The 47,404-nt window shown below is 31.3% G+C and carries 37 protein-coding genes and 1 pseudogene; 22 read left to right on the forward strand and 16 right to left on the reverse strand.

Annotated elements, in window-relative coordinates; all coding sequences use genetic code 11:
- Nucleotides 1-380 precede the first annotated feature (380 nt).
- The 8 genes from ACIQ2J_RS04195 (at nucleotide 381) to ACIQ2J_RS04230 (ending at nucleotide 9,246) form a co-directional block, all read left to right on the forward strand.
- Nucleotides 381-1,202 carry a transcriptional regulator gene (locus tag ACIQ2J_RS04195; RefSeq protein ID WP_396167076.1) on the forward strand — a complete coding sequence of 274 codons (822 nt, stop codon included), beginning with the start codon at nucleotides 381-383 and terminating at the stop codon, nucleotides 1,200-1,202.
- Nucleotides 1,199-2,032, forward strand: coding sequence for a nucleotidyl transferase AbiEii/AbiGii toxin family protein (locus ACIQ2J_RS04200; protein ID WP_396167078.1), 834 nt, complete (start codon nucleotides 1,199-1,201; stop codon nucleotides 2,030-2,032). Before ACIQ2J_RS04195 ends, ACIQ2J_RS04200 begins: the two co-directional genes overlap by 4 nt.
- A gap of 59 nt (nucleotides 2,033-2,091) precedes the next feature.
- The gene (locus ACIQ2J_RS04205) at nucleotides 2,092-4,824 is read left to right on the forward strand and encodes a class I SAM-dependent DNA methyltransferase (RefSeq protein ID WP_396167081.1); all 2,733 of its coding nucleotides are present in this window, start codon (nucleotides 2,092-2,094) and stop codon (nucleotides 4,822-4,824) included.
- A 58-nt stretch (nucleotides 4,825-4,882) separates the two neighbouring features.
- Nucleotides 4,883-5,599 carry a hypothetical protein gene (locus ACIQ2J_RS04210; RefSeq protein ID WP_396167083.1) on the forward strand — a complete coding sequence of 239 codons (717 nt, stop codon included), beginning with the start codon at nucleotides 4,883-4,885 and terminating at the stop codon, nucleotides 5,597-5,599.
- Nucleotides 5,600-5,971: 372 nt separating this feature from the next.
- A complete protein-coding gene (locus ACIQ2J_RS04215) occupies nucleotides 5,972-6,469 on the forward strand; it encodes a hypothetical protein (RefSeq protein WP_396167085.1) in 498 nt (165 codons plus the stop codon).
- A 64-nt stretch (nucleotides 6,470-6,533) separates the two neighbouring features.
- Nucleotides 6,534-6,881: a multiprotein-bridging factor 1 family protein gene (locus ACIQ2J_RS04220; protein ID WP_396167088.1), complete on the forward strand. Its 348-nt coding sequence runs from the start codon at nucleotides 6,534-6,536 to the stop codon at nucleotides 6,879-6,881.
- Between the two features lie 2 nt (nucleotides 6,882-6,883).
- Complete coding sequence (locus ACIQ2J_RS04225) at nucleotides 6,884-7,303, forward strand: hypothetical protein (protein WP_396167090.1); 420 nt, start codon at nucleotides 6,884-6,886, stop codon at nucleotides 7,301-7,303.
- Between the two features lie 1,520 nt (nucleotides 7,304-8,823).
- Nucleotides 8,824-9,246 (forward strand): DUF6943 family protein, encoded by a 423-nt coding sequence (locus ACIQ2J_RS04230; protein WP_396167092.1) that lies wholly within the window; start codon nucleotides 8,824-8,826, stop codon nucleotides 9,244-9,246.
- A gap of 89 nt (nucleotides 9,247-9,335) precedes the next feature.
- Here ACIQ2J_RS04230 and ACIQ2J_RS04235 read toward each other — a convergent pair whose 3' ends face one another.
- From ACIQ2J_RS04235 to ACIQ2J_RS04250, 4 genes are read right to left on the reverse strand one after another with little or no spacing between them, the layout of a single operon-like run.
- Nucleotides 9,336-9,512 (reverse strand): hypothetical protein, encoded by a 177-nt coding sequence (locus ACIQ2J_RS04235; RefSeq protein WP_396167094.1) that lies wholly within the window; start codon nucleotides 9,510-9,512, stop codon nucleotides 9,336-9,338.
- Complete coding sequence (locus ACIQ2J_RS04240; protein WP_396167096.1) at nucleotides 9,502-9,753, reverse strand: hypothetical protein; 252 nt, start codon at nucleotides 9,751-9,753, stop codon at nucleotides 9,502-9,504. Before ACIQ2J_RS04240 ends, ACIQ2J_RS04235 begins: the two co-directional genes overlap by 11 nt.
- Before the next feature lie 11 nt (nucleotides 9,754-9,764).
- A complete protein-coding gene (locus ACIQ2J_RS04245; RefSeq protein WP_396167098.1) occupies nucleotides 9,765-10,160 on the reverse strand; it encodes a DUF5675 family protein in 396 nt (131 codons plus the stop codon).
- Nucleotides 10,160-10,918 carry a hypothetical protein gene (locus ACIQ2J_RS04250; RefSeq protein WP_396167100.1) on the reverse strand — a complete coding sequence of 253 codons (759 nt, stop codon included), beginning with the start codon at nucleotides 10,916-10,918 and terminating at the stop codon, nucleotides 10,160-10,162. The genes ACIQ2J_RS04245 and ACIQ2J_RS04250 overlap by 1 nt, the downstream gene beginning before the upstream one ends.
- 975 nt (nucleotides 10,919-11,893) lie before the next feature.
- Between ACIQ2J_RS04250 and ACIQ2J_RS04255 the strand changes: the two genes are divergently transcribed.
- The 4 genes from ACIQ2J_RS04255 (at nucleotide 11,894) to ACIQ2J_RS04270 (ending at nucleotide 15,694) form a co-directional block, all read left to right on the forward strand.
- Nucleotides 11,894-13,132: a tyrosine-type recombinase/integrase gene (locus ACIQ2J_RS04255; protein ID WP_396167102.1), complete on the forward strand. Its 1,239-nt coding sequence runs from the start codon at nucleotides 11,894-11,896 to the stop codon at nucleotides 13,130-13,132.
- A 38-nt stretch (nucleotides 13,133-13,170) separates the two neighbouring features.
- Nucleotides 13,171-13,980, forward strand: coding sequence for a hypothetical protein (locus tag ACIQ2J_RS04260; RefSeq protein WP_396167104.1), 810 nt, complete (start codon nucleotides 13,171-13,173; stop codon nucleotides 13,978-13,980).
- Nucleotides 13,981-14,053: 73 nt separating this feature from the next.
- Complete coding sequence (locus ACIQ2J_RS04265) at nucleotides 14,054-14,317, forward strand: DNA-binding protein (protein ID WP_396167107.1); 264 nt, start codon at nucleotides 14,054-14,056, stop codon at nucleotides 14,315-14,317.
- Between the two features lie 114 nt (nucleotides 14,318-14,431).
- Nucleotides 14,432-15,694 (forward strand): primase C-terminal domain-containing protein, encoded by a 1,263-nt coding sequence (locus ACIQ2J_RS04270; RefSeq protein ID WP_396167109.1) that lies wholly within the window; start codon nucleotides 14,432-14,434, stop codon nucleotides 15,692-15,694.
- Between the two features lie 135 nt (nucleotides 15,695-15,829).
- Here ACIQ2J_RS04270 and ACIQ2J_RS04275 read toward each other — a convergent pair whose 3' ends face one another.
- The gene (locus ACIQ2J_RS04275; RefSeq protein ID WP_396167111.1) at nucleotides 15,830-16,432 is read right to left on the reverse strand and encodes a hypothetical protein; all 603 of its coding nucleotides are present in this window, start codon (nucleotides 16,430-16,432) and stop codon (nucleotides 15,830-15,832) included.
- 110 nt (nucleotides 16,433-16,542) lie between these two features.
- Here ACIQ2J_RS04275 and ACIQ2J_RS04280 point away from each other — a divergent pair, with 110 nt between their 5' ends.
- From ACIQ2J_RS04280 to ACIQ2J_RS04295, 4 genes are read left to right on the forward strand one after another with little or no spacing between them, the layout of a single operon-like run.
- Nucleotides 16,543-17,472, forward strand: coding sequence for a helix-turn-helix transcriptional regulator (locus tag ACIQ2J_RS04280; protein ID WP_396167113.1), 930 nt, complete (start codon nucleotides 16,543-16,545; stop codon nucleotides 17,470-17,472).
- A 60-nt stretch (nucleotides 17,473-17,532) separates the two neighbouring features.
- Entirely contained in the window at nucleotides 17,533-21,033 is a 3,501-nt protein-coding gene (locus ACIQ2J_RS04285; RefSeq protein WP_396167116.1) for a DEAD/DEAH box helicase family protein, read from the forward strand.
- A 12-nt stretch (nucleotides 21,034-21,045) separates the two neighbouring features.
- Complete coding sequence (locus tag ACIQ2J_RS04290; protein WP_396167119.1) at nucleotides 21,046-22,167, forward strand: DUF4268 domain-containing protein; 1,122 nt, start codon at nucleotides 21,046-21,048, stop codon at nucleotides 22,165-22,167.
- A gap of 20 nt (nucleotides 22,168-22,187) precedes the next feature.
- Nucleotides 22,188-23,594 (forward strand): hypothetical protein, encoded by a 1,407-nt coding sequence (locus tag ACIQ2J_RS04295; RefSeq protein WP_396167121.1) that lies wholly within the window; start codon nucleotides 22,188-22,190, stop codon nucleotides 23,592-23,594.
- 229 nt (nucleotides 23,595-23,823) lie between these two features.
- Here ACIQ2J_RS04295 and ACIQ2J_RS04300 read toward each other — a convergent pair whose 3' ends face one another.
- The 3 genes from ACIQ2J_RS04300 to ACIQ2J_RS04310 all read right to left on the reverse strand — a co-directional run bounded on the left by ACIQ2J_RS04300 (nucleotide 23,824) and on the right by ACIQ2J_RS04310 (nucleotide 29,249).
- Nucleotides 23,824-24,510: a hypothetical protein gene (locus ACIQ2J_RS04300; RefSeq protein ID WP_396167123.1), complete on the reverse strand. Its 687-nt coding sequence runs from the start codon at nucleotides 24,508-24,510 to the stop codon at nucleotides 23,824-23,826.
- A 26-nt stretch (nucleotides 24,511-24,536) separates the two neighbouring features.
- A complete protein-coding gene (locus tag ACIQ2J_RS04305) occupies nucleotides 24,537-28,463 on the reverse strand; it encodes a CUB domain-containing protein (protein WP_396167126.1) in 3,927 nt (1,308 codons plus the stop codon).
- A gap of 210 nt (nucleotides 28,464-28,673) precedes the next feature.
- Nucleotides 28,674-29,249 carry a matrixin family metalloprotease gene (locus ACIQ2J_RS04310; RefSeq protein ID WP_396167129.1) on the reverse strand — a complete coding sequence of 192 codons (576 nt, stop codon included), beginning with the start codon at nucleotides 29,247-29,249 and terminating at the stop codon, nucleotides 28,674-28,676.
- A 553-nt stretch (nucleotides 29,250-29,802) separates the two neighbouring features.
- On the opposite strand from ACIQ2J_RS04310, the gene ACIQ2J_RS04315 reads away from it, so the two are divergent.
- The 6 genes from ACIQ2J_RS04315 (at nucleotide 29,803) to ACIQ2J_RS04340 (ending at nucleotide 35,749) form a co-directional block, all read left to right on the forward strand.
- Nucleotides 29,803-30,366 carry a tyrosine-type recombinase/integrase gene (locus ACIQ2J_RS04315; RefSeq protein ID WP_396167132.1) on the forward strand — a complete coding sequence of 188 codons (564 nt, stop codon included), beginning with the start codon at nucleotides 29,803-29,805 and terminating at the stop codon, nucleotides 30,364-30,366.
- A gap of 90 nt (nucleotides 30,367-30,456) precedes the next feature.
- Nucleotides 30,457-31,071, forward strand: a complete 615-nt coding sequence (locus tag ACIQ2J_RS04320) for a hypothetical protein (protein ID WP_396167134.1) — start codon at nucleotides 30,457-30,459, stop codon at nucleotides 31,069-31,071.
- Between the two features lie 217 nt (nucleotides 31,072-31,288).
- Nucleotides 31,289-32,371: a Fic family protein gene (locus tag ACIQ2J_RS04325; protein ID WP_396167138.1), complete on the forward strand. Its 1,083-nt coding sequence runs from the start codon at nucleotides 31,289-31,291 to the stop codon at nucleotides 32,369-32,371.
- 492 nt (nucleotides 32,372-32,863) lie between these two features.
- A complete protein-coding gene (locus ACIQ2J_RS04330) occupies nucleotides 32,864-34,108 on the forward strand; it encodes a site-specific integrase (RefSeq protein WP_396167139.1) in 1,245 nt (414 codons plus the stop codon).
- Nucleotides 34,109-34,183: 75 nt separating this feature from the next.
- A complete protein-coding gene (locus ACIQ2J_RS04335; RefSeq protein WP_396167140.1) occupies nucleotides 34,184-35,032 on the forward strand; it encodes an RteC domain-containing protein in 849 nt (282 codons plus the stop codon).
- Between the two features lie 291 nt (nucleotides 35,033-35,323).
- On the forward strand, nucleotides 35,324-35,749 hold the full coding sequence (locus tag ACIQ2J_RS04340) for a carboxypeptidase-like regulatory domain-containing protein (RefSeq protein WP_396167141.1): 426 nt from the start codon (nucleotides 35,324-35,326) through the stop codon (nucleotides 35,747-35,749).
- 457 nt (nucleotides 35,750-36,206) lie between these two features.
- On the opposite strand, the gene ACIQ2J_RS04345 is transcribed toward ACIQ2J_RS04340, so the two are convergent.
- From ACIQ2J_RS04345 to ACIQ2J_RS04380, 8 genes and pseudogenes are all read right to left on the reverse strand, one after another.
- Entirely contained in the window at nucleotides 36,207-37,664 is a 1,458-nt protein-coding gene (locus tag ACIQ2J_RS04345; protein ID WP_396167142.1) for a magnesium chelatase, read from the reverse strand.
- 50 nt (nucleotides 37,665-37,714) lie between these two features.
- Complete coding sequence (locus ACIQ2J_RS04350) at nucleotides 37,715-38,833, reverse strand: VWA domain-containing protein (protein ID WP_396167143.1); 1,119 nt, start codon at nucleotides 38,831-38,833, stop codon at nucleotides 37,715-37,717.
- 199 nt (nucleotides 38,834-39,032) lie between these two features.
- Nucleotides 39,033-39,731 (reverse strand): DUF1826 domain-containing protein, encoded by a 699-nt coding sequence (locus tag ACIQ2J_RS04355; protein ID WP_396167144.1) that lies wholly within the window; start codon nucleotides 39,729-39,731, stop codon nucleotides 39,033-39,035.
- A 36-nt stretch (nucleotides 39,732-39,767) separates the two neighbouring features.
- Nucleotides 39,768-42,287, reverse strand: a complete 2,520-nt coding sequence (locus ACIQ2J_RS04360; RefSeq protein WP_396167145.1) for a glycosyl hydrolase 2 galactose-binding domain-containing protein — start codon at nucleotides 42,285-42,287, stop codon at nucleotides 39,768-39,770.
- Nucleotides 42,256-42,927 carry a copper homeostasis protein CutC gene (locus ACIQ2J_RS04365; RefSeq protein WP_396167146.1) on the reverse strand — a complete coding sequence of 224 codons (672 nt, stop codon included), beginning with the start codon at nucleotides 42,925-42,927 and terminating at the stop codon, nucleotides 42,256-42,258. Before ACIQ2J_RS04365 ends, ACIQ2J_RS04360 begins: the two co-directional genes overlap by 32 nt.
- A 4-nt stretch (nucleotides 42,928-42,931) precedes the next feature.
- The gene (locus ACIQ2J_RS04370) at nucleotides 42,932-43,918 is read right to left on the reverse strand and encodes an isoaspartyl peptidase/L-asparaginase family protein (RefSeq protein ID WP_396167147.1); all 987 of its coding nucleotides are present in this window, start codon (nucleotides 43,916-43,918) and stop codon (nucleotides 42,932-42,934) included.
- On the reverse strand, nucleotides 43,918-46,188 hold the full coding sequence (locus ACIQ2J_RS04375; protein WP_396167148.1) for a family 20 glycosylhydrolase: 2,271 nt from the start codon (nucleotides 46,186-46,188) through the stop codon (nucleotides 43,918-43,920). The genes ACIQ2J_RS04370 and ACIQ2J_RS04375 overlap by 1 nt, the downstream gene beginning before the upstream one ends.
- A 191-nt stretch (nucleotides 46,189-46,379) precedes the next feature.
- Nucleotides 46,380-47,404 (reverse strand): annotated as a pseudogene (locus ACIQ2J_RS04380) (aminopeptidase); the annotation flags it as partial.

The following is a 47,404-nucleotide window of genomic DNA, read 5'->3' on the forward strand; positions in this document are numbered from 1 at the left end:
GTATTATGGATTACCTTTCACCGCAAGATAAACCCCATTTTTTAGCGTTTATCTTTAAACGATTAGTAATGGCAAAAGTAACTTTATTTCATAAAAAAAAATACACATCATGAATATTGAATTTCTTGATTTACCCTAGCAACCAATAGTCTTTTAAGTTTAATAGAACTTCCCGAGTATATTGATTATTTTTATTAAATTAACTCAAGGCAGAAAACGAGAGTGATATAATTGAGAAAATAAATTAATTATGTTTTATATCCATATAATGAGTTCAAAACTCACATTTCACATATAATACATAAATTATTATTCTAATACATACAATATAATATTATATTTTGTATCATTGCAATGAGTTTAAAACTCACATTGAAACTATGAAGCATAAAAATACTTCAACACAATCAAATGAATTACTTTCTTATTTACACAATAAGAACAAAACTTGTTTTGCATACAAAGAAGCTTTAAAAATATTTCCAACAGCAAAAGAGAATACAGTTAGTAAATTATTGAGTGATATGACCAAAAGAGGTCTTATTATGCGTATAAAAGAAGGGATTTATTACATCATTCCATTTGAAGAAAATGCCGAAATTTTTATGCCCGATTGGCACTTAATTGCAAAATATTTAGTGAAAGATGCAAAACATTATATTGGCTATTATTCCGCATTACAAATTCACAACCTCATCACACAGCCATCGCTAAAAGAACAAATTGTGGTGAACAAACAAATGAGACCTTCTGAAATTAAAATCAAAAATATAACCTTCCAGTTCATATACCACAATGAAAACCATTTCTTCGGAGAAAAGAAAATATGGATTGATGATTTCAATAAAGTAAGCTGCTCTGATATAGAAAAAACAATAATAGATTGCCTTTTCAAACCAGATTACGCAGGAGGAATTGTAGAGGTAGCAAGAGCCATATACAGTACAAAAGAGAAATTAGATTATAAGAAGCTTTTAGAATACACCATAAAATTCGATTCTCAGGCTGTGGTAAAAAGATTAGGATATCTTTTAGAACTCTTTGAAATTGAAACAGTAATAATCGAAGAACTTCAAAAACTAAAAACAGCTTCCTATGTAGTTCTAGATACCGAACTACCAAAGACAGGAAAAAGAAACAGCCGTTGGAGTATTCAACAAAATTTAGATACTGAAACCATTAAATCAGCTATGTTCACATGATCAAGCCAGGCGAAATACAAAAGAAAGCAAACCAAGTCGGAGTTCGCGACCAGCAAATCGAAAAAGACTACATACTATCTTGGATCCTTTGGGGAATTGCAAATCACGAACAACTAGCAAAAATACTCGTTTTCAAAGGCGGAACCGTATTAAAGAAAGTCTATTTTGAAGACTATCGTTTTTCAGAAGATTTAGATTTTACATTGCTTGACAATGAAATTTCTAATGAACAAATTTTTGATTGGTTCAACGAAATATTTAATCTAATCAAAGAGGAAGCAAACATACCACTAAAAAAAATTGATGATGATGAAGCTGATGAAGACAAAGCAAAAGAGGATAAAGAAGATGGTCTAAACTTTTACATTGGCTATGTAGGTCCTTTAGGTGGTTTTGGAAACAACAAAAAAGTAAAGATTGACATATCAAAAAGTGAAAAATTAGAGTTTGAACCAATAGTAAAAAATGCTATTGTGGATTATTCAGATTTAGAGGATTACAAACTACTATGCTATCCATTGGAAGAACTTTTAGTAGAAAAACTTCGATGTACTATGCAACGAATGCAGCCAAGAGATTACTATGATATTTGGTATTTAGTAGAAGTCGAAAAAATGGATGTTGATTTTTATACGAATGAATTCCGGAATAAATGCATTAGCAAAGAACAAAATCCAGAAGACTTTCACAAAAAACTAGAACAAAAACTACCACAATACAAAGCAAGATGGCAAAAATCGATGAATGATCAAATCAAAGATTTACCTGATTTTGACCAAGTAGAAAGAGAAGTGAGTAGAAAGATAAAAAACTTTATGTCAGATAAATAAAATATAACCCAGAAGCTTTTTACTATTGGTATAAGGCTTTACAATTAAACAAACATTAAATGGCATTAAGCTGGAACGAAATAAAAGACAGAGCAGTAAAATTTACAAAAGAATGGAAAGACACTACTAATGAAGAAGCGGATGCTAAACCATTTTTAGATGCTTTTTTTGATGTCTTTGGGATCACTCGTAAAAAGATTGGAACCTTTGAACACCGAGTAAAGAAACTTTCGGATGCCGATGGGTATATCGATTTACTTTGGAAAGGAACTATTTTGGTGGAAATGAAAAGTCGTGGTAAAAACCTAGACAAAGCCTTTCAACAAGCGATTGATTATACTCATGGACTAAAACAAAACGAACTCCCAAAATACGTTTTGGTTTGCGATTTCCATATTTTCAGATTGTACGATACTGAAGAACAAACCACTTTAGAATTTACAATTGATGAATTAATTCAAAACGTGCAAAGTTTTGGTTATTTATTAGGCTACCAAAAAAAGACCTATAAGGAACAAGATCCAGCCAATATCAAAGCTGCTGAATTAATGGGAAAACTCCATGACCGATTAGAAGAAATTGGTTATGAAGGACATCCTTTAGAAGTGTATTTGGTTCGCATTTTATTCTGTTTGTTTGCAGAAGATACGACCATTTTTGAAAAACAACAGTTTCAAGATTACATAGAAAACAGAACCGCTGAAGACGGAAGTGATTTAGCTTCAAAAGTTCAAGAATTGTTCCAGGTATTAAATACGGCAAAAGACAAACGATTCAAGAATTTAGACGAGCAGTTAAATGATTTTCCGTATGTAAATGGAAAATTGTTTGAAGAAATTTTACCCATGGCAAGTTTTGATAGTAAAATGCGACAAGCCTTGTTGGATTGTTGTTACATCGATTGGAGTAAAATTTCACCGGCTATTTTTGGTTCCATGTTTCAAAGTGTCATGAATCCTAAAGAACGTCGAAATCTTGGAGCACATTACACCAGTGAAAGCAATATCTTAAAATTAATAAAGCCTCTATTTTTAGATGAACTGTGGGCTGATTTTGAAAGTATTAAAGGCAATAAAAACAAATTACCTGAATTCCATAAAAAAATTAGTCAACTCAAATTCTTAGACCCTGCTTGTGGTTGTGGGAACTTTTTAGTGATTACCTATCGCGAATTACGTTTGTTAGAATTAGAAGTGTTACGAGCTACCTACAAATCAGGGCAAGGAGTTTTAGATGTTAGCGATATCATTTGGCTCGATGTTGACATGATGTGCGGCATTGAATACGAAGAATTCCCAGCGCGTATTGCCGAAGTAGCCATGTGGTTAATTGACCACCAAATGAACATGCAAATTAGCAATGAATTTGGACAATACTTTGCACGTTTGCCGTTGAAAAAATCGGCTAAAATTGTTCATGGTGATGCTTTAGAAGTCAATTGGGAAGAAGTAGTGACTATAAATGAACTTTCTTTCATAATTGGAAATCCACCATTCATAGGTTCAAAAATTATGAACCAATTCCAAAGAGATCAAATTGTAAAAGAATTTGATAATATTCAAGGAAGTGGAATTTTAGATTATGTAACCGGTTGGTATTTAAAAGCAGCAAAGTACATTCAAAATACCAAAATTAAAGCAGCCTTTGTTTCTACAAATTCTATTGTTCAAGGAGAGCAGACCAGTATTTTGTGGGGACAAATGATAAATAAATATGGCGTTAAAATACATTTTGCGCATCGTACTTTCAAATGGAGCAATGAAGCTAAAGGTAATGCAGCTGTGTATTGTGTTATTGTTGGTTTTGCAAATTATGATTCTAATAATAAGCGTATTTATGAATATGAAGATATTAAAGGGGAAGCACATGAAATAAAAGCCAAAAATATCAATCCATATTTAGTTGACGCTAAAGACATACTAATAGAAAAAAAATCTAATCCAATATGTAATGTTCCAAAAATGAGTTTTGGTAATATGCCTTTAGATGGTGGTAACTTAATTTTATCAGATGAAGAAAAAAAGGAATTTTTATCAATTGAACCACTATCTGAAAAATATATTTTACCCCTAATTTCAGCATTTGAATTTCTGAACGGAAAAAAAAGATGGTGTATTTGGCTTGTTGATATTGAACCTAATGTGTTAAGGCAATTGTCAGAGGTGATTAAAAGAGTTGAATTGGTTAAACAATTTCGATTAAATAGTGTTGCACCATCAACCCAGAAATTTTCACTCACACCAACTTTATTCAGAGATAGAAATAGACCTGAAACATTTATTGTGGTGCCAAGAGTTTCATCAGAAAACAGACCGTATATACCTTTTGGCTTTTTTGATAAAAATTCGATTGTAAGTGATACTTGTATGTCAATCCCATTGGGTAACCAATATCATTTTGGGGTACTTATGTCAAAAATGCACATGGCATGGGTAAAAACAACTTGCGGTAGATTGAAAAGTGATTTCAGATACTCAAAAGATATTGTTTACAATAACTATCCTTGGCCAGAAAATCCTTCTGAAAAGCAAATAATAACCATTGAAGAAAAGGCACAACATGTTTTAGAGGTTAGAGTTTCTTTCCCTACTAGTTCATTAGCAGATTTATACAATCCCTTAACCATGCCACCAGCATTAGTAAAAGCGCACAACGAATTAGACAAAGCCGTGGATGCGGCCTACAGCAAACAAGCCTTCACCAGCGAAGCGAAACGCATGGAATTTTTATTTGAGTTGTATGAAAAATATACAGCCGGGTTGTTTGTTAAGGAGAAGAAAGGGAAGAAATAGTTACGAGCAATATAAATATTAGGCAAAAGATAACTTCAATTCTGTAAAATTAGATAAGTTGAAAAGTAAAAAAGGGAATTGCCATTTATGCGGAGAGTTCAAAGAGCTTACATTTGAGCATATTCCACCGAAAGCAGCTTTCAATGATACTCCAATACTAATACAAAAGCACGAACATTTGTTTGATGAAAAAAGTTATGTTTATGGCAAATCAATAAGAAGTAATAATGGCTCTGGTTCCTATTGTTTTTGTAAAAGTTGTAACAATAATACAGGAACTTGGTATGCTAGAGATTTCTCTGAATTTGTAGGTCAAGCATACAATCATTTTAATAATGTTGAAAAGATAAACAGAGCTAATCTTATCGAATTTGATTTTAAACCTTTGAATGTTTTGAAACAAATTCTAACTATGTTTTTAGCTATTGACCATTCAGATTTTCTCAAAAATGATAAAGAATTAGTAAACTTCATTTTAGAGAAGGACAACAATTCATTACCTGATAAGTATCAAGTATATTTATATAATACCATTTCAAAACATAAAAGATTATACGGAATACAATGGAATAATTTTAATGGTACAATGAATACTCATTCTGAAATAACATTTAATCCTTTTGGATATTTTCTAACAGTTGATTCTCCTCCACCTATTGAAACAATGACCAATATAACCGATTTTAAAAAGTTCCAATTTAATGAGCAAAAGAAATATATAATTCCATTATTCTATTTAAAAACGGACAATATGTTCTTGGGACAGTATGAATAATTATCATCAAATATTTTAAAATAGTACTAAAATAAGAATGTTTTACATTTCAATTGCCACTCCTTTGCCAACGCTCCAAAAAGAAAGTGTATGTAACTTTCATTTAGTCGCAATTATATCCAATATTTGAAACAAAAAACAAGAATAAAATACTGTAAAATATTGATTTTCATTCCATTAGATAAAATGATAAAAATATAGGTTTGCGTTTTTTTTATTTCATATTTTATGGATATTGACAAGAAGATTAAGAAAATTAAAAAGACGCATTTGATATAAATACTATATCAAAAAGTAATAAATTTGTTAATTATTACAAAATTTCACTTATAAGTGAAATATTTATTTACCTTTGTACTCCTTTATAGAGTGATGAATTGCGAAATAGTAAAATTAGAAGAGTTTAGTGGTAATCAAACCTCAGTATATTCTATTTATATTGAGGAAGAGGAAATGACTTTATATGACAGATTTGTTATTGAGAATAAAGAACAATTTTTGGCTGAAATAAATGACATTAACAACCGATTAATAAGCATTGGCAAAATTGGTGCTAGAGAAAATTTCTTTAAACTTAAAGAAGGGAACCCCAGTGATGGTGTTTGTGCATTATATGATAATCCAAATTCTAATTTAAGACTGTATTGCATAAGATATGGTACAAGTATTGTATTAATTGGCGGAGGCGGATATAAACCAAAAACAATAAGCGCTTTACAAGAAGATAAAAAACTAAAAGAAGAAAATTATTTTCTTCGAGAATTATCAAAAGAAATTAAACAAAGAATGTTAGATAAAGAATTAAAATTCACAACTGATTATTTAGATTTTGAAGGAGATATTAACTTTAATTTTAACGATGATGAATAACAAACCAAGAACATACAAAAGCCCAATCCTAAAAGAACTTATTGAAAATATTTCTGAAGAAGAATTGGAGAAAACAGAAAGCAAAATGCGTCTTGCTGTAAAAATTGCTGACGCAATTAAAGTTAAAGGCTATGCAAAAAATGAATTTGCAAAAAAAATTAATAAAAACAATTCAGAAATAAGCAAATGGTTAAGTGGAACTCATAATTTTACTCACGACACACTAATTTTATTACAAAAAGAATTAGATGTTAATTTAGTGAATTCAGAAATAAACGAAAAGATTGAAATTAAAAATATCCAATTTGTTGTTAAAACAGCCAGTTTATCAAAAAACAATTTTAATTTTTATGGGTTATTTAATTTCAAAAAACCTGATTATGTAAGCACATATTCACTTTCTACAAATTAGTTATGGAAAAAGAACAAAACATTAGCTTTAGATTAAAAAACATAGAGTTGTTACAATCAAGTCTAGCATCAATTGACTATGTAATTACTAATGAGACAATATTCAAATTCAATATTAACATAGAGCATTTAGTTAATATCAATGAAAATTATATTGCTGTAAAGCCCAATGTAGAAATATTTACGGAAGAGAATGATTTTGTTTTGGGTAAACTATCCTCCAGCCTAATTTTTGAATTTGAAAATTTGAATAGTTATGTTGTTGTTAACGAAGTTAAATTACCATCAGACATCATTATTGCGATGAACTCAATTTCAATTTCAACAATTCGTGGCATTATGTTTTCTACATTTAAAGGAACTTATTTACACAACGCCTTTTTACCCGTAATAGATCCTAAGTCATTTAATGTTGACAAATAGTTTTTAAATTATTATATCTAAAGATTGTACCAGTAATGCTTCACATAAAAACAGCTTACCGGTCTTTTTTTTTAAAATAAAGTATTAAAAAGTCATTATCTCATTCATCTGCACAAAATCCTCGTTTAGTCCAAGTATTCCTAAACTCAAATCTTTGTTTGCTTCATTTCGCTAATTTCATTTCTAATAGCGTTAATATCTTTTTTCGTTCGGTGGTAAAAAGGATGTTTTACATTTCAGTTGCCACTCTTTTGCCAACGCTCCAAAAAATTACTGGCACAGTTTTTAGAAAAAACACGTACGCTTCGCAACTTGCGCCAATAATTTTTTTCCCAAAGCTTCTTTACATAATGTGGCATTATAGTGCATAAAGAAACACCCTGCTTCTAATGAAAATCAAGGATGCACTATAATAACATTATGTAAAAAAGCCGCCACACCCACCGCACTTGCCAGTGGCTCCAGGACAACTTTTTTCATCGCTTCCTCGCACCAGCCGGCAATAAAAAAAACCGTCCTTCGCCACTGTCTTCAACAACGTTCGCTATTTCATAGGAAACTTTACGGTCATACTTACTTTCAAGAACGTTTACGGTAACTGTTTTTAGCAACTAACTGGTTAAATCGGTAGTGTTTTCATTGCTTTTGTAAGTGCCTTTTTATTTTCATAACAACTTTTTTCTGGGCAATAACTCCTTCCGTATGAACACCAATTAGGCACCAACAAAACCAAAAGAGCCAGCAAGAGTATCATTTTTTATTTGCCACAACGCAATGAAATCATTGCTTTCACAATAGCCGATGCCATAACGTTACAAAACATAATTTTTCTGATATTGAAACACTAAATCCTAAACAATATTCGTGGCATCAGCTATTAATAAAAGCAATCAGAAACATCCCAATTAGCAAATAAAAAAATGATACCCTTGCTCTGAGCTTCTGCCAACGCACTAGGAAAGTTTTTTCATTGTTTTTTGAAGATGCTTTCTTTTTACATAACAACATTCCGACTGAATACTAAAATCCGATTTCAGAAGACTATTTAAGCATCCTCAAAAATCAAATAGTAGAAGGAAGAGTATCAATTTTTCAGATGGATACATCACATTTTCTTTTTCATCAAAATCAATCATCCATCTACAAAAATTGATACACTTCCAAAGACGAACATCTTCCAAATCAACTCCCAATCCTTAAAACAAATTCCGATTATACGATGATGTTTAGTAAATGAAATCAAAATAAAAAATAAAAAAAAAGAGAGCAAAGATAAGTTCCAGGTTTACAAAAAAGCAAGTTCAAGCCCTACGGGTTTTTGAAAAAATCTCCACCCATTCGGGTAGTATTTTTTCAAAAAAACTTGCTTTTTTGAAACCCTCCACTTGAACGAACGGCTTTCTTTTTTTCTTTTTTTTCTTTTGAAAAATTTATAGGTCGAGCTTTGCGAGGCACTATAGCATTTCAGTAGAAAACCTTTAGGAAATTGAAAATCTAACCCCTTTTTAAAGCCAAATGTTATGCTGAATTTTATCATCAAAACCAACCGAGTAGGAACGATTTACACAAAACCCCATTTGTTTGTACTTAACAAGGGAATGAATAGCGGAAAGCCCCAAAAAGAGCCATTTACGAACAGTTTTGTTATCATTTTTCAAAACGAGGATGATTGCGAAAGCTTATTTTTCATTGCGTATAGTTTATGGAAAACAAAATTCTGGCATCAATTTCTTTGTGGTTCCGTAATTCCATTTTTACGTCTTTCAGACTTCAAAAAAGAGTTTTTCCCAAAAGCAAAAATTATGATGGAAGAGCACGAGCAACATGTTAAGCATATTGCAGCACTAAAGCTTCTAGAACAAAAGGAAAAGCAGTTTCACGAGAATATCAATCTCATAAACGATATGCGAAGAGTAATTTTATACCGCTATTGTAATAAATGAAAAAAAGCCTGGTCTACGACTAGGCTTCTTAGTTAATCCAGTAAAGGTTACCACACGAAAACTGGATTTATGTTGTACTTTTTTCAGTACTATTTATTTTTCGATTTTGTCAAGCATTTTAACAAGAGAGAAACTGTAAAACTAACAGAAGCTCCCAATGCAGCTAAGATAATTGTTTTTACAACATCTTCAGAAAGAATATTGGGTAAAATACTCAATACGGTTCCTGATGCAGTGCCAGCTTTTAAAGAAATATTAGTTTCCATCACGTGCTTTGTTGAGGTTTTCAATTTCTTTCTTTGCTTTATCATCAACTGTTATTTGGCTAATTGCCGAAATTACACCACCTGCAACGGCTACATATCCTGCTACAGTAACTACTGCTGCAGGTAATACAACAGGAGCAGCTAATATGGAACCACTAATACCTAATAATGCCAATCCAATACTTCTCAATATCTTAAAAAACTTCGGAGTTGGAGCTTTTGATCTTTCAACTATATTCATAAAACACCTATTTAAGATTTTACAATCAATTCAATACTTTCTTTGTTGTCTAAAGCTTTATAAACCATCGATTTTAAACTTATAAAAGCTTTTCGGGACATCAACCCTAATCCTGGTCCAGAAAGTTTTGTTACTGGAGCAATACAACCGTTCAATTCTAAAAGAGCATTATTGGCTGGATGAAACAGAATCAAACTTCTATTTTTCACATCCAAAACCTCCAAATGCCATTGAAATTTTTGACTGTATCGTTTTTTAATAAAATATTTCCCTTCCGGAATACAAGAAACTCTTGTTTCGTTTTCTCTCCATGGTAACTCAATAGTATTACAAATGGATTTTCCTTTACATTCGAGTTTTCCGTTAGTTCCGTTAGGGAAATAAGTTCTGGTCAATTCAAGAACCATTAAACTCCGCTATCTACTTTTACAACCGATAACGGGTTGAAAGCGCCATTTTTAAGCGGGTACATTTGTCCATTAACTTCTTGGAAAAACTCGATTCCTAAAGCCAAAAACAATGGTTTTGTACTTGCAGCTGTAACCGCATTGGTATGAGTTATCGCCACCGTCGGTGCCGAATTCCATGGTAAAATTGCAGTTTCTGAATGCGTTTCTACAAATGTTTCCGCTTCAAAATCTACTTCAGCACCAGCTGAGGTAATTTTAAAATGCGTTGTTCCACCTGGTGCAGCAATCATATTCGCAGGAACAAATGGAGCCAAATCAACTGTGATTTCTCCAGCAGCTCTGTCAATTGTTCCAACATAAGGTGCAAACAAACTAGTTCCTAATTTACCACGGATGTTAAATTCAAAACCAATAAGCAATTCTGCTTCTCCATCAATTACGTTTCGCAAACCACGTTCGCTCACCATATCCGCTTGGATAACTTTCACCATTTGTTGCGTTAGTCTACTAACCATTTTGCTGTCAGCAGAATTCATCAATAACGCTCTCAAAGCGAGTCTCAAAACCTTTCCGGCTTTTCCAGCTCTTCCAAATTCGGAACCATTCTCACGTGTTCTTTGAAACGCAGGATCATTCTTGATTCTGCTTGCATCAACGCCACCTTTTTCACGAGCCAAGTGTCCATCTTGGGTTTTGTAAAAAGTAATATCTCCGATAGTACCTTTTAGTTTAATTATGCCTTTCTGTCTAGCCATAACATTAAAATTTAGATTATAAAATCAGTTAAAATTCCCCTCAATCATCTTCCTGTTGCAACATTATTCAATTGATTTGGACACAATATTACACTTAAACTAATTATTTAAAACATCGGACTATTCTAAATGTCCTACAGTGGTATAAATGGCAATTATAAACACAAATGTCCTATTAATAAGAGTTAAACCAGTTGTAAATTGCAGCTTAAAAACAAGGTAAAAAAATTACTAATTTTATATCCTGGTATTTAGAGTGTGAGAAGTATTCAAAAGCCACTCAAAGCCTAGTCAAAAGTATGGATAGTGTATGAAAACAGAATTAAAGAGAGTATGTATCTACCCGAAGGACATACAACGCATTACTGGCAAAAGTTATCGTCAAAGCATTAGATTGATGCAAAAGATTAGAATTGACCTCCAGAAGCTCGAAAATGAGCTTGTGAGCATCGAGGAGTTCTGCCAATACACTAGTTTAAAATATGAATTAATTGAACCTCATATTAAAGGATAAAGGCTTAAACTTGTTTGTTATTTGAACTAGTTTTACAATATAGTTTCTTATATTTGTACTTTAAGTTTTGTCAAAAAAAGCGTGATTTTTTTGAGGTTCAAAATCGAGACCCTAGAATATTATTTTGCAAAGTACCTTATAAATAAAGGCATAAAGAGTGTTGTACAAATCCCTCTTTCTCCGCTGAAAGCCCCTTATATAGGGGCTTTTTACATTTCAATACTTTCCTTATTTTACAAAAACCTATATTTTACAGTGCTTGAGAGATAATTTTAATAAAGTTGTTTAAAGATGTTTTATTTCATTTTACACTTTATATCTCATTTAACAGGTACCCTGTTTGGTACCCTACAAAATTGGCAAATAATTAGGGTACCAAAAACATGACAATTGTCAACAATGACAATGGATTGGCAACTTTCAAATGTAGTTTTGCACTTTAATAATTTAAAAAAAAGTAAATGAAAAAATTGAAAGTATCTTTCTTCCAAAAGGGAGACAAAAACAGAGATGGTTTAATCGCAATCTATGGTAGAATTAGTTTAGGCGGAACATTATGTTCATTTTCAACAGGTAGATATTTATCTGCTGAAAGATGGATTAAAACCGACTATTTAAGGAAGCCATCACGAATAGAAAATGAAAATTCACTTAGTACTTATATCTATTCTTTTTCTGAAAGCATAGAAAAAAAATATAGTGAATATTTAAAGGAGAATAAAGAAAATAATTTAACAGCTTTAGATTTAAAAAAGCTATGTTTTGATGTTAAAATTGAATCTAAAATTACATTATTAGATTTACTCAATGAACATAATACTTATTTTAAACAAAGAGTTATAAAAGGAGAACGTTCAGATAAGTCTTTAGAAAAATATGTTCGGATGCTAGGTGTAGTTAAGGAATTTATAAAAGTAAAATATAAAAAAGACAACTATAATTATGAAGATATTGATAGAAAATTCATATACAGTCTTGATGAATATTTAAGATATGAACGGAATCACAATGGAAAAATGGGTCTAGCTAATAATACATCCGTCAAATATATTAGAAATATTAGTAGCATGTTAAATCATTTTGTTGTTATGGGTATAATAAAAGACAACCCATTTAAGATGTATAGCGAAAAATTAATCGAAGTTGATGCTGTTTATTTAACACAGGATGAATTAAAAAAAATAGAAGATAAAGTTTTTGAAAATAGACGGTTAGATGTAATTAAAGATATATTTCTTTTTTGTTGTTATACAAGCTATGCACCATGTGACAGTATGAAATTAAATAAAAATAATTTAGTAAGAGACAATGATTCGGATTGGTGGATTAAAACAAAAAGACAAAAAACTCATGTTAAATCTGATGTTTTAATTTTACCACAATTAAAAAAAATCATTGAAAAATACCAAGATGATTATGAATGCATTAAAGGAGAAAGATTAATTCCAAATAGAAGTAATGCAAAAATGAATCTTTATTTGAAAGAAATAGCAGACCTATGTGGAATTAATAAAAATTTAACATGGTATGTAGCAAGACATACATTTGCTACAACCATTGCTCTGGCTAACAATGTACCGTTAGAAGTTGTTTCTGCAATAATGGGACATAAAAGAATAACACAAACGCAACATTATGCAAAAATTCAGGATGTTACAATAAAACATCAAATGAAAATTTTAAGTAATAAATTTGAATAATATTGTTAGTTTTACAAAAATATTTATTCTAATAAATTATGGAAAAACCAAATGTAGCAAAGATATTCGATTCTATAAATGACATAGTTCAATTCGATATTTATCTAAATGATATTATAAGCCCATTAAAACCTTTATCATCTAAATTTGGAAGTTTAGCTTCAGTAAATTTATATTTTTCAGACAAAGTAATTGTTTTTAAAAAATCACTTTACAAACAACTAATTATCAAATTGGATTTAAATTTATTAAAATTATTGATTAAAGAGTCAAGGAAAGAGTACAAAGAATCAATTTTAAAATTAGATAAATTTAGAGAGATTCCAAATACAGTATTTGATGAAAAAATTAAGCATGATTATCAAGAAGAAGAATATAAATTTGCTTTAAGAATACTTGGTGGTCAAAAACACGCCATACTTGAAATAATAAAGATTTTAGAGGAAACACTCAAATTCATTGAATATACTAGCGTAGAGGACTATAGTCGAATGTTAAATGATTTAGAAAATGAAAAAAATATTGAAATGGATACAAGTATTAATAATAAGGCAACTTTTAATTTAAGTAAAACCGATTCTCTTATGTTTATCTATATGCTAGAAAAATGTAACTTGATAAATTTTGAAAGTACATCGCATAGAAATAGCTTTATTGAAAATAACTTTAATTATTCTGATTTACGAAATATTCAAAGTGAAAATAGAGTACAACCAATGAAGGGTGTAAGTGTTGATTTAGCCAATATTAAAAGTAACGATAAACCCTCCCTCAAACGATTTAATAAAAATCTGGAATCTCTAAAAGATAAACTACAAACAATAATGGATTTTAAGTTAGAATCTTGACAATTGTCAACAATGAAAAAAAATTGGCATCTTCTCAATTTAACTTTGCATAATAATTTTAAACAAAATATGTATGGTTAAAAAAAATGAAGAAAATGAAACAGTTATTAAACTACTTTATGAACTAAAATCATTAGTAGAAGATGTTCCAAATGCAAAGTATTATAGGAACAAAGATTTAAAAAGAATATTTGGGTTTAGTGATAATACTATAATCAGTTACAGAGATTATAATATTCTTCCCTTTACAAAGATTGGAGAAATTTACTTTTATCCTGTAAATGAAATTAAAATGCTCCTAAATAAGAGTGGAAATTTTGAATATTTCAAGAACTAAAAAACTCTTTTAATCGGCTGTAGTAGCCAAAATCAAAAATTTAACGAAAAAAGTAAAGTGGTGTTTCACACTGCTAAGGCATCGCTTTTGCTTTTTTTAAAATAAGAAAAAAAAATGAAAAATACATTTAAAATAATAAAGTCAAATGATTTAAAAAACACCCACAACAAAGTTTACAGGATAAATCATTTTAAAAATTGTGAATCACCCTCAGTTTTGGGTAAAATAACTGTTGATGAAGTGCTCCACAAAATTAAGTACGGTGATGAGAACTTATTAAACATTAAAAAAGCCAGAGATTATGGTAAGGGACATCCTCAATATGATGAATTGAAAAAAACAGTCCTACCAACTTTTAGATTTAACTTCCTTTTTAAAGTTTATGCTAATAATGAAAATGCAGTTAATCCAACAGGATTAATTTACATTGATGTAGATAATACTATAGAAATCCCCCACAGTGATTATATTTATGCTATGTGGCGATCTCTCTCCAATACTGGATACGGTATTTTAGTAAAGGTGGACAACTTAACCCTAGACAACTTCAAAGATGTTTATGAATCACTTGGTATAATACTAGGTGTTAAAGTTGATGATGGTGCACGTAAACCCATACAGCAAAATGTATTGAGCTATGATCCCTCCCTATATTGTAATACTGATTCAAGGGTCTATGAGTACGAGCATTCTAAAAAAGCTTCACCTAGTATTATAAAGAAAAAAAAAGAATGTATAGTGCTAAATGAAGCCTCGGTTCATCAAAGTAGAATAAAAGAACGAGTTGATAATTCTTTTGAATATTTTATTGGAAATAATTCAGATAAAGAATTTTTATATTTTGAAAATAAAATTAAGATTTGTGCTCCATTTATGCCCTGGCATGGAATTGAGAAAGGTAATCGTAATAATTTCTTGTTTAGATTACTCTCTCAATTTGCATTATTAAATCCAACATTTGGCAGAAACTATTTGCAGAATAAAAGTGCCTATTTTAATAAAAAAATAAATCCAAATCTGACGAAAATTGAAATTAATTCTATTGTTAATAGTGTTATAAAAAAAAGGGAAGAAGATACTTTAGAAATCTATCTCAATAAAGAAAGACTTATTCTATTTAATCCTAACATGGAGTTAACAAAATTAGAAAAATGTCAAATAGTTGGTTCTGTTTTAGGAGCAAAAAAAAATAAAGAAACCCAACAAGCTATGTATGAAATACTTGAAGATTGGGATTTTGAAGAGTTTGGTCAAATAACCCAAAAATTGGTAATAAGCATTTCAAAATTCTCTAGGTCTAGGGTTCAAAGACATTGGTTTCATTTTAAAGATTATGTTGAAGATCTGAACAACGAAAATAAACGTAAATCGGCTTAATTTATATTAAATTAGAGTCTATGAGCAAGCCTAAATCAATTTACAATAAAGTTTAGGTAAAAAATAAAACAGCCTCGCTTAGAGGCTGTATTTGAAAAAATAATAAAACTTAATTTTGATTATTGATACGGTAACTTACTTTTTAAACAAGTCATCTTGACTGTTCTTTTTATTGTATAAATCTGTAACCAAATTAATGTTTAATCCAGTAACTAATTCGTCTATTTCTTGAACGGAACTAAAAACAATTCTAAATCCATCACTTTTTATATACTGGTTAGAACTTGATTGCAATTCATCACTATCAATTATCAATAAGTACTTACCGTTTATTATTTTATATCTGGTTGTTAAGTTAACTGAGAAGTCAAAATTCCATTTACCATAAACAAAAGCAGCACTGTAATTAAGTTTTTTATAGTCAATATTTTTATCTAATTCAGTAACCTCGTTTTCTTTTGCAGTAATTGTCCATTTATTGAAAGTCTCTTTAATGCTATTTAAAAATTCGACAAATTCTGGAACATCTTTGTTTTTTAAAATCAATGAAGCTTGCTTGCTACTTGAATCTTTAGAAGAACAATCAATGTAATAACTAAATTCTTCTTTTGCATCAGGTTTACTAGCTGAAATATCAAAGTTCTTTGAAAAGTATAAAGAATTATATTTTGCCAATTTTTCTTGACTAAAACTTACCAAACCAAACAATAAAACGGTACTTAATAATAATTTTTTCATAATATGTTATTTTAAATTTTTACAAATTACCTCTAGTATTTTGACAACTAAGGTCAATCATTTGTTTATGTTGTTTTAATTGACCTAATTTGTCGATATATTTTCATTATATGTTAAATCAACACAAAATACTTAGAGTTTTACAGCTAATTTCGTTGCTTAAAAAAGAGCCCTCTAAATCAATTAAGTTTATTGCTGGGATATTGGAAAGTACTGACAGAACTGTATATCGCTATTTAGATTTAGTAAAAGAATTGGGATTTGATTTACAAAGAGATTCGCATAATCGGTTTTATATTGTAAGTAACGAAAACAATGAAACTTTAGAATTTTCAAATGAAGAAGCATCTTTACTTAGAGAGCTGTTATTAAGTAGCGGTTCTAAAAGCAATCTTAAAGATGCCCTACTGAGAAAAATATACTTAAAATCCGAAATTGTTATTCAAGGAAATCATCTATTAAATGCTCATTTAGGGAAGGTAGTTTCTGAATTAAGCAAAGCCATTACCGAACATAAACAAGTAGTTTTAAAGAAATATCAATCGGCTAATTCTAATACAATTACAGACCGTTTGGTAGAACCTATTAGCTTTACCGACAACTACACTTCGCTATGTGCTTTTGAAGTAGAAACAGCTAAAAACAAGTATTTTAATATTGAACGGATTACCGAAGTTGAAGTCTTGCAAAAACAAAATGAATTTGAAGGACATCACCAATTAGATGTTCCTGATGCGTTTGGTTTTACGGCTCTTAATGGATTACCTTTTGATATAGATATTAGGTTGAATTTAAGAGCCTTTGTGCTACTAAAACAAGAATATCCAATGGTTGTTAAATTTGTAAAGCAAGAGGCTAAAACTGGCTATTATAGACTAAAAACTAGCATAAACAATCCCAAACCTATTGTTCGATTTGTACTTGGATTACTAGACGATGTTGAAATTATTGGGTCAGTTGAATTTAAAGACTATTTAAAGAAATATGTCGTTGCAACTTTAGAAAATAACAAAAGTGATTTTGAAGATTTAGTAGTTTAATTTTCCATTATATTATTGTATTTTTGAAATAATTAATCATTATTACCTTAGAAATAGTAAATGGACATAAAAGCACTACTAAAACAATCCAACTCTTGGTCTGAATTTAAACTAAAAATGGACGCTTTACCTAAAAAACAAATGGGTAATGCTTTTGAATTATTAACCAAGTTGTATTTCAAGATAAATCCTGTTTATTCCTTTTACGATGAAGTTTGGTTATTGAGTGAAGTTCCTTCTACAGTATTTGAATATTTAGGCTTACCCTCACACGATTTAGGTATTGATTTGATTGCAAAACAAGGCGATGAATATCATCCCATTCAATGTAAGTATCATTCTGAAAAGAATAGTTCAATAACTTTCAATGAAGTCTCTACATTTATTTCGTTATTAGAAGGAAATGATAAATTTACCCAAGGCTATATTTGTTCTACAGCTAATGTTACTTCTAAGAATTTAGACAAGATCAAGAACAAACCTATAAATCTAATTTTATCTGATAGTTGGGTTCAATTAGACGAAGATTTCTTTGATAAGCTCAGAAATTATTTTGAAGACAGGAAATATACTCCAACTGCTTATATTCCAATGGAACATCAGGTTAAAGCCTTGAAAGATTCAGTTGAATATTTTATTGACGGTAATAATTCAAGAGGTAAACTGATATTTCCTTGTGGTGCTGGAAAGAGTCTTACAGGCTTTTGGATGACCCAAGAACTAAAATCGACATCTACATTAATAGCAGTTCCAAGTTTATCCTTAGTAAAGCAAACTCTTGATGTATACTTGCGAGAAATTGTAGCTCGTGGAATAAAAGTCAAGTGGCTTTGTATCTGTTCTGATGAAGGAATTGGAAAAGATGATGAGATTATGGAAAATACCGAAAGCCTTGGTATTCCATGTCAAACAAATCCTGACTATATTGAGAAGTGGCTTGAAACAAATAGAGACGAACACAAAATTATTTTCACGACTTATCAAAGTGGTCGAATCATTGCTGATGTTTCCAAAAAATTAAATATCTCTTTTGATTTAGGAATTTTTGATGAAGCCCATAAGACCGTTGGACTAAATAAAAAACTATTTAGTTATCTACTTTTCGATGAGAATATAGCTATTGCTAAGAGAATCTTCATGACTGCTACAGAACGATTTTATAGCGGTTCTAAGGAAGATATTATCTCGATGGATGACTATGAGATTTATGGAGATACTTTCTCTCAAATGAGCTTTAAAGAAGCTATAGAGAAAGAATTATTGACCGATTATAAAATAATTACTATTGATGTAAAAAAGAGTGAGATTGCCGAGTTTATAAAAAGTAACAACTTAGTACAACTCAATAATAAATGGAAGAATGAAACCGAAGCAAGATCATTAGCATCTATGATAGCCTTGCGTAAAGCTATGAAAGTCTTGCCAATTAAAAATGCAGTTTCATTTCACTCTTCCATTGATAAAGCCCAACGCAATAAAGACTTACAAAGCTATATTACCAGTACTTATAACTTTGAACCTATTGATAGTTTTACCGTTTCAAGTAAAGTGGCTACTACTAAAAGGAATGATATTATTAGAGAGTTTGCCGATTCAAAACGGGCTTTAATCACGAATGCTAAATGTTTGACCGAAGGTGTTGATGTCCCAAATATTGATTGTATTGTTTTTGCCGATCCTAGAAAAAGCAAAGTTGATATTGTACAAGCATTGGGAAGAGCTCTGCGAAAGAAAAAAGGCAAAGATTTTGGATATGTAATTTTACCTGTTCTTTATGACGATGAAACACACGAAATAGACAACGACAACTATAATGATATCATTTCAATTGTAAGGGGATTAGCCGCCAATGATGAACGAATCATAGAATATTTCAAAGACAAAAGCGACAAAACAGGTGCTAATAGAATTGAAGGTTCTTCTGTATTTGATTTTAATTTTACAGCTGATTTATTAGACGAAAAAGACCTTACGGCTCAACTTCAAATCAAGATATGGGAAAGTTTATCGAAGTTTAATTGGATGGATTTTGAGGAAGCAAGAGAATATGTTTGGAGTTTGGAAATAAATAATGTAAAAGAATGGAATCTTTACGCAAAATCTAAACTCAAACCTTTAAATATCCCATCAAATCCTCAGTTAAATTATAAAAATTCATGGGTTAGTTGGGGTGATTTTTTAGGAACTGGGGTAATTGCGATGTCGAAAATCGATTATCTTGATTTTGAAAATGCTAGGAAATATGCACAAACATTAGGCATTTTATCTCAAAATGAATGGTATGAAAGATGGGAAAATAAAATTAAGAATAAAGGTATTCCAAAATACCCAAGAGGGTCATATAAAAATAAAGGTTGGAAAACTTGGGGAGACTTTTTAGGGAATAATAAAGTTGCATATAGAAATATAAATTATCAGCAATACGATAAAGCTAGAGCTTATATTAGGGAGCTAGGTTTGAAAAATACAAATGAATGGTTAGTTTATTGTAAATCAGGAAATAAACCTTTCGACATACCATCAAATCCGCAAAATACATATAAAAATAAAGGATGGATAGATTATGGTGATTGGCTGGGTACTTATACCATTGCATCCAGAAATAGAAAATATTTAGATTATAATAGTGCAAGTAAATTTGTCCATAATTTAAATTTTAAAAGCAAAAAGGAATGGCTTAAATATTGTGCTTCTGGGGAAATGCCTATATATATTCCTTCTCATCCTGATAGGGTCTATTCAAAATTTAATGAATGGATTAATTATTCTGATTGGTTAGGAACTGAATTAATTTCTGATATAATTTATTTAAATTTTAATGAAGCTAGAGAATTTGCTCATAATTTAAATTTAAAAAGCTATAAAGAATGGAGAGACTATTGTATTAGTGGTAATAAACCTTTAAAAATACCATCAAATCCGCAAAATACATATAAAAATAAAGGGTGGATAAATATGGCTGATTGGATTAACATAAAAGACAGATCCAAAAATCGTGATTATTTAAAAATTGACGATTTAAAAAGTTACATAAAAAAATTTAATATCAAAAGCTATTCTGAATGGAAGGTATTTTGTAATTCTAGCTTACATGAATCAAAAATTCCAAAAGCTCCTGATCAATATTATAAGGAATGGAAAGGATGGGGTGATTTTTTAGGTACCGGGTATGAAATCAATAGAGAATTTTTACCTTATGCTGAAGCTAAAGCATTTGTTAATTCTTTAAAATTAAAAAATCAAAATGATTGGAAGATTTATAGTAAATCTGGTAAAAAACCCAAAAATATTCCTGGAAATCCTCACAAAATTTATTTGAAAACTGGTGAATGGGTTGGTTTAGGTGATTGGTTAGGAACAGGGGTTATAGCAGCTTCAAAAATGGAATTTGCTGATTTCAATACTTCAAAAAATTATGTAATTAACTTAAAATTAAATTCAGTAAAGGAGTGGATGCAATATTCTAAATCTGGAGAAAGACCAACTGATATACCTTCAAATCCACAAAACACATACAAGAATAATGGATGGAAAGGATGGAATGATTTTTTAGGAAAATAAAAAAATAAAAATATGTACAAAATAAATAAGACTACTAATAATTTAGAAAAGTTAGATCAAAAATTATTTAAAGAATTAAAAATTAGGGAACGTGACCATCTTCAAGAGTGGATAGCGAAAAATCCACAAATTTTAGGAGAAGAACTATTGATTATTCAAAAGGAATATGATGGGTTTAATGATACTAACGAAAGGCTTGATTTATTAGCTCTTGATAAAAAAGGAAATTTAGTCATAATTGAAAACAAGTTGGATGATACTGGAAAAGATGTTGTCTGGCAAGCTTTAAAATATACTTCGTACTGTTCAACCTTGACAACTAATCAAATTATTAAGATATATCAGTCTTACTTAGATAAATGGCAGAATGGAGACGATTCTTTACAAAACTTATTAGATTTTCTTGATAACAATGAAGAAGAGCTTTTATTAAACAAAGATGACCAAAGAATGATGTTTGTTGCGAATAATTATAGAAAGGAAGTAACATCAACTGTATTGTGGCTAATAAATCACGACATACAAGTTCAGTGTTTCAGAGCAATTCCTTATTCAATGGATGATAATATATTTCTTCAGATTGAACAAATAATTCCCTTGCCAGAAACAAAAGAGTATATGATAGATGCAAAAGAAAAGGTAAAAGAAATAAATATCAAAAGTAAAACAGTTTCTGAGTCAGAAGCAAGATTATTAAAATTTTGGGGGTTACTTAAAATTAAACTAAAAGAAAACAATATTGATTATTTAGATAATATCAGTCCAAAAAAAGGTTATGATATTGGGTTTTCTAAAGGTTCTGGGTATTTTGGATTTTGTATAGGAAGAAAAGGATTTAGAGTTGAACTTTACATATCAAACGATTCCGATAAATCCTATATTGATACAATGATAAAACACAAGGATTTAATATCAAATTCTTTCAGCAGTTCTATTGAATATCAGCGTTTGGAAAATAAAATGGCATCAAGAATTTGTTACTATTTACCAAAAAAAGAGCGAGATAAATTTGTTGGAGAATTTAATGATGAAACTTATTGGGATGATTTGTTAGAATGGTATAAAGATACCATGAAGGAATTTTTTAATAGTGTTAATCCAGTGTGGGAGAAAGTTAGAAAAGAATTGAATTAATATATATGGATTATTATAACATGGATAGTGTAAAATCTGAGGAAGATTTAGAATCAATAACTAATTCAGAGGGTATAATAAATCAAGACCTTGATTTAAATGGAGATTTAAAATCATTAGGACAAGTAAAAAAAGTTTATGGTAATATTTACGTAAATTATAAATTAGAAAATTTAGGAGAACTTAATTACGTTCAAGGTAATTTAAAATCTCATGATGAAAATAGTCTGTTAAAAACTTTAGGCAAATTAGAGCGTGTTGATGGAGATATTAATTTGAGGTATTCCAATATTGAATCACTAGGAAATCTAACTTCTGTTGGTGGTAAACTAACAATAAGAGACACAAAAATAATTGATTTAGGTAATCTCAAATTTGTCGGAGGGGATTTGTTTTTACCTTCAAGATTTAAAGACACAGAACCTCTTAAAATTGAAGTAAAAGGAAAAATTAGATTTTGGAATAATGTAGGCGAGTCTAAAAATTCAAAATTAACTCAAAACAACAAATGGGAGGTTACTGACTTTTTTTCAACTATACACCACCGTGAAATAGAAAGTAAAAAGCGATGTTTAGATAGTGAGTTTTTGGTAAAAAGATGCTATAAACCTAATGAACTAAATGACTATATAACAGCTAACATAAATGATTTCTTTGAATTTGTAGATTTGAAGTTAATTGAGTTATATCAGGATAAACATTCTTTTTTTGATGTGCTTTTTAATGAAATAAAATCAATAGATGAGATTAATAATGAATTTCCTCAAATAAAAATTGATAAAAGAAAAATTGGTTATTGGGAAGAAGAAAGAAAAATATCAAACCAAAAAATAGTTGAATTAAAAAAAGAACACCCATTTACGAAGTATAATAATACTTTAAAAGACTTTAAAAAATCCTATAAATTTCAAGGTTACACTTCAAAATATTGGTTAAGTTACAATGAGCATAAATTGATGCTTTGTGAGAATACTGGCTTGACTGAAACATCTTTTATTTATTATGTAGAAAATTCAATCTTAGAAACATTTTCTGTTTTTATTCATTCTTTACAAAATGAATTTAGAGTTTCTAGAGGTATACCAAAAATTGGTGAGGGATGGGTTTCAGAAACTGATCTATATTATAAATTGGAAGGTCATTTTCCAACTAAAAAAGTAATTCATCATGGAAAACCAAAATGGTTAGGGAGACAACATATTGATATTTGGTTCCCAGATTATAAGATTGGAATAGAATATCAAGGTCAACAACATGACAGACCAATCGAATTTTTTGGTGGTGAAAAAAGTTTTGAAGAAAATAAAAAACGAGACGAAAGAAAAAGAATGTTATTTAATGAAAATAACGCTTTTCTTATTGAAGTAAGAGAAGGATTTGATTTTGAAATTCTTTGTGAAGAGATAAAATCTTATATCATTAAATAATCTGAAAATACATTTCAGTTTTTTTCTAACTCTTCTACCATTTCATCAGTATTTTTATTATCTGTAAACAACTCTAGTAAATCAGTACACTTTTTGCTGACGATTTACAATTATTAGTTAGATAAATAATTTCTTATATACCATTACTTATCCTAAATGATAAAAAGAGTTATAAAACGAAATAAAACTATAAACTTAAATATGATTATTTAAATCACTTAAAACTATATTATTGACCTACAGCAATTAAAGTAAATGGAACATCTTGAATCAATCCATTACTATTTTTAGTATAAATTGTACATCCATTTACTGTAATATTTCTTACAGATACGTGCTCAAATAATGAGATATGTGTTTGATTAGTAATATAAGTTGATGCAACAACAGTTGGCAAAGTTGTGAATGGAACTGAAAAAGTAATGTTATAAGCTCCAGTAGAAGGATTAGAAGCAGTAAAGCCAGAACCTGTTAATAAACTTGGAGCTGAACCTCCTGTACATGTTCCACTAATAGTTTTTGTTGCTGTATTACTTGCATATAAAGCATACGGAACACTTAATAATTGAGTAGTCCCCATAGTAATATATGCTGAACCAGTATTTAATTCAATTTTTAGAAAATAAGGACCACTCGCCCAATTAATACTTGAAAAAGTACCTAAAGAAACAGTTCCTTGACCTATGACTAAGCTAATATGACCTAAATCATCAGTTGTGCCATTAAATGTTTCCGAATAAATTGGACTATTAGTAATAAGTGTTTGAATCAAACTAAATTTAAAATTTACTGATTGATTTGCTAATATTTGTCCTGAAGTATTTCTTGCAGTTGCTTGATAATTAATTCCTTGAGGAACCTGAGACATTACTACTATTGATTGTAATAAAATTGCGAATAAAATTATTTTTTTCATTTTTACTTTTTTTATTGATTATTAATTTAGTTTTTAATTATTTTATAAGTGTTTGTTTTTTGAGTTTGTTTGTCTTGAACATAAATAATATAAACCCCTTCAGAAAGCTTACTCACATCCATTTTATTATCTTGAAAATTCAATGTTTCTTGCATAATATATTTTCCAGAAATATCAAATACACTAACTTTTAGGTCGTGATTTTGCTTTTGAAAAATATTTAAAAAATCATTTGTTGGGTTAGGAGAAATTATTACAGTCAAATCAATTGAATGGTCTTGAATTTCAAGAGCTTGAGTATTCAAAAGTGGATGAAAACCGTTAGTAAGTTTAATATTCCCACTGGTCATATTTCCTATAATTGGCTCTCCAAGTGACCAAGTGATAACTGTTGAACCTGATGTTTGTGTGTTACCAGCTGAATCTATTAATTTACGGTCAAAATTAATTGTAGTTGGGTTTGATGAATTAGTGGATGTATAATTTGCACTCCAACCGTTAGCCCTCAAAGCCTCATCCGAAAGAAATACAAAATACATGCTACCGCCTGTTGAAGTAATGGAATTAGGTAAAGTACTTCCTGTGAATTGACCTATTATTGGGGCAGAACTATTTGCACCATCATAAACAATAACCCCATCATAATTTAGTTCTGTATCAAACAAAGTAAAGGATAGAGTTATAGAAGTTGCATTTGTAGGCTGAATCAACCATGAACAATTGGAATTGTTAGCATATTTATCTATTCCACTTCCATCTGTAAAAGTACCACTTGAAGCCGTTAATGTAGATGTTGAACTATTACAATAAGAGTTTTGAGTTGAAGTATAGTATGCAGTCCAACCTTGGTAAGTTCCTGAAATATCAGAAGTGAATTTTACAAACATGCTACCGCTAGAAGATGTTACTGCAGAGGGTATATTGCTTCCAGCGAATTTACCAAGCAATGGAGAACTTGAAGATGTACCATCATACACTTCAACCACATCGTAAATTGAGTTACCATCTGATGAAGTTTGTTCTAAATTAAAAGCTGCAAAATTTAAAGTCACACTTGTTGCATTTGGTGGCTGAATTAACCAAGAACAATTGCTATTATTGCAATAATTATTTGTGCCACTACCATCTGAAATAGTGCCATAATCACTTGAATTTAAAGTTGTTGTGCCCGAGCAAAAGGAACTGCCTGTTGATGTGTAGTTAGCATTAAAACCTTGAAGTGAAATTGAATAATCAGAAATAAAAGCAACTATCATAACTCCTGTTGTAGAAGTTACAGAAGCTGGTAATGAAGTCCCTGTAAATGCAGCGATTGGTGTCGTTGCTGTCAAACTATCATAAATAGCAACACCATCATTATTCAATTCTGTATTGAATGAAGTAAAAGACAAAGTTATACTTGTCGCGCAAGGTGGAGCTATATACCATAAACATTGTTGGTTATTTGTATAATTATTGGTTCCTGAACCATCACTAAAAGTACCACTCGGTGTTGTGAGCATGGTTATCCCTTCACACGATGGATCAGTTATCAATGAAGTATAGTTGGCTGACCAACCACTGAAAGTATTTGATGTATTTGTTGTGAATTTTATACACATTGCACCAACACCAGCAGTAGTAGAAATTGTTGGTGGCAATACATTGCCCCACCAAGTAGCTAAAACTGGATAAGTGTCATCAGGTCCATTATAAACTATAACTTTGTCAACAGTAACCTCTGTGTTAAATGCTGTGAAATTTAAATTTATTTGTGTTGCTCCAGGGGGAGCTATTACCCATATACAACTTGAATTATTATCATAGTTTGCTAAACCACTTCCGTCGGTAAATGTTCCTGAGCTTGCAGTTAGATTTGTTGTGCCAGTACAAGAATTTAATGGATTACTACCTAAGCCTACAGCATACCATGCATTTTTAACAGCATTATATTCTGGAGATGGATTACCATATAATTCTTGTGCAGCTAGTAAAGAACCATTAAAAGAATCGGTGTAGGTTGCAGTACTAGACCCTAAATATGTCGTTAAATTTAAATATGCAATTTTCCTTGCCTTGTTAATACCAATTCCTGTTACAGAATAAAAATTTCCTAAATCATTTGTCCCTGACCCCCCTTGTGATAGTAAATAAAACCAATAATTTTGTACACCACTATTAATATGAACTTTGGGATTAGCACTACTGTCCCAATATCCGTTTGGTAATGGACTTAAATAAGTATCTGGTTGATTTTTTAGGTTTGGGTTTGACATTGACCTGTCAAAGCCACCTGCTTGTACATATATACCCTCACCTATATTCCAATTTGCTGTTGAGGGTTTAGTTTCAAATTCTATACATGTAGCAAAAATGTCAGCAAATGATTCGTTTAAAGCTCCTGATTGTCCTTGGTAACTTAAACCACCTAAAGATGAATTTCGATACTTGACAACGCCATGAGTAAATTCATGCCCAACAATATCTAGGCTAACAGATGGGTTAAGCAAAATTCCGTCACCTAAACCAAAACTAAAAATGTCATAAGTTCTTTTAAAACCAGAATTATTTGCATCTCCTCCTGGATACCTCGTTTGTTTATCAGGTGTATTTATATAACTTTTTATTGTAATATTATTTCCATCAAAGCTATTTCTTTGATGTGTATTTTTAAAATAATCATACGATTTTTCCATGCCCCAATGTACATCAAGAGCAGCATTAGCTGAAACAATATAATAGTCACCATTGTTACCATTACAACTCCAACTATGTCGACCAGGACTTAAATCAAGTTGAAAACTACCACCAAAGTCATCTGGAGATACTATTCCATCATCATATTCCCATAATTCAATAGTATAATTTGAAGTTGGACTAAGAGTTAGTGAAGGCATATTAAAAACAAATGGTGGTCTTGTGTTAATTTTATAATTGGAATTTCCATTATAAATAATTTGATTTGAAGCATTTTTTACAATAATATAAAATTCAGGTTTAGGGTCAAAAACTAATGTTTTCCACCAATTATCAGAACAGTCTAAAATAAAAACATCTGATAAAATTAAATTATTATTCCATGTAGATGTAGGGCTACTTATTTCACTAAATCCCGAGTAGATAGGTGACGATTGTGTTGAATTTGTGCCATCATATGTTTCAATTTTTCGCAAATTATCTTTCAAGCGAAAACCACTTGCATAACTATCCACAGTAATATTTTGCGAACCGTTATAAATTGTTGTAACAGATATAGGGGTGTCTATATTTTCTATTAAACTTACAGAATTAATTACAATATCTTTACAAGCATCTATGTAAATGTCGGCTTGAATGTTTGGATTAACAGATTCTATCCTTACTTTGTGTGCGAATTTAAAATAAAAACTAACCCCATTAGGAATTTTTGCAATTATGGTTTCAACCGGGTAAGTATTTATTAAATCAGTAACTTTTAAATACTCTTTGGCGGTAACAATAGCATTTTCAACCGAAACGATTGGATTAACGTCTATTTTTTCAAATTGAGCTACTTGACCATTTGAAGCATAAACTATACCTTTATTAGCATGTAACATCAATATTGCACCTTCAATTAATACACCTTTGTAGTATTGTTGGTAATAATTATGAGTTAAATTTAATTCATCTGTTTTTGAAGACAAGAGAACAAAAGAATGACTATTATCTAAATTGAACCATGAATTAAAATCTTTTGAAACTTTTTCAACGTTTATATTTTCTTCAGACAAATCAACATAAAAAGAACCATAATAGTTTTCTATTTGAAGCCTTGCTTTTTTAATCGTGTCATTGATTTTAGGAGCTAAAACACTTTGACTCGAACTACCTTTTTTGGTTTGAAAAGGATTAGAAGTGAAAGTATTATTTAATTGTTTAACTTGTCCATATGCTAAAGCATTAAATATTGAAAATAATACAATTAAAGCTATTTTATTATTACTGTTTATCATGTTTTAAAATTTAGTTTTATTAATTCTTAAAAATATTGTCTAAAAAAACATTATTTTCTACAACTGTATTAAAAAAATGAAATTTTTGTTGAGTTATTTTATTAATTCAATTTTAACAAAAATATAAAAATAACTTAAACTAAATCAATTATTTGGCTAATATTAATATGTATAAAATTGTTGTTAATTTTATTTAATTCAAATATATATTTACTTAATCAGTTTCCAACACTTTTTACAAAACCATATTTTTTCTCTGTCAACTTGTTTAACCGTTCCACTAGCACTTGTCATCATACAATTTTTATTATTAGTACAATGTTCTAATCCTAAATTATGGCCTATTTCGTGAAGAGCAACTTTTTTAAGTCTATCTAAAAGCTTTGCTTTAGAAACGTTCTTTTTTAATCTAAATGTAGATATTATACAAGTTGATCCTGGTCTATATCCCAATCCAAAAATACCCCATTCTGGAAATTCGCTATTTTTTCTGTGTGCAATGTCTTTTTCAGTTATTAATAATACATTCTCCTTAGAGTTGTATTTTTTTAATATTTTACCAGCTTCATATCTTGTTTTGCTAACTGCTAAAATATCACTAGTTAAATTTAGTTTTGGCTTAACAACACAATTATAGCCATAGAAATTTTCTACAGACTTCTTAATATAATTTATATACTCTTTATTTACATCACCTAGTGGTTGAATGTATATTGTCTTAGGCTTAATATTAACAAAGGAAGTTGCTAATAAAAATATCAGTAATAGGATTGTGATTTTTTTCATTTATTTAAATACAAAATAGTAGAAATTTAATTTCATACAGAAATAGCAAAAATATTGGAGATTAACAAGGTTACAGAAAATTTTTTATATGAAGAACATTCTACCTATGTCTTATAAAGGTGTTTTATTGTAGAATTTATACTATTTAAAAAATTATTTATTATCCTATGATATACTATATGGTAAAAAAGATAATTTTTTATTTATAAAAGATGCTGTTACTACCCTCCAGAATGAGTGTACACATTTGGAAATAATTTAGTATACCCCCCGACCTTTAGTTTTGAAATACTTTTTCAAGATTTTTGACATAGAAAATATTTTAGATTTTTCAAAGATTTTTTTATGCTTGCAAAATGCTTGTAAATATTAAGTGAAAAAAGTTTCACTTATAACAATAGTGAAACTTTTTAATTTGTATAAAATACTGATAATAAATAAGTTATGAATTTAAAGACGTAAGTCAATTTTAAAATGTTTCACTTTTATTAATAATTATTTGTTTATGAAACTTTTTTTTATTATATTTACTTTAAATAAAAAACGAAACACCATGAGCTTGAAAAATTCAGTTACAACAAGTGATTACTTAAATTTTGATTCAACGCTAAATAAAGCAATGAAAATAATTAAAACCGATAATAACTATAAATTAGGTTTCTTGGTTGTATTCGGAATTAACACAGGTTTAAGAATCTCCGATATTTTAAAACTAAAAGTAGAAGACTTAAACAACGATTCAATTTCATTAATGGAAAGTAAAACTAATAAAAAACGTATTATTAAGTTAAATGAAAACGTTAAGACTGCATTTAAATTACTAAAAGGGAGAGATCCAAATATTGAGGGGTATGTTTTTAAATCAAACCAGAATACAATTTTATCAAAGCAATACGTAAATAGAAAATTAAAAGAGCTATTTGGCTCTAAATCATTATCAGTATCAACTCATAGCCTTAGAAAAACTTTTGGCCGTCAAGTATGGTCAAATAATAATGAGACTGATAAAGCTCTTTTATATCTAAGTGAATTGTTTAATCATTCATCACCTGCAATAACTAAAAGATACTTGGGGATAAGACAAGAAGAGCTTGATGATATTTATATGAGTCTTTAGATTATTTTTACTAAAATCGTCAGCAAAAAGTAGTCTGATTTAGTCAAAAACTAAGAGAGTGTTTTTAAAAATTATTAAATTTGAATTATTATGAAAACACAAGTTTCTATCAAACAAATTATTATAGATTTTATTTTTATCGGTAATCAACTAAAAGAGTTTTTTAAAGACCGAAAAGAATACCTACCAATTATTGATTTTATTAACGCTGAAAATTATCTTGATGAAGATTTACAAATTCCATATCCAAAGATGAAGGATGTTGAAGCGGCTACTGGATTAAAGACTCATATATTGAGGAAATATTTATTACAAATGCATTCTGAAATTTTCACTTATGAGCGTAAATTAAATTTGAGTTTTAAAAATATTATTTATCATTTTTACATTAGCTACTTTGATTATCGTTGCCAATTTACAGTTGATTATTTAACTCATTTGCCAAGAATTGGTGATAGCTTTAGTGTGCCGTTTGTAAGTGCTTTAATACCCGTTAATTATTTCTATGTTCATGACATAAGACACGAACTCGAAAATAACACACAAATAATTATTATAACATTGAAAGTTGGTAGTTATAACGAGTATTTCAGATATATGAAGGATAGAGGTTTAGAATTAGGGGAGATTAGTTTTAGGGAAAGTTATGAATTAAGTGAAAATGAAATTAAAAAAATTATTTATTCAAAACCTCATTATCGATAACTATAATGTTTAATTCCTAATCAATAATTAGACTGATTATGACTAAAACTATTAAAGCGGAATCAAAACTCAATAAAAAAATATATCCCAATATTGATAAATGCGGTGATTTAAAAGTTTTATTACCGTAAAAATGCGGTGATTAATTCAAATAATAATTCAAATATTTGATAATGCGGTAGTAAATAACTATTTTTACCGCAAATAAGCGGTGATTATGTATATACATCAACAAAAAGACTGGCCACAATTCACATGGGATGCTGAACTAATAACAAAGATATTAGGTTCGGTTAGGCACCGTCAAGGACAAATATTAGGTCAAATGCAAGCTCTCGGTTTTCGGATACAAGAAGAAACGATGCTGAAAGCACTGACGATGGATGTAATGAAGTCAAGTGAGATAGAAGGAGAATTACTAAATCCAGAACAAGTTCGTTCTTCAATAGCGAGAAGATTAGGGATTGAAATAGCTGGAGCTTTACCAGCGGAACGAGATGTAGAAGGTATTGTAGAAATGATGTTAGATGCTACTCAACGTTATGATACTCCTCTAACAGATGAACGACTATTTGATTGGCATGCCGCATTGTTCCCTACAGGACGAAGCGGAATGTATAAAATAAAAACTGCTGATTGGCGTGATGATGTAATGCAAGTTACATCGGGTGCTATGGGAAAAGAAACGGTACATTTTGAAGCACCACCAGCCTCTAAAGTACCAAGTGAAATGAATGCTTTTTTAGATTGGATTGAAAAATATACAGACCTTGATGCTGTTTTAAAAGCAGGTCTTGCTCACTTATGGTTTGTTACTATTCACCCTTTTGATGATGGTAATGGTCGTATTGCAAGAGCTATTACTGATATGCTATTAGCTAGAGCAGATAAAAGCCCACAAAGGTTTTATTCCATGTCAGCACAGATACAAGCAGAACGAAATAAATATTATGACATACTTGAAAGTACTCAAAAAGGAAACCTTGATATTACAGCATGGCTAATATGGTTTTTGGATTGTTTGATGCGTTCCATGGAGCAAACAGATGAAACTATCAAAAAAACAATGGCTCGTGCCCAATTTTGGGAAACGAATAAAGAAACTTCATTTAATGCTCGTCAACAGAAAATACTAAAGTTGCTTCTAGATGATTTCTTTGGGATACTAAGTGTATCCAAATATGCGAAAATTGCAAAAACATCAACAGATACAGCTCTGAGAGATTTACAGGACTTAATTAAAAAAAATGTTTTAGAACAACAAGGAAGTGGTAGAGGTACTTCCTATAAATTGAAATAGGGCTAATATTCTCTTTAGATAGGTTCTTATTTGCGATAAGCTTTATTTAAATTTTAAAAGAAATTTATAAACTAATTCAAATTATGATTATCTTTGTTCTATTAGCAATATGAAAGTTTCTAATCGGTTGGTACCCTTGTTGGTACCCTGTAAAATATAGCTTTGTAAAGCATTGAATCCATTGGCTTGAAGCGGATAATGAAAGAACCTCTTTCTCCGCCAGTAAAAAACCAAATGGTAACAAAACCCTGTAAATCTTATGATTTACGGGGTTTTTTCTTTTACAGTATATTCAATTTATTCAATTTTTCTCATTCTTAACGAGATAAAATCGAGACCCAATATTTTTTTCAAAAATAGGGTCTCGCTAAAATCTAATTTTTATCAATTCAACCTGTTTATTTACTTGTTCATTTACTTGTTCAGTGTTTAAACATCTTGTTTTGTTCTATTTAGAAACTTAAATTGAATATAAATTAAAAGGTTACCACCATGAAAACGAAAATTACATTACATTTTTATGCAAAAAGTACAAAGTCCAATTCAGCAGGGCAATTCCCTATCTATGTTAGACTAACTGTTGATGGAAAACGATTAGAGTTCAGCTCGAAAAAATTTATTGATCCTTCTAAATGGTCAGCAGAATTGACCAAAATGAAAGGACAATCCGAGGATGCTCGTTCAATAAATGAATATCTTGATTTGATAAAATCAAAAGTTTATACTATTCAAATGGATCTAATCCATAGAAACGAGAATATAACAATTGAAGTGTTTAAAAACATCCTAAACGGCACCCAAGCTCGCCAGCGTTTTCTTATTCCAATATTCCAGGAACACAACAACAAAATAAAAGAACTACTAGGTATCGAGTATGCACCAGGAACACTGGAGCGATACGAAACATCCCTAAAACACACCAAAAACTTTTTAATCTGGAAATACAATATCTCCGATATTGATATTTCTAAAATCGATCATGCCTTTATCACCGATTATGAATTTTACTTGCGCAGCGTTAGAAAGTGCGCCAATAATACAGCGGTGAAGTACATCAAGAACTTCAATAAAATAATCAAGTTATGTTTGGCCAATGACTGGCTAGATAAAAATCCTTTTAGCAATTACAAATCCAAAGTTAAAGAAGTCGAGCGCGTATATTTATCCGAAGAAGAAATTCAAAACATCATCAACAAAGATTTCAAGACCGAAAGACTTTCCCTGGTGCGAGATATCTTCCTTTTCAGCTGCTTTACTGGTTTGGCATATATTGATGTCAAAAACTTAACAAAATCCCACATAAGTATCGGTATTGATGGAGATAAATGGATATTTACGCACCGACAAAAAACAGAAACCGCTTCCAAAATCCCAGTGTTACCAGTAACTCAAATGATAATTGACAAATACGAAAACCACCCACATGCAATAAACGAAGAAAAACTTTTGCCAATACTAAGCAATCAAAAAATGAATGCCTATTTAAAAGAAATAGCTGCAGTTTGCGAGATTGAAAAAGAACTAACCTTCCACATTGCCAGACACACTTTTGCAACGACTATAACTCTTACAAATGGAGTTCCAATTGAAAGTGTAAGCAAAATGCTAGGACATAAAAATTTAAGAACTACCCAACACTATGCCAAGGTATTAGATAAAAAAGTAAGCGAAGACATGAAAATACTTCGCGACAAATTTTCTTTAATTCCTAATGAAAATGTTAAAAATAGCAATTAAATAAATTATTTTTCTTAATTTTTATACAGTTTTTGATGTTTAACAAAATGTATAATTATAAAAAGGGGATAATATATGAGTACAAAATTCAAAGAAATGTTATTTGAATTAACGGAACAATTAAACTTTATCAATCTAGAATTAGATGATCCAATTGCAAAATCCGAAAAATCAATTGATATAACTATTAAGGTTATTAACAACGTAAAAAAACAATTTCTTAAAAACAAATCAATCAGCCATGATGTAGAAATTGATTTTTTTAAAAACATCAAACCCAAATTTACCGCTTTATACATTTATCACAATGCGATTTTCAAAATCGAAACTAAAATGCCGCATGGTGGCGACCGAATTATAAGAAAATACATCAACAAAGAATTAAAAAATCTAAAAAGATATTTTGATAATAATTTAGATTTCTACAATTACCACCGAACTGGAAATACTTTTTTAGATTTCAAATACTTCATACGTGGAAATCATGACCTAAAATTGAGACTAGATAGCTTCTATTTTGAAGCCGACCATAACTTCGCAACATCCCATGATTTCAAGGTTGCCAAGATATTGGCACACGATTTAGTAGAGGTATATTTAGAGTCAAAATTACTCAATATGGGTAAGAAAAAATGCAAAGAAAAATCACAACGCGAACCGAAGGGGAAAATGGTTTGGACAGGCTCAAAAGTGTCTTTAACCGAAATTTTATACGCTTTTCAAACCAGTGGCGTTTTTAATAATGGCACTGCCGAATTGAAAGATATTGCTAATTATTTTGAACAAGTTTTCGATATTGACTTAGGTCAGTACCGACGAACTTTCCTTGAAATACGGGGGCGCAAGACCGATAAAACAAAATTCATAAACAGTTTACAAGAAGATTTAATTCATCGATTAGAGAAGTCAGACGAGACTTTTTAACACAAAAAAAATATTTTAAAAAAAATCGTACCCAACGCGGCCCCCGTTGTGATTTTTTTCCAAATTAATCTCCCGCTCTTCGAAGTCTCCTGACTTCGAAAAAACAACAAATACAAAAACCGCCATTGCCAACAAACAATCAATACCCACAAAATAAATAATTTCAAATTTGTAAGAAAAAATCTATACATTTGATAAATATAAAAACTGCATAAAATAGCGACAATCAACCCAATTATGGATGTATACTCGCTACTTTGTAGCGCATATATACAAGTTACCAGCAAGGTTATGAAAAAACTTAAAACAACAATTATCGTCTCACTATTATTGATTCTCCAAAATTCATTTGGACAAGAAAATATTATAACCGGAAAAGTTGTAGATAGTCAATTAAAAGAACTTCCTATGGCGATAATCTTGTGTGGTTCAAAAATAATAGACACAACTGATTTTAATGGAAACTTTAAATTCAAACTTACCTCAGAAATAAAAAATATTACAATTAGATTTATTGGATTTGATTCAGAAAAGATTAATATCAAAGAAAACTGTAATGTTATAGAAGTTGTGTTGCTTGAATCAGGAACTTATGATTTTGTTAGTTTAAAAACTGCCGAGAGAAAAAGAATTAGACGTAGAAATAAGTTGTTACCGAAGTTGTATGCAGAAGCCTATCAGAAGAAAATCTTTATAAATGAAAAACCCTGCTGGTAACAGCCGTTACAAGAAATTGCTAGGCTTGGGATTTATCAGAATTGGTAATTGTTGAATAAAAGTTTTGTCTATATTTGTAATGGTCAGTGAATGAAGTACGCAACTTCTGGTAGCTGCCAAACGTTAGAATACAGCTTGTTTGCGAAAAAAATCGGCTAAATTATCTAACATATTAAAGGAACAATCTGTTGATTTTTTTAAGTTTAATACTGAAAAGCGGAAACTCAATATTGATATACGGAAACTCTACAAGGATAGGCGGAAGCTCTACCAGGATAGACGGCAGCTCTACCAGGATAGACGGCAGCTCTACAAGGATAGGCGGAAACTCTACCAGGATAGGCGGAAGCTCTACCAGGATAGGCGGAAGCTCTACCAGGATAGACGGAAGCTCTACCAGGATAGGCAGACTATAAATAAAAAAACTCGCAGTAGTTAGGCTGCAAGTTTTTAAATCTTATAATTTATTGATGTAATTACTATACAAATCTTTGAATTGGTAACCAGACACCACCCTATCTTTACTTAATTTATCATATTCTACCAATCCCCAAAGTAGAAATTCTTTCAAGAAGTACTTATCTTCTGGAGTATAATTGGGTTGGTATTTTTGAATTAAATCTTCTAACGGTTTTACTGCATCTAATTGTTTACGGTATTCTTCGTCGGAAGCATCATCCAATAATTCGAAACCAGTTTCTGCAAAAAACCATTCTAATAAATTAGCATAAGGACTCGCAGTAGCATCGCGTTCTAGCTTCTCTATTTTAGGAAAAAAGGCAGGAAAAAAAGTATGAATGGCATCTCCAATCAAATGTTGCGCAACCACAGCCGCACCTTCTTGTTCGCCTTCGTACACAAGCTCTACTTTTCCTGTAATTGCAGGGATAATACCCATAAAATCCGATAAACGAACTGTAGTAGTATCGGTTCCTGAAAGTAAACCTCTTCGTTCGGCAGTACTCAATAAATTCTCATAAGCGGTGATACTCATACGAGCGCTCACGCCACTTTTGGCATCAATAAATTCGCTTTCACGAGCTTCAAAACTAATTTGTTCCAATAAATCTTTTGCCAAGGATGGAACATAAACAGCATCCGATTGAGCTTTGTCCAACTTGGCCTCTTGATGCGTAATAATTCTTGCTATAGCAATACTTTCTGGGTAATGCGTTAGTATTTGCGAACCTATTCTATCTTTTAACGGAGTTACAATACTTCCACGATTGGTATAATCTTCGGGATTGGCAGTAAATACAAATTTCATATCTAAAGGCATTCGCACTTTGAAACCTCGAATTTGAATATCTCCTTCTTGCAAAATATTAAACAAGGCTACCTGAATACGGGCTTGCAAATCAGGTAATTCGTTGATAACAAAAATACAACGATTGGCTCTTGGAATCATACCAAAATGTATCACGCGATCATCAGCATAGGATAATTTTAAATTGGCCGCTTTTATAGGGTCCACATCGCCAATTAAATCGGCAACGGTAACATCTGGAGTGGCAAGTTTTTCAAAAAAACGTTCGCTTCTGTGAATCCATTGTATTGGAGTTGTATCGCCTTTTTCTGCAATTAAATCAATAGCGTATCTTGAAATAGGACGCAATGGGTCGTCATTAATTTCCGAACCTGCTACAATTGGCATGTATTCGTCTAACAATTCAATCATCTTACGAGCCAAACGTGTTTTCGCCTGACCACGAAGTCCAAGTAAATTGATGTTATGTCGGGATAAAATGGCGCGTTCCAATTCGGGAATAACCGTATTTTCAAATCCGTGAACCCCTTCAAAAACAGGTTTCCCAGATTTTATTTTAGTACGGAGATTATCTCGCAACTCGTCTTTAATACTTTTAGAAACGTATCCCGATTGCTTTAATTCTCCTAGTGTTTTTATATCTTTCATAGTATTTTCTATATTCTATTTTCTTTATTCTATTTTCTTTATTCTATTTTCTATTTAATCTTCTTCTTTCTATTGGTTTCATAATCTTCAAAAATCATTTCACCTAAACCTTTCAATCCGGTGTAAAATGCTTTCCCTTGGTTGGCTTCGGTAAATCGGTTGACGAATTTCTGCAAATAAGGGTCGTTTGCAATCATAAAGGTGGTTATGGGAATATGTAATTTCCGAGCTTGTGCCGCTTGATTGTAACATTGCTCTACAATATATTCGTCTAACCCATTACTATTCATGTAATAGGTGCCGTCTTTTTCACGAACGCAACTTGGTTTTCCATCCGTAATCATAAAGATTTGCTTGTTCGTATTTCGCTTTCTACGAAGCATGTCCATTGCCAATTGCAAACCTGCAACGGTATTAGTATGGTAAGGTCCTACTTTTAAATAAGGTAAATCTTTAATGGCAATTGGCCAAGCATCATTTCCAAAAACTAATATATCAATTGTGTCTTTTGGGTAACGCGTAGTAATTAATTCTGCTAAAGCCATAGCGACTTTTTTAGCTGGGGTAATTCGATCTTCGCCATACAAAATCATACTATGGCTAATATCAATCATCAAAACGGTACTCATTTGGGATTTGAATTGGGAATCTTCTACCACCAAATCATTCTCGGTCAACTGAAAATCGTCTATTCCGTTATTGATTTGTGCGTTGCGCAAACTCTCCGTTAGAGAAATAGTATCTAATGAATCTCCAAAGTTATAGGCTCTAAATTCTCCTGTTTGCTCATCGCCACTCCCAGAAAATTTAGTTTTGTGATTGCCACTTCCCGATTTATTTAGGTTGCCAAAAATTTGGTCTAAGGCTTGTTGGCGAATTGCTCTTTCGGTTTTAGCAGTAATACCCGTTCCAGAAGTGCCATCTTCTTTTAATTCTTCTCGAATATATCCTTTTTTCTTTAAATCATCAATAAAATCATCAATAGTATAATTGGCATCTGTGAGTTTATATTCTACATCCAATTGCCGTAACCAATCAATGGCTTCCTCAAAATCTCCCGAAGTATGGGTGATTAACTCTTTGAAAATTTCAAATAGTTTATCAAAAGGGGATAGATTGGGTGCTTCGTATTTTTTAAAGAAAAATCCTTTCTTAGTATTCTTTTCCATAGCATATAAAATTACTCTTTAAAGATTAGAACCCAATAAAACGATTATTAATTTTAAGTTAAAAGATAGCAATAAGTATAACTCCGGCTTTTTCTACAAAGTAATCCAATGTATAATTATAGAACTAATTATAGCCAAAGGATACAACTAACTAATTATTATCAATCCCAATAAACCTTTAAAACTGAAACTATTTTTATTAACAGATCAACAACAAACGGTATTCCCCATCCTTTTCAATAGGCGCTCTGTGAATACATGGTGGCACTTGTTGTTTTGGATGATCTACCGCCAAGCGCCAAAGATGTCCTAATCCTAAATTAGTAGGCGTTATATTGGGTTGGGCCAGATAATGCAAATCAAAATAATTTTCCTCCAAAAAACTTTTAAATTCTCCCGAAGGGCCGCTATGTAGCGCTTTCAATTTTTCTCGAATTTCAGGAATTAATATTTTTTGCACTGCCTGCTCGTTACCAATAATATCACTTGCCGCTCCGTGATAGGTACATAAAAAAGTATCCGTGGCAATGGGCGAACGGTCCACATGAAACGAATACACATCCGTGGAAATAAAATCGAACTCCGCATCTCGTTCATAACACTTCAATAAATTAAGAGAGGGTGAAGCACCGAAATCAGCCAATAATTGTATATCATTTAATATAATTTCTCTTGCTATAGTTCCTTGTTCGGATAGTTGGAGTGCTACTAGATCTTTTGGATAAACTTCTGTAATATTTTCTTTTAATTGCAACTTATCTACAATCGCTGCAAAATCGCCTTCCAAATTTCGGTACCAGCATAGGGCATTTTTTTCTTCTTTAAAATCGGTAGTTACCAATTCCGAAAAAGTGGACACTATTCCAATTTGTTTGTTGTTAGAAAAGGTATCGTTCATAGTTGATAAGTTAGTTCAAATGCTGTAAATACGGAATTATAAATCGTTCAAAGACTTTATTTTCAGTACACTTTTTTTGCCTTTGAAAACAAGTATTCGTTTTTCATTGGGTAGTAAATCGATAAAATTATCTTCCAATTCTATTCCTTTGCCTTGAATAAAAACATCCTTTGCCAAGGTATTGGTAGAAAGTTCTAGGTGATTTTTATCGATAAATTTATACGTAATATTTGGTTTTTGAAAAATTAAGTCTTTCGGAGAAAGGAAATAATATTCTGTCGTAGTTTTCTCGCCTTTTGAATTGATGAAGACCGCATGCAACAGACAGTCTTTCCAAATCTTAGCGTCTGGAATTTCCGAATTGGAGAGTTCCACCGCATTGGTAACGGCATTGGATTTAACGTTAATTGTCTTGGAAGTTTTCCAGAACTCCGTTCCGTTAAAACGGATAATGCTCAAAGTTAACGTACCTTTTTCGGCAATTAATCCATCATTAATAATTTGAACTTTTATAGAATTCAACCCCGATTTATCCGTATTTTCAACTCCTTTAATAACAATTAATTTGGATTCAAAGGATCGTTTTACCTGATATTGAGCTGCTTTCCAACGACCATAATAATCGGTACTACTCCAAGAGGTTACTGGCCAACAATCGTTCAGTTGCCAATACAAACTTCCCATACAATAAGGCATTGCGGATCTATGGGCTTCAATGGCTAATTTAAAACCTCTTGCTTGTAGTAATTGTGACACATAAATATAATCTTCAAAAGCGGTTGGAATTTTATAATCGCGTTCCATGTAGGTTTGAATAGTTTCATAACCCGTTGGATGTTTTTGATGTGCTTTTACCGCTTCTGATGCGAGGTTCATTTCTGTGGGTTTTGCAAAAGTTTGAAAAGTTTTATAATCGGGCATTCCTTGAAAACCATATTCACTCATAAAACGTCCTACTTTTTTGGAATAGTTTTCCAAAGGTTCCATTCCCCACCAAACACCCCAATAATGGGAATCTCCCTGTGTGAGACTTTCCTTTTTGCCCCAGCCAATAGATGGTGAAGAGGGCCAATACCTATTGTTTTCTTTGGATACTAAAGAATCTAATACCGCTGGGATTTCTTTTTCAAACAAACGTTTGTAATTGTTCCAAATGGTGGTGGAATCCTTTTTAGAATAATTATATTGTTTTTGCCAACCCCAGTTGTTCCAACCTTCATCTACTTCATTATTTCCGCACCACAGCGCAATGCAAGGATGGTTTTGCAAGCGAACAACTTGGTCTTTCACTTCTTCTTTTACATTAGAAACGAATGCATCATCACCCGGAAATAAAGCACAAGCAAACATAAAATCCTGCCAAACCAATATCCCTTTTTGGTCGCATAAAGTATAAAAAATATCATCTTCATAAACACCACCTCCCCAAACGCGAAGCATATTCATATTGGATTTTACCGCAGTTTCAATTAAATTTTCATACTTTTTATACGTCATTTTTGGCATAAAAGATTCTGGTGGGATATAATTTGCCCCTTTCATGAATACTTTTCTACCATTGACTTTAAAATAAAAACTTTTACCAATGGAATCTTTTTCTTGAACTAATTCAATGGTTCTTAGTCCAATTTGTAATTTCTTTTCATCCAATAATTTCTTTTTCTGATGTATTTGAACGGAGAAAGTATATAAATTAGGCGCTCCAAGTCCGTTGGGCCACCATTTTTTTGGATTATTAATTTGGTACGGAATTTCTACTATTTGAATTCCTTTTTTGAGAGAAACAATTTGTTTTTTATGATTAATTACAAGGGAGTAAACCCCAGGCTTGTAACATTTTACGGTCGTTTTAATTTTTAATTGTGCCACTTTATCGTTTAATTTCTCTTGACTGTAGGAAACGGATTCCAATTGGGCTGCATTCCAAAAACGTAGTACTACATTTTTCCATATTCCTGCCGTAACGAAACGTGGTCCCCAGTCCCATCCAAATTGATACGGTGCTTTTCTAACATAAACTTTTTCATCACCAGGCAAAACAAACGGAGAGAGTGCGGCTGTTTTTTTAGCTTTTAAAGAAGACGATTCAAATTCAATGCGCAGCGTATTGCTACCTTGACGAATCAATTTTTGAATTGGAATACGCCAAGTTCGAAACATATTATTGGCTTCTAACACCAAGGAATCATTTACGTAAACCAATGCATCAGTATCTAATCCGTAAAAAATAAGTTCTTTGTTTTGGGGAAGAATTTCCTTTTTGGAGATTACAAATTTGGTTTGATACACCCAATATTGTTCTTCAATCCATTGTAATTGCTTTTCATTACTGCCATAAAAAGGGTCTTGTATTTGATGATTCAAAAACAAATCGGTGTGAATAGTTCCTGGAACATGGGCTTTGCTCCATAAATTATCCGAAAATTTCTGAACGTTCCAATTCTCTTTGGAAAGCGAACGTTCCCAATTTTGAGTCCATCCAAGGAACGAACTGAAAAATAGAATTACTATTAAATACCACTTTTTACGCATTGGAAAGGCAATCTTTAAGAGCATTAATTTCCGTGAGATTTGCAATTTCAGTTGCATCCGTAATTGCTGAGGTATGATAGTAAGTGGCTTTTGTTATCGCTTTTACTTTTGAAGCATTTGAAGAGCGCAAACTACCTCCAGGCATAATTTGAATTGGATTTCCAAAACGAATAATAGCCTCTTGAACCGCTTCCATTCCAAACTCTATTTTGGATTGGTGTCCAGAAGTTAATATTGTTTTAAAACCGATAGTAATACAAGTATTTATGGCTTCAAAATAGTCCCCCGTATAATCAATTGCTCTATGAAAACTACACGGCAGTGGCTTTGCCAGAGCAACCAATTCGGAATTTCTTTGAAAATCAACGTTGTTATTTTCATCTAGGATTCCGAAAACAAAACCGTCAATTCCAGTATTTTTTAATTCTAAAATAGAACGTTTCATTGCATTAAATTCAGCCTCCGAATAGTTAAAATCACCACCTCTTTGCCGAATCATTACTAGCAATTCTTTAGAAAATAATAGTCTTGCTTTTAGAGTACTATCAATACTTGGTGTAGTTCCTCCTGCATTAAATTCATCGCAAAATTCCACACGATCTGCATTACTTTGGGCAACTACAGCCACCGATTCTAAGTTAAAACAAGCCACCTCTAATTTCATGTTTCTATTTTAAATAAAATGGTGCATCAATTAATCTATTTCCTGAAGCATCGCAAACAGCATAATTAAATCCGCCTTGAATGCAATAGGAACCATATTCTCCTGATTTATTTAAAGCAATAAAACCAACTTGAATATCGGTTAGATTTTTGTTTCTCGATTTCGTTAATTTTATTATCCTTTGAACCGCTTCCTCACAGGCTTGCTGTGGCGATTTACCTTGACGCATTAATTCAACCACTAAGTGGGCACCCGCAATTCGAATTACTTCTTCCCCGTGACCTGTTGCTGTTGCAGCGCCAATTTCATTATCTACATACAATCCAGCACCAATAATGGGAGAATCACCAACACGTCCGTGCATTTTAAAAGCCATTCCACTCGTAGTACAAGCCCCAGATAAATTTCCATCGGTATCCATAGCAATCATTCCTATAGTATCGTGATTTTCAATATTGGCCTTAGGTGTATATTCTGATTTTATAAGCCATTCTTTCCATTCCTTTTCGGAATCAGCGACTAATAAATTCTCTTTTTTAAATCCTTGTGCTACTGCAAAATCTAATGCTCCTTCTCCAACTAGCATAACATGAGGCGTTTTTTCCATAACGGCTCTTGCTACCGATATAGGATGTTTTATAAATTCCAAACAAGCAACAGAACCAATATTAGCATATTCATCCATAATACAAGCATCTAAAGTTACATGCCCGTCTCGATCTGGTCTGCCACCATAACCTACACTTCTTTCGGTAGGGTCGCCTTCAGGGATTTTAACTCCTGCTTCCACCGCGTCTAAAGCTCGTCCGTTTTGTTTTAAAACTTCCCACGCTGCCACATTGGCTTCTATTCCGAAACGCCATGTAGACAAAACTATAGGCTTATTTATTTTGGTTGGAATAGTAATATTCGTGTTAGCTTTTACTCTTGTGAATGCTAATCCTGCTCCTGCAATAGCAGCTGTTTTAATAAAATCTCTTCTTGTTTTCATTATTCCACTTTTATTTCATCTAAAAATAACCAGGCTGGTTCCCCAGCTCCAGGTTTTCCGGTTTCTATTTTCCCTTGATTGTATGCGTTTACTTTTATGTATCGAAGGGAAGCAAAAGGAATTTCGACTTTTACAATTCCTTTTGAAACTTCAATTTCTTGAACTGAAATACTGCGTTCAGAAGAATAATCTATTCCGTTTTCAGAATAAGAAACGGTAATTTTCTTAGGATAATAAATCCAACTAGCGGGACTCGACAATACATCAATGGTAATGGTATGCACCTTTTTTACCGAACCTAAATCAATAGTAGCAATTGCATTTTTACCAGAAAACCCAAGCCAATCTCTGCCAAATTTACCTCTATCACCATACATTCCATCCACTAAACTAAGGGCTCCATTTGCTTTGTAAGAATTACTAGGCTCCTCTTTTAATGTAACAGTTGCTGCAGTGGCCAAATGAATTTCAAATTTTTGTTCTAAAACTGCGCTCTTTTGAGTTTCCGCCTCAAAACATGCGGCTTTTAATAGAGTGTTTTTTTCTATTGTGATGGGTTTGCTATATAGTAGTGAATGAGTTGTGGGTTGCGTTCCATCTAAAGTGTAAAATATAGCAAAGGAAGGATTAGCGGCAATTAATTCTACTTGGAGTAAATGAGTTGTAGAAGCGGTGATTTTTGCTTTTACTTCAAATAAAGCCTTACTATAATTTATTTTCATTTTGTCCAATAGTGAAAAATGCAGTTGCAATCGGGCTTTAAAATCTGCATAATTAGATGTAGCATCTTTTCCCCAAAGCACTTCTGACAATGCAGCCATTCTTGGCATTGCCATATATTCTACTTTGGCAAAATCTTCCATATATTCCGTCCAAACGTTTCCTTGAGCACCAAGAATGTAGTGACTTTCATCTTCGGTTAATTCAGTGGGTATTGGGTAAAAATCATAAACCATTTCTAATGGAGTATAGCCTCCAATTGCCAAAGGTTCCGTTTTTTGTTCGCCTTGATAATGATCAAAATAACAATGAGAACCGGGACTCATTACCACAAAATGTTTTGCTTTGGCTGCAGCAATTCCACCTTCTGTTCCTCGCCAACTCATTACAGCTGCATTTGGTGCCAGCCCTCCCTCTAGGATTTCATCCCATCCAATAATTTTCTTCCCCTTTTTATGGATATATTTTTCTATTTGAGAAACAAAATAACTTTGTAATTCGTGTTCGTCTTTTAATCCTTCTCGTTTAATTAAAGCTTGACATTTTGCACATTGTTGCCATCTTGTTTTGGGACATTCATCTCCTCCAATGTGAATATATTCCGATGGAAATAATGGTAAAACCTCCTCTAAAACGGCTTTCAAAAAAACCAATGTGCTTTCATTTGGACAAAAAACATCGTCTAAAACTCCCCAATTTGTAGCAACTTCAAATGGGCCACCTGTGCAAGAAAACTCTGGATATGCTGCCAAAGCTGCAGTTGCATGTCCTGGCATTTCAATTTCGGGGACTACTGTGATGTGCTTTTGTTGGGCATAAGCTACAATTTCTTTAATATCTTCTTGCGTGTAAAATCCACCGTAGGGCTTCCCATCAAAACGTTGTTCGTTATAGTGCCCAACCATAGATTCTTTTCTAAATGCTCCAACGGAAGTTAGCTTTGGATATTTTTTGATTTCAATGCGCCACCCTTGGTCATCCGTTAAATGCCAATGAAAAACATTCATTTTATATAAGGCGAGATAATCGATGTATTTCTTTATATCCGACTTTGGAAAAAAGTGTCTTGCAACATCCAAATGCATTCCACGCCATTTAAATTTGGGCTGGTCGATAATTGTTAAAGCAGGGATTTGTGGATTTGTTTTCAAATAATAATCCATCAATTGGTTTAAGGTTTGAATTCCATAAAAAAGCCCATTAAAATTAGCAGCTTCAATATGTATTAAATCGGAATTAATTTTGATTTTATATTCCTCCGTATCCATTTTTAGTAATGGATTCAATGTTAATTCAATGCATTTTTTTGATTTTAGTACAGTAGAACTGGTTGCTAAATCAAAGCCTAATTGCTTTTGAATTAGGTCCTTTAGATATAGAACTTCCAGATTTCCTTTTGGTGCAATCAAAACCGTTTGTTTTGTTATAGTAAAAGGAGAACCTTCTTCCAAACGAAGATATTTAGGTTTTGGAATAATTGGAATAGTGGCTTGTGCGTTACTTTCACAACTCATTAAGGTTAAAAAAAGTAGGGCTATTTTTTTATACATAGATTCAAATTATTATGGATGAATACCCTTTTTGTGATTTAATTTTGATTTCAGAAGATGAAAGTAATCAAATTTGTTTACAAATTAATAGTTACACACGAATATTAATTAGAAGTAATGGAAAACACGTTTAAAAATACAAGGGTAATGATCCTATTATGCTGCTAGTAGGAATATTGTTTTCTGAATTTTTAAAACCATTTTCTTGTAAATAAACCCATTAGCGATTGTGGAGAAAATGCAACTATAAACCTAATTTTTTCGGCATATTTGGGTTGGGTAATTTCAAATCCATTAGTAGATTGTATTGGAAAATACAATTCGAAATAGTCGGTAACCAAGTTCAACCGGATACCACTATCGTATACAAATCGGGCATCTTGTTGTTTGTTTTTCATCATTCCAACATCGCCATATACTTCAATCCAATTCCAAATATTGAAACTTCCGTTACCCGTTGTAATCCATTCATTAGCATAAGGATTAACCAATTTCGATTTAAATCCACCTTCTGCCTGAATGTACTGTTGGCTGAAAATTCCGGTACTTTCGGATCGTCCTAAATAATTATAATCAAATAAATAATCGGTTGCTCTATCTAAAGAAAAACTGAAATAATCCGATTCGGTTTTGTTATACAAGAAAACCCCAGCATACAAACGTAAATTCACTTGTCGATTGTCGTCAAAAAGTCTTCTAAAACTAATACTGGTTGAGGCTTTTCCAAATTTAGAAGCCAATTGAAAATCGGTAGTATATCCAAAATGTTTCGTGATTTCGGTTTTAGAATTGCTGTATCGTGCATTAAAAATGGAGTAATTACCTTCTAAAGTTGTTTTAACAAAATCACTTGGTTCCCGATTTACATATACTTGTCTTAGCAACAAACTTTTGAAATGATTGTCTCGGTAATCGTTTTCTCTATATCGAAAAAGAACATAAGGATTTATCTTTTTATAATAGGCATCTGGCGCATAATGGTAATTTTCGCCACTCAATCCATAGCGAATGTTATACATTTTACTATCGCGATTGAATTGGTTTACACCTAATGAAAACCTTCCTGATAATGAACTAGTTTTGGTGGAGTAGGAGGGAGTAACGTCAAAATTAAAGGGTTTATCTAAGATGGTTTTATTGTGAAAACGCATGCCTGGAATAAATCCGTCATAAAAATTGTATTCTAAAGTTGGAACATATAAAATCTGATTGTAAT

Source organism: Flavobacterium sp. (assembly GCF_044357305.1).
Lineage (GTDB): Bacteria > Bacteroidota > Bacteroidia > Flavobacteriales > Flavobacteriaceae > Flavobacterium.

Bases quoted from the DNA above. Each gene is read 5' to 3' on its own strand.
- ACIQ2J_RS04365 (WP_396167146.1), bottom strand. From the start codon at position 42,927: ATGAAATTAGAGGTGGCTTGTTTTAACTTAGAATCGGTGGCTGTAGTT.
- ACIQ2J_RS04230 (WP_396167092.1), top strand. From the start codon at position 8,824: ATGCTGAATTTTATCATCAAAACCAACCGAGTAGGAACGATTTACACA.
- ACIQ2J_RS04225 (WP_396167090.1), top strand. From the start codon at position 6,884: ATGGAAAAAGAACAAAACATTAGCTTTAGATTAAAAAACATAGAGTTG.
- ACIQ2J_RS04245 (WP_396167098.1), bottom strand. From the start codon at position 10,160: ATGGTTCTTGAATTGACCAGAACTTATTTCCCTAACGGAACTAACGGA.
- ACIQ2J_RS04370 (WP_396167147.1), bottom strand. From the start codon at position 43,918: ATGAAAACAAGAAGAGATTTTATTAAAACAGCTGCTATTGCAGGAGCA.
- ACIQ2J_RS04265 (WP_396167107.1), top strand. From the start codon at position 14,054: ATGGTTAAAAAAAATGAAGAAAATGAAACAGTTATTAAACTACTTTAT.
- ACIQ2J_RS04260 (WP_396167104.1), top strand. From the start codon at position 13,171: ATGGAAAAACCAAATGTAGCAAAGATATTCGATTCTATAAATGACATA.
- ACIQ2J_RS04305 (WP_396167126.1), bottom strand. From the start codon at position 28,463: ATGATAAACAGTAATAATAAAATAGCTTTAATTGTATTATTTTCAATA.
- ACIQ2J_RS04235 (WP_396167094.1), bottom strand. From the start codon at position 9,512: ATGGAAACTAATATTTCTTTAAAAGCTGGCACTGCATCAGGAACCGTA.
- ACIQ2J_RS04335 (WP_396167140.1), top strand. From the start codon at position 34,184: ATGAGTACAAAATTCAAAGAAATGTTATTTGAATTAACGGAACAATTA.
- ACIQ2J_RS04325 (WP_396167138.1), top strand. From the start codon at position 31,289: ATGTATATACATCAACAAAAAGACTGGCCACAATTCACATGGGATGCT.
- ACIQ2J_RS04195 (WP_396167076.1), top strand. From the start codon at position 381: ATGAAGCATAAAAATACTTCAACACAATCAAATGAATTACTTTCTTAT.
- ACIQ2J_RS04340 (WP_396167141.1), top strand. From the start codon at position 35,324: ATGAAAAAACTTAAAACAACAATTATCGTCTCACTATTATTGATTCTC.
- ACIQ2J_RS04285 (WP_396167116.1), top strand. From the start codon at position 17,533: ATGGACATAAAAGCACTACTAAAACAATCCAACTCTTGGTCTGAATTT.
- ACIQ2J_RS04205 (WP_396167081.1), top strand. From the start codon at position 2,092: ATGGCATTAAGCTGGAACGAAATAAAAGACAGAGCAGTAAAATTTACA.
- ACIQ2J_RS04360 (WP_396167145.1), bottom strand. From the start codon at position 42,287: ATGCTCTTAAAGATTGCCTTTCCAATGCGTAAAAAGTGGTATTTAATA.
- ACIQ2J_RS04350 (WP_396167143.1), bottom strand. From the start codon at position 38,833: ATGGAAAAGAATACTAAGAAAGGATTTTTCTTTAAAAAATACGAAGCA.
- ACIQ2J_RS04200 (WP_396167078.1), top strand. From the start codon at position 1,199: ATGATCAAGCCAGGCGAAATACAAAAGAAAGCAAACCAAGTCGGAGTT.
- ACIQ2J_RS04315 (WP_396167132.1), top strand. From the start codon at position 29,803: ATGAGCTTGAAAAATTCAGTTACAACAAGTGATTACTTAAATTTTGAT.
- ACIQ2J_RS04330 (WP_396167139.1), top strand. From the start codon at position 32,864: ATGAAAACGAAAATTACATTACATTTTTATGCAAAAAGTACAAAGTCC.
- ACIQ2J_RS04255 (WP_396167102.1), top strand. From the start codon at position 11,894: ATGAAAAAATTGAAAGTATCTTTCTTCCAAAAGGGAGACAAAAACAGA.
- ACIQ2J_RS04375 (WP_396167148.1), bottom strand. From the start codon at position 46,188: ATGTATAAAAAAATAGCCCTACTTTTTTTAACCTTAATGAGTTGTGAA.
- ACIQ2J_RS04295 (WP_396167121.1), top strand. From the start codon at position 22,188: ATGGATAGTGTAAAATCTGAGGAAGATTTAGAATCAATAACTAATTCA.
- ACIQ2J_RS04290 (WP_396167119.1), top strand. From the start codon at position 21,046: ATGTACAAAATAAATAAGACTACTAATAATTTAGAAAAGTTAGATCAA.
- ACIQ2J_RS04310 (WP_396167129.1), bottom strand. From the start codon at position 29,249: ATGAAAAAAATCACAATCCTATTACTGATATTTTTATTAGCAACTTCC.
- ACIQ2J_RS04240 (WP_396167096.1), bottom strand. From the start codon at position 9,753: ATGAATATAGTTGAAAGATCAAAAGCTCCAACTCCGAAGTTTTTTAAG.
- ACIQ2J_RS04275 (WP_396167111.1), bottom strand. From the start codon at position 16,432: ATGAAAAAATTATTATTAAGTACCGTTTTATTGTTTGGTTTGGTAAGT.
- ACIQ2J_RS04320 (WP_396167134.1), top strand. From the start codon at position 30,457: ATGAAAACACAAGTTTCTATCAAACAAATTATTATAGATTTTATTTTT.
- ACIQ2J_RS04300 (WP_396167123.1), bottom strand. From the start codon at position 24,510: ATGAAAAAAATAATTTTATTCGCAATTTTATTACAATCAATAGTAGTA.
- ACIQ2J_RS04215 (WP_396167085.1), top strand. From the start codon at position 5,972: ATGAATTGCGAAATAGTAAAATTAGAAGAGTTTAGTGGTAATCAAACC.
- ACIQ2J_RS04345 (WP_396167142.1), bottom strand. From the start codon at position 37,664: ATGAAAGATATAAAAACACTAGGAGAATTAAAGCAATCGGGATACGTT.
- ACIQ2J_RS04250 (WP_396167100.1), bottom strand. From the start codon at position 10,918: ATGGCTAGACAGAAAGGCATAATTAAACTAAAAGGTACTATCGGAGAT.
- ACIQ2J_RS04270 (WP_396167109.1), top strand. From the start codon at position 14,432: ATGAAAAATACATTTAAAATAATAAAGTCAAATGATTTAAAAAACACC.
- ACIQ2J_RS04280 (WP_396167113.1), top strand. From the start codon at position 16,543: ATGTTAAATCAACACAAAATACTTAGAGTTTTACAGCTAATTTCGTTG.
- ACIQ2J_RS04355 (WP_396167144.1), bottom strand. From the start codon at position 39,731: ATGAACGATACCTTTTCTAACAACAAACAAATTGGAATAGTGTCCACT.